The sequence below is a fragment of the Marinifilum flexuosum genome (assembly GCF_003610555.1).
Taxonomy (GTDB): domain Bacteria; phylum Bacteroidota; class Bacteroidia; order Bacteroidales; family Marinifilaceae; genus Marinifilum; species Marinifilum flexuosum.
Genome location: NZ_RAPQ01000008.1, coordinates 2,329,650 through 2,387,320 on the forward strand (window position 1 = coordinate 2,329,650; position 57,671 = coordinate 2,387,320).

Consider the following 57,671-nt stretch of genomic DNA (forward strand, 5'->3'; position numbering starts at 1 on the left):
GCACAGAAGATAGTTTTGTGCTTACCAAGAATCGCAGATGCATTTATGATCTGCATGATTATATGAATGAATTGGAATTGAATCATGAATTTGAAGTCCTACATGGAGTAGAGCATAGGTTCGATTACTTTTGGCATTATTATACCGATGAAGGATTGATTAATGGTTTGCGGCATTTAAAATTTCATGAGAATGCCAGAAAACTTTTAAAGAAGTAACTTTAGGAATGAATATTGCTGCATCCATTCAAAACAAATTACTATGAGACCACATCTACTTTTATTCTTTAGTTTGATGATTTTTTCCTCCATAAGTTATGGGCAAAAAACAGTTTATTTCGATGATAATTGGCTTTCTATAGAAAAAGCTGAAGCCAAATACTATAGTGTTATTTACCCTATTTCAGGAGGCAAATACCAGGTTAAAGACTATACCATTTCGGGTACTTTGCTATCTGAAACAGATTACCTGCCTAAAGCCGATTTTATTGAGTGGGAAAGATTGTATGAAGAAGGTTTTCAGGATTCAGCAATAGAGGATGGCAAGTGTATTGAGTATTTTCCCAATGGAAATAAAAAGAAGCAGTTTTCCTATACAAAAGGAGTTCAGGAAGGAAATATTCGTCTATGGACGCAAGATGGTAAATTATTACGTGATTTTATTGCACAAAATAAGCTCGCCAATGGTTTGTATCTTGAGTATTATCCGAATGGCAAGGCTAGTTTATCGGTAAACTTTAAAAATGATACTTTAAATGGACCAGCAGCCTATTATTATTCAAATGGTGCATTATCACAAAAAGGTAGTTTTAAAAATGGTAAAAAACTTGGGAAGTGGACTTACTGGGCAGAGAATGGAGATGTAATTGGAATAGAAACCTATCGGAATAGTTTTTTTATTGAAGGGCCAGGTATCAATATCGGTTTTCCAAAAGGAAATTGGTGTCTGGAAGATCAATATAAAGAAGGTAAGCTGATGAATTTTGTTTTTTCCAGAACAGGAGATGGTAAAACACTAAAAAGTGGAGTAGTCCCATCTTGTATTTTGACTTTGGAATATATTGGTAAAGAGAATACTCTGCTAGACTACTCTTCCTTTAAAAGAAGAAGATTAAGCGTTGATATTCATAAAGTAATTGCAAAAGAGCAAGAGTTATTTTCATTAGAGAATTCAATGGGGTATTTGGGTTCTTATATTGATGATAATAAGAAGAAAAATACCGTTGTAGTTTTTCATACAATTCAAAATGGAATTGGCGTCGAAATGATTCTTGATATCAGACAAGAGGACTATGAGAGTCTAAAAAAAGAGGTAGTATATATTTTAAGATCCATTAAAAAATAGTTGCTATGAAAGTAGTGTCGACTAATAAAGGAACATCGGTAGAAATCAATTATCATGGAAAGGTAGTGAATACCGGCATGTATAAATTTCCGGTTGATGAAGGAATTTATTTAGGCAAAGAGGATGTTAAAGATGATTCTGTAATTGACAGAAGGTATCATGGAGGAGTGGACAAGGCGTGCTATTGGTATTCTGCAAAGCATTATGAATTTTGGAAAAACAGATTTCCTGATTTGGAATGGGATTATGGAATGTTTGGTGAAAATTTAAGCATTTCGGAATTGGATGAAGGAGAGGTTAAAATTGGTGATGTTTATGAGATTGGTGAATGTTTGGTTCAAGTTACACAGCCCAGACAACCATGTTTTAAGCTGAATTATCGATTTTCTTGCGATACTATGGTAAAAGAGTTTATTACAGCAGGATTTCCTGGCGTATACATTCGCATTTTACGTGAAGGAACCATAAATAAAGGAGATGAACTGATACTGAAAGAACGAAACGAACAAAGTTTATCAATCCGTGAAGTATATCGATTGCTTTATCAAGCAGATAAAGATCCTTTGCTACTTCAATTGGCAATTGAAGATATGGCATTAGCTGCCAATTGCAGGAAAGATTTAAGCAAATAAAAAAAGGACAGTTAACCGTCCTTTTTTTTTATTATTGGGAATATAATATCTCTAGCTGGCAAGTATAATTTTTCTAACCAAAGCTTCAGCATCAACAGTACTAATATCCATATTGAAACCGATTTTATAGATCAAACCATTGTACCAGGCGTAATATTGGTAAGAGCCTGTAGATTCTTTATAAATTCTTTTGTCTGCTTCTACATATTTGTAATAGTCAAACATTCGTGGCCACATGTTATCATCCGACTTAGGCAAATAGTATAAAGTATCTGTATCGGTCAATTTTAAGTTCTGGTATCTTCTTTTTCCCAGATCTTCTTTCAAAGTTTCCAATTCCTTTTCACTCATTTCATCAAATGGATTGTTTGGATATTGAGTTACTGAAATTGTAAAGAAATCTTTGAAATTTGTCGCATAACTTTCAGCATTCTCCAAATATGAGATTTGAATTTGAAATACGAGTTGATTTTTGTCATTCCAAGAGGTAACAATATTTGCTTTTTGAGTATTTACATCAAAAGGCAATTCTGATGTAGAAATAAGATTGATTTTATTTCTCATTTCGGCAGGAATTCTATTTAAAGCCTGACCAATACTTACAGGAATATAATAATCAACACTTTCCCTTTCTTTCAATATGTTAAAATCGTAATTGTAAGTGTGATCGTAACCTTCAACTTCGCTTAAACCAACTAATAATTCTTCATTCGGATCGATAAAACCAGTGTGCTTGTCATTTTCCGAACAAGATATCATTCCCATGAATAATAGCGCAATACTAAGGTATTGGCATGATTTTTTGATATTCATAATTGTATGCTTATAGAATTCATAATGAACAATACAAACTTACGTAAAAAATGAATTTATGTTTTCTTTTTGTTTAAGTTTTAATAATCTTCCTCAAAAAATACGATTACGAACTTCGTGTGAATGCTTCTAATTTACTATTGATTAGCTAATTCTATGGCAGTAAGAAAAATTAAGCTACTTACTTTTTTTATGGCGTCATAATCTATTTTATCCGGAGTATCGGTGGTTTTGTGATAGTCATTGTGTAATCCGTTAAAATAAAAGATTGCAGGGATGTTTCTTTTTACAAATGACGCTTGATCTGATGCAGAATATAGAAAACTATCAGCAGTATCGTAGGAATAATCCAATTCTAGTTTTGGATATTGATTGTTGATACTATCCGTAATTGTTTTAAGCTTTGGGTTCAGATCGTTTGTACCCAGTAGATACACAAAATTAAGGTCATCATGACGATTGTCCTTTCTACCAAGCATATCAATATTTAAATTCGTTTTAATGTTGTCATGTGGAAACGTTTTATTTTCGACAAAATATTTTGATCCCAGCAGGCCTTTTTCTTCACCTGTAAATGCAGCAAACACAATACTTCGTTTTAGTTTTAAACCAGCATCCACAGCTTTTTTTAGCTTTCGGGCAATCTCCAACAAAGCCGCAGTTCCTGAGGCATTGTCATTTGCTCCATAATATATTTTTTGCCCATTCATTCCAACATGGTCGTAATGAGCAGATAAAATAATGTACTCCTCTTTTTTGTCGGTACCCGGTAAACAGGCAATTACATTTTCGGTTGATTGCGAATTGTATTCATTTTTAAGTTCTACATCAATTTTCAGGTTTCCATCATTTTTTATTTTCAAAGGATTATCGTTGATACATTTTTTAAGATCTTTTACTTTCACTTTTAGGATTTTAGTAAGAGATTTAGCACTGATAGGACCTTGATAGGTACTCAACATTCTATTGTACTTCTTATATCGTTCAGGTTGAGTTAGAGAGTCAAAAGGAATACTTAAAGGAAATTTTTGTGGGTGAAGAATCTGCCTTTTACTAAACATCCGTTTTTGTCTTTGCATAACTGTTTGAATTTGATGAGGATTCAGCGGGTTACTATAAAAAACGATATTACAATTAGTTTTATTAATGATATCGAGAGCCTTTACGGGGCCAGCAAATAAATTGGAGGTAAGAAAGCATACCGCTTTATTGGAAAGGTCTTTATTAATATATGAACTATCAGGAGCAGTACCCAAATAAATTAAATCAAGGCCATCAGCTTTATAGCTTTTATATCCAAATAATGCAAAATCGTCATACGGATTAAGTTTTTTTCCGTTCACAGAAAGATTTAAATCGGGAACTGTTTTGGAGTATATTGAAAAGTTTTGAAAATAACTTAAACTGTCTGATTGCATTTGGTAGCCAATTAGTCCAGCTTTTTTGAACTGTTTGTAGATGTATACAGCTGCCAATTTTTGACCTTCCTTAGCTGTTTCTCTGCCTTGCATTTTTTTCGATGCCAATTCATAAACATCATTTTTAATGTTTTCTGCCGATATATTTTGAGAAAAATCTACAAGATTGAATTGTTGCGCAATTAGTTTTAATGAAACAAGAAAACAGATAGATAGGATTGTAAACTTCTTCATATTATGGTGTTTTAGTAAAGAGATAAAGGTCAATTGTGAATTTAATAAAATAAATCTCCTTTTTGGTATATCAGCAATAAAAAGATGTATAGCTAGATATTTCGCAGAGCACTTATAAAGTCGTAAATTTATAGTATACAATCATTACGGTTTGTTTCAATATCAAAAAGGTATAATATGAACTTTGGTTTAATATATGGTTTAGGATTACTGATTATTGGTATTGTTGTTCCTGTGAGGCAAAATGTTCAGGATATGGATTTTAAAGAGAAAAGGTTTAAAATGGTGGCTGAGCAGATAAAATCCAGGGGAATAAATGACTCGGATGTTATTAAAGCCATGCAAATAGTAGAACGACATTTGTTTGTACCTAACTATTTGAAGAAGTATGCTTATCAGGATCGTCCACTTCCAATTGGGCATGGACAAACCATTTCACAACCCTATATTGTTGGCTTAATGTCTCAACTTCTAGAGGTGGAAGAAGGAGAGAAGCTATTGGAAATAGGGACAGGATCAGGTTATCAGGCTGCAGTTCTTGGAGAGTTGGGAGGAGAGGTTTATAGCATAGAAATTGTGAAGCCATTGCAGAAAAGAGCAGCTTTTGTTCTGGATTCTTTAAACTATAAAAATGTTAATACCCGATATGGAGATGGATATATAGGCTGGCCGGAAAAAGCACCTTTCGATGGCATTATTGTAACCTGTTCGCCAACAAAAATACCCCAAGCTTTAATTGATCAGTTGGCTGAAGGAGGTAAACTTGTAATTCCTGTTGGTTTAAAATATGTAAAGAAATTGGTTCTTTTGGAAAAAAAGAAAGGCAAAGTGGTACAACACAATGTTATACCCGTAAGGTTTGTGCCAATGGTTGACATAGATGGAAATCTGTATTGAACGAACTTTACTTAAGGATTTGATTTTTTATAGATCCCTTGAAATTGAATATTCCAACTTTTCCCATTATCGGTAGTTGATTCCCAAACTTGTTTTACATTGCCATTGGTTAGATGTGTCCATGTTATTCTGTGTATAGAGTTTGGTTCACCCATATTAGAGTCCAAATCACTTGAAAGAATCATTTTGCCATCAGAAAATGTTCCTTCAAGAAGCAGGTTGTTACCATTCTTATCGATCCATATTTGATGCCATTTGGCTGTTTTTGGATTGTAGAAACTGTAGCTGGTACCAGTGAAGTTTTCCTTCTCAGAAACCCAATTCTCCTGAATTACATTTTTGTTTTGCAGAAAGACAATTGTATTCTTACCCACTAAATTTTCTTCGGTATAAACATCCCACTCTCCAACCCAAAAGTCAAACTGTCGAGTTGGATCAATAGTTTTCTTTTCTTCTTGCGCCAATATAGAGTTGGGAATGCACACTACTGCAATAGTTAGGATCAGAAATGATTTCATAGTTAAGGGGCTTTGTTGATTAATCATCAAGATAGGTAAGACAACGCTCAAGTTTCATTTTTAGCTCGATGGCAAAAGGTTGCAACTCTTCGTTTTCAATTACATTAAAAGCTGCAGTAGGATCCATAATTGAAATGTCAACATGACCATTATCTTGTTCTATTACAGTAATATTACATGGCATCATTATTCCAATTTGATCTTCAACCTGTAATGCTTCATAAGCAAATGTTGGATTACAGGCTCCCAGTATTCGATATTTTTTGAAGTCAACATTAATTTTCTCTTTTAAGGTTGATTTTACATCAATATCGGTAAGAATACCAAAACCTTCCGTTTGCACAGCTTTGATAACCCGTTCAATGGCTTCATCGAATCCAAAGTTTGTACTTCGTTTAATATAGTAGCTCATATTATAAATTTTAGGTTTGTAATTGTTTAAATATCATGCTTAAATCGATTGGTTTGAAGTCCCTTTCTTGGAGACAAATCACAAACTTTAAATAAAGTCCATATCAATAAGGGGAATGATAGTATTCTAACATATCCAAGAATGGGTTCATATTCCGGTCCCAATGGTCCGGGAATGTAATCCATCATCATAAAAATGCTTAATGGTATAAATAAGGCGAGAAGAATCATTAGCAATATGGCAGCTTCCTTGTATACTCGTCTGATTAATAAGCCAACTCCACAAATGATTTGGATAAATCCTGAAACGCTGGTAGCCGTATAGGTCGATTTAAAAATGGTTGAGAATAGGTGACTGAAAAATGTTGGAAACATAATATGTAATGCACCTACTACAATTGCAGCAATACCAAAAGCAAAACGAAAGTGCTCGTTTCTGGAAAAAGCCTTTAGATAATTGCTGAATATTGAAATTATTCTAATAAGGATATAGGATGATAATATCACCAGAATTAGAAGCATGATTGCAAATTTTTATATTCCCATCATTAAGTTACGAATTTGTTGTTCTGCTTGCAAATCAGAGTGTATTATAAAAAAGGAAGGATCACTTTAAAGTGACCCATCTTTATACTATTACTATGATAGTTGTTACTTTTTTAAATGAATTTCAACAACACCATTTTTGGCTTTTCTTCCATATTTTTCCAATGCTGTTGTATCTTTCAAAACGGTTATACTTTCAATATCATCTGACGATATTTTATTTACAGCTTTAGCATTTGTTCTTTTTCCATCAATTATGAATAATGGTGCATCTTTTCCAGAAAAGTTTTCTAAACGAAACTGGTTTGACATCTCTTTCGCTTCATCTTTACTTGTAATAACAATAACTCCATTTTCAGCAGCTTTTCCATAAAGATCAGTTGCAGATGCGTCTTTTAATATTGTTATGCTTTTAAAACTGTTTGAATCCAACTTTTTAAATTTCTCATATTCCATTGATTTTCCATCCAAAATGATGAGGGGATTTTTATTGTTTGAAACTCCTTTTACTTGAACCAAATGCGCTGATTTTCTTTTGCTTTCGATGCTATTAATAATTATGACTCCGTTTGATGCCTTTTCACCATATAATTCGGTTGCAGTTTTTTCTTTTATTACCTTAATAGAATTAATGGTATTTGGGTCTAAAGAACTAAATGTGTTTTTGTCAATTGTTTTTCCGTCAAGAATAATAAGTAAATTATCAGATTCAGGAAAACCCTTAATTCGAACGGAATGATTCTTCTTGTTTTTCTCTCCTTCAATTTGCTCTTCAAGTTCTTTTCTATACTGAGGAGTATTTAGCTTTTCCAAATGCTTTTGAATGCTTTCCTTGCTTCTTTCAAGTTTCTCTTGAAGTTCTTTCTGGTATTTTTGAGAGTTGAATTTTTCGATTTGCTTTTTTAAGGATTCTCTTTGTTTTTGAAGTTGTTTTTCAAATTCTCCTGATTCCATTTTTTTTAGATGCTCTTGAAGCGATTTTTGCGATCTTTCGATGTTTTGCTTCAATTGCTCTTTAAATTCTTTGGAATTAACTCTTTCAATTGTTTCCTGAATCCTTTTCTTAATTTCAGCTTTTTCTTTTTCACTAAGCTTCTTGTCAGACTCAATTTCTTTCAGCTCTTTACTCAGTTCTTCTTTCTGAAGTTCTTTTTCCAATTCAAGCTGCTTGATTAAATTCTGGTTCGTTAACTCTTTAAGCTCTTGTCTTAGTTCGGACTGTTGCTCTTGCATTTCTTTCTTAATCTGCTCAACATCCAAATCTTTCAGAGCATTTTCCATCTTCAGTCGCATTTCATCAAAGTTCATTTCTACTTTGACTTCTTCTAATTCCTTAGCTGCTTTTTCTAATTCAATTTTTTGCTCCTTAATTATTTCATTTACCTTTTTTTGCAACCATTTTTTTGATTTTAAAGAATCTTGAGGAAAGTCAAAATCAACATCAAAATCCATTGGTGCTTCCACATCATGATCCACTTCAGCAACAGGTTCTGCTTCCACTTCAGGAGCCACTTCCATTACATCTTCCAGTTCTACTTCAGGAGCCACTTCAACTACATCTTCAACTTCTGATTCTACTTCAACAATTTCTTTTAATTCAAGTTTCTCATTCGCTTTTTTACTCTTTTTAGATTTCTTTTTCTGCTTAATAGGAGCAAGCATCATGGCATCAGATCCATTTTGTTGATTTTGATCTAAAACATTAATCTTCGAAAAGAACTGTTTGCCGGTTAATGCATTGCCTGAAATGGCAAAATTCGAAATCAAGATTAATCCGCTAAGTAGAAAAACAAATAAACCACTAAAAACTATTTTGTTTGTCTTTTTAGCTGATACTTTTGGTCTTACAATTCGTTGTACTCGATTAAAAAGATTATCCTTTTTACCTGATAATCCCAATACCAATTCGAATCTCTTTTTTCTAATTGCTTCCATATTATTTAATGCTTTAATTAGGGTTAAGGATTCACCACAAACCTTTACCGCCAGATCATCACATATGTGTTCTCTTTCGGTATTAACCACAGAAGATAGCCACCAAACAACAGGATGATAGAAAAATAACAACTCTATTATGCCTTGAATAAATTGAAATAAATAATCGTGACGCTTGATGTGCGCCAACTCGTGTGCTATAATAATTTCCAATTGATTTTCCGGTATTCCGCTTAGCATGCTTACCGGTAATAAAACCACTGGTTTAAAATATCCTACCAGGGATGGAGTTTGAACATAGCCAGACTCTAATATTGTAATTTTTTGTTTTAAGTTGATCTTTTGAATGAGCTTATCAGCAATGTTTTGCGTTTGTTTCGATACAGGATAGGTGAGGTGTTTGCGCAATTTAATGGATTGCAGATAATTGAATGTCATGTGACAAGAAAGAATACAAACGCCAATAATCCAGAAGTTCACCATTATTGGAAAATACCTGTCGATCTGTAAATATTCAAAGCTAAACTGATTTAGAGTTTCAGGACTATTAAGAAGGTATAATAATAGCTCAGGGCTTAAATTTAAAGCGGAACCATTACCATGACCTGATAATGGGAGATAATGAAAAAAGGTAATGGCGAAACTCACAAATATAAATGCCAAAGCCAAGCTTGCTACACCATATCTTAGTTTAGCATTGTCTTTTGATATAAATCGAAACAGAAGCCAAGTGATAAGGCCAAAAATTACGATTTGCCATACCGAATGCAGTAAAGCCCAGCCTACGGCATCAACCAACTCGTATATACTAAAATTATTCATGGGGTTCAGACTTTTGTGACGATTCAATATCATCAATTAAATTGCGAATTTTATTCAGTTCCTCGGCGCTACATTTTTTATTGCCAAGGGCTTGCAACACCATTCCCGATGTTGATCCGTTGAATAGGGTAGATATGAATTTATCAATGAGAAGATTTTTGGTTTCTTTTTCTTCCACAATAGCCTCATAAATATGAGTTCGAGAGTTTTTTTCTCTTCGAAGCATATTTTTTTCCGTCATGATTTGCATCACCTTTAGAGTTGTTGTGTACCCAACATCTCTACCGGTTTTTAATTTTTCGTTTACAAAACGTACTGTCGACGGACCATAAGTCCATAATACTTGCAAAATTTCTAGTTCTGCTTCGGTTGGCTTAATCTTCTTTGGCATTTTGTGGTGAATTCCGTTATACGATTAATTTCGTAGATAAAATTATACGAAAGATTTCGTAATACAAAATATTAGTACGATAAATTTCGTAGAAAGCCCTGTTTTTTCGTTTTTTTAACATTTGGATAATTTCTATAGATTCTTTATTTAAAACTTTTTACCCTTTACTTCCATCTTTTTTTTTCGTATTTTAATAGTTCCCCCTCTTAGTTGTTAAAGTGGGATCGAAGTGAGAAAAGAAAAGGAATAAAACTCAATCGGCATGACCGATTAAAGGCGATAGAGCCTTATGCGGATTGCAAATTTTAAACCATAGAACTAGAACGCTATGCCTATCCGAAAGTTAAAGCAATATTTAGATGAACGACAGATAAAATATGTTACGATTCGGCATTCTTCAGCTTATACAGCTCAACAGATTGCGGCATCGGCCCACATACCCGGGAAAATGCTTGCAAAAACCGTAATGATTAAAATTGATGGTAGAATGGCAATGGCTATATTACCAGCATCTTATTTGATCGATTTTGATTTGTTAAAGCAAATGTTAGGTTGTAAAAAAGTTGAATTAGCCCACGAACAGGAGTTTAAAGATATATTCCCTCAGTGTGAAGTAGGAGCAATGCCTCCTTTTGGAAATCTTTATAACCTGGAAGTTTATGTGTCAGAAAGTTTAGTAGAAGATGATGATATCGTATTCAACGCAGGAACTCATACCGAATTAATCATGTTATCGTATGAAGATTTCCACAACAGTGTTGAACCAGTAGTTTTGAAATTTACACATAAGTGTTACGCTTAGAATTTATATAAATGATTAAAAATAAAACACTTTTCTTTTCTTACTTTTTCTTTTGTCCCTTATAATCATCAATAATTCCTTCGCATAGCCATTTTGCCAAAGCTTGTCTGTTATCAGTTTTGGTAAATCTAATCTGATCCCTGTAATTGTTAATATTTCCAAGCTCTACGAATACCGATGGAGGTGTAGTGGTTTTTAGCATGTACAACCTTCTTGAACCAACGGTTCCTGTATATTTTCTGTTGGGTTGGTATTTTGCATATTTGACTTTCATCTTTTTTTGAAGTGTTAATGCAAGCTTTTTCCCTTTCGTACTATTGGCATGGTGATAAAAGTATACATCGGTTCTGTTTCTTTTACTTCTTGAATCGAGATGCAATACAATTAAGCGTTGATAGCTTCCTGGTTTTTCTTTTCTGGCTAATATGTTTACGGCAGCTGCTCTTTGTCTTAAGCGCGGTGTTTGTTTTCTCGGAATTACCTGAGAAGGATAGCATTTTTCATCTTTATCGGGCTTTAGAAAAGCCGCATTTCGAATTCCATCATTGGCATCTCTAATAATGAAATGCACTTTTGCGCCACGTGATATGAGTTCTTTGCCCAATCTTAACACAATATCATAAGCATACTCATCTTCACAAATTTTATTGCCTGATACTTTACCTACAGCACCAGGATCAGGACCTCCATGACCGGCTACCAAATGAATTACTGCACCTTCCAATGAATTGTTGACTTGCTTTACGCTTGCGTGTTCTTTTCCTAGCAGGGGAATGGAATGAACGGAATATCGCAATGGAATTTTGTATTTTCTACCAGCAATTAAATGACCACTTTTTGTAAAACGACCTGGGTTTAAGGCTTTGAATTGTGTGGTATGTTTGGCTGGAGTGAGTTGGTTTCTGTATAAAAAAGCATTGAATCCTTCACCTTTTTTTACAGTTACCCATTTGAAATTTTCTTGTGAAAATATTGGATTGCTTAGGCTTAGTATAAATATTATTAAGAGAGGAAGGTATTTTGACATTGAAAAGCGTTTAATTTTGGTTCAATAAAAATAGATCAATTTTTAATATAACCCTCAAGGTCATTTAATTATTGTTTGGATACAATTTTATAATCCAAAGCATAACTTGAGAAAATGCCAAAAGCTTCTTCAACATTGGAATAGAGATTTGTTTTATTAGAAAATAGGATGTCGTCTTTGTTTTGGAGAGATACAAAGGATCTTTCGTAATTGAAATAATCTTCGTTTAGGTGATACAATTCAATTTTATATTTTGGATAATCTACAAAAAAATCATTATTCAAAATATAAAATGAAATCTCAACTTGTGAACTTTCAAAGTTTTTATCAGAAAAGCTTCGGCTACCACGAAGCATATTTTGATCAAAGTCATTATCATTTACATTCAAATTTCCTTCAAATACAATATCGTTGCTATAATATTGAATCACATTCGACTTATTATTTGCGATGCCTTTTACTAGCAGCATATAGTAATTGTTTTGTGAGGCATCATCAGTAAATTTTAAATGAAAAGTGGTTTTGCCTTCTGATTCATCATTCACAAGTTTGATGTCATTGATCGATACTTTTTCTGGCGCAAAGGTGTTTGTTGTGATTTTTTTGAAACTTGGATGTGTTACTGTAATTTGATACTTGGATTCACTCGCCAGGTATTGACCTGGGAGTTCATAAATACCATTTTGTCGATAAATGAATTCGCCTAATTCTTTATCGTTTTTTTGGGCTGTAATTCTTGCGTCAGAAATATATTTGATTTCAACAGATGTTCCAGTACTCTTTGATAATTTTACCTGAATTAAACTATCTACACCAATTAATGAATTGACAGAAATGATCTGATGGGATTTTGCTTCAGGAAGCTCTTCTTCCTCTTCGCATGAAACAAGTAGTAAGAATAAAATTAAGCTGGTTAATAGTTTAAAATAATTCATGATTAAAGGATTAAAATTTATAGGAATAGCTTACACTTGGTATAAATGAGAACAGGTGGATTTTTTTTAATTTAGGGTCAGTATATGTATTATTATCAGTAGATACATACATAAAGCTAGTGTTTTTTCTATTGTAAAAATTATAGATGCTTATATCCCAGGATCTGGTTCCATGTTTCTTTTTCTTTGTAAAGCTAATTGACAAATCCAAACGATGATAGTCTGGAAGTCTGTAGGAATTTCTTTCTGTAAAGACGGTTTTCGTTTCAAAGGAGGAAGGATCATATGGAGATATGGCTGAAATGTTGGAAGTCGATAAGGTTGCGGGAAGTCCGGTTCCATAAGTCCAGAAAGCAGAAAACTTAGTTTTATTGCTAATGAACTGATTGACTTGAATGGAAAAATTGTGTCGACGATCATAAGGAGAAGCATAGGCCTTGCCATTATTAATGCTTTCAAATTTTACTCTTGATCGAGATAGAGTATAAGCAATGTTTCCATTTGTTTTTCCCTTACTTTTACTCAACTCTATTTCCAATCCTTTACTCCATCCTTTGCCATTTTCAACCATATATTCCCAATCAGAACTAACATCTTGAAAGTATGATGTTTCTTTTAAATCCAATAGGTTTCGACTTAGTTTGTGATAAATTTCGATGTTTAATTTTACTGATTTGTTAAATGAATAATGTGTTCCAGCTGTATATTGGAAAGAATCGATTGGTTTAATTTTTTTGGTTACCGGAAACCATAAATCAGTTGGCAAACTTAAGGTGCTGGTTCTTACCAAATGAAGGTATTGTGTCATTTGAGAAAAACTACCAGTAAGTGACCATTTAGGGGTTAGGAAATATTGCGAATTTAATCTAGGTTCAATTGTAGAGTAGTAGGTATTATCCACAAAGAAACTGCTCCAGCGAGTTCCCATATTAACCAGTAATTTCTTACCAAATCTAATTTGTGCTTCACCATATAAATTAACCTCTTTTGATTTGATCAGTTCATCAGTTGAAATTCCAGGGTTATTATCTCTGGTGTTTTTGAGAAAATCACTACCCGGTTTGGTATGATGAAGCGAAGCTTCCAGTCCAAATTTTAAATAATGTTTATAATCGGGGATAAAGTCAAACTCTGTCTTAAATGAGAAATCACGAATACCGGATTTAAATTCATGATTATAGTTTTCAATATAGTCTGAATCATTGTTTTTTTCACTTCTCTTTTCTTTCAACAAGAAGGTATACCTGCTTAATATCAGAGTTGTGTTACCAAATAAGTGATTGTTGTACACATGATTCCAGCGCAGTGAGTTGGTGAAATTTCCCCAGCCTAGTTTATATCGAACTTTTTCTCTGATGTTTGTAGAAATATCTTCTGAGCTTTTTATACTGTACAAATCACCTCCCCAGTACGTACTGAAGTATAATTTATCTCGTTGAGAAAATCGGTGCACAATTTTCCAGTTTAAATCACCAAAATAGTAGCCGGCATTAACATTGCTACCTGAAAGGTCCAGAATCCCATTAATCAAAAGATCAAGATAGGTCCTTCGGATAGATAAGTTGAATGTAGTTTTATCTTTTTTGATTGGCCCATTTAGATTGAATTTTGCAGTAAGTAATCCCAAACTATAGCCTCCCTCCAATTTCTTGGTATTTCCATCTTTCATGCGAATGTCTAAAACTGAAGATACTCTTCCTCCATAATGAGCAGGAAAACCTCCTTTAACCAGCTTCACCTGGTTGATGGCATCCTGATTAAAAACAGAATATAGGCCCATTAAGTGCGAAGAATAATAAACAGGAACATCATCTAGTAGGATAAGGTTTTGATCGGGTGAGCCATTCCTGATATTTAAGCCACCTAAACCTTCGTTGCTGTTTTGCACACCCGGCAAATGTCTTAAGTTTTGGAATAAATCATTTTCACCAAAAACACCCGTTTGTTGCATGTTTTTGGCCTGGAAACTATTCGAACTAACAAACAAATGATTAATGTTGTTTGTTCTCTCGTCTGCGGTTACTTTAACTTCCTGAAGAATGGTTTTGGGTTGCAAGGATATGTTAATGGTAGTATCTCTCTCCAGCTCAACATCTAGAAGTACCTCTTTGTAACCCACAAAAGAAAACTGCAAAAGGTGTGTTTTGTTTTTTAAGCTCAGGCTGTAAAAACCAAAATTATTACTAACTGTTCCTGTGAAGTTGCTCAGGTTTGCTACAGTTGCATTGATTAATACTTCACCAGATTTGGCATCACTAATGTATCCACTAATTCTGTATTTTCTATCGTAGGGTGGAATAGAGATAATGAAGATTTTATTGCCTCTTGCCTGTATCTTAAAATTTTTCAGGTTAATGGACTGATTTAGGATATCTCTAATGGATGAAACTGAATCAGATAGTTGAACCCTTTTATTGGTGTTTAGTTCACTGGTAAAACTAAACTGGGCCTTGGTTTGGTCTGTAATTTCTTCCAGTAGTTCGGATAATTGATAACGACTTTTTGGAAGGCTAATTTCTTGTTGCAGATTGACATTCTGACAATAGGCCGATAGAAAACAGAGCAATAATGAAAAAGTAAAAATAAATTTTACCATGAATTAAAGGATGTGATTGGTTAAGGCCGTAAAAATAATTATTGTCATTATAAACAACAAAAGGAAGCCCATAAGGCTTCCAATTTAATGCATTTTATTTGAATCTTTTATAATTTCATTTGGTTAGAAGGGATATTAATTATTATTCAACCTCTTAAAGATATATCTGGTAATGAATATCCCTTTACCATCACCTTTACCACTATCACTTTCAACACCACTGGCAACAAATGCCAATTCCCATCCTTCGTTGGTAAGTTTGTTAATTTTCGACGATAACAATGCATCGTTAGAAGCAATATTCTGGAAGTTAATACCTGCAATACTATAGAAGTTTAGCAATTTGGTCTCTGAGAAAAGGTTCACTTTTGCATCCGATCTTTTCACCGCTTTTTGTTTGCTTTTCTTACCATCGGTTCTTTCAGTGGTGAAATTTGCAGCTTCAATTGGATCTTTCTCTTCAATGATTCTTGAACGACCAATTCCCATAGGAACGATTGACTCTACTGAAGTAATCACTTTATATTCTACTTTTTGTGCATTTGATGTTGAGAAAAATCCGAATGCAATTGCTGCAATAATTAATAATCTTTTCATGTTTATTTATTTGTTTAATTAATTTTTAGACACAAGTTGGGCCTTTCACTCAAATTCTCGAGTAAATATTTTTTTCTTTAAAACGTTTTTTGATTTTTAAAATGCAATCCCCAAGGTGATTCCTGCACGCAAGGTAAAGCCATCCCAGCTACCGGTATCAAAGTCATCTTCAGCACCTGATTCTACATCCAAATCAATATTGGTATACCCCGGACCAAAGAACCATTCGAAGCTAACTCTTTCTTTGAAAATGTATTGCTGACCAATAATTAAACCAGCTCCCAATCCATTCATTTTTGCTTCGTTATTGGCTTCATTTTCCAATTCAAAATGTAAATACCTGGCGTAAGGAGCAACAAAAAAACCTTTTGGAGCAGGTGAGTCTGAAAGATAGAATCTGTATTCAGGAGTTACACCCCAGCCTCTAATTTGTGTATCATCCCAGGTTTTTCCGGTATACAGTAAGCCCAACTGTATACTGCTATTATCGTTTAATTGATGTTCTACAAAGAATGATCCTGTTCGTACCAATGGACTAAGCATATTGGCTTTTACTACTGTTTTCTGTGCCTTTGCAAATGAAACGCTTAACAATAGAATGAATGATATAAGTGTAATTTTATTTTTCATTGGTTCTTACTTTTAGATTTAATTATGCTTTTCTGAAATAATGAGATGCTTGCCCCTTTTCACTGTTTTTACATTCAGATGCAATTCCAGTTCTGATATCACATCTTTGATATCATCATTATTGAATATGCTGTTAAATGTCAGCGTATCTATTCTTTCGCATCTGTTGGTAATTTTCACACCATAGTAGTCTTCTATGTATTTAAAAACTACAGGTATTGGTGTCTTGTTAAATCTTAGAATTCCAGTTTTCCAGGCATCAAAATTTGGTTCATCATTTTCCGACTCGCTAAGATTGGAATTGTGCAAAATTCCCTTTTCACCTTTGGTCAGGTAAACAACTTTTTTAGATTTCTGATCTGTTAAACTTACTTTTCCAGATTGAACGGTTACTATGGTTCTTCCATACTCATCGTTGCGAACATTAAAGGCGGTACCAAGTACTTCAATTATCGCATTTCCAGAAGTGATTATAAATGGTTTGGATGGATCTGATTTTACCTGAAAGTAAGCTTCACCTTCCAATTTTACATTTCGTTTTTTACTACCAAATTGGTTTGGATATACCAATCGGCTATTCTGATTCAAATAAACTTGTGTTCCATCAGCCAAAAGAACCTGATCTTTGTTTATTTCTGTCTTTTGCTGAGCCAATTTTCCAAATCCAGGAGTGGTTTCATAAAGCAACACAAAACTCAATCCGATTAAAAGCACAACTGAAGCTGCATATCGCATGAAAACCCTAAGTTTTCTTGATTTAACCGATGCACCACTTTTTGATTTTACCAGTTTCCAGTCCGCTGCTACATCAATTTTATCGAATACCTCAATTTCAGAACTCTTTTCCCAAATCTTACGCATCTTATCAAAAATAGCTTTGTTTTCTGGATTTGATGCCATCCATTTTTCGAATGTTTCTACATCTTTTTCCGAAGCCTTTTGATTTAAAATGCTTAATAATATTTGCTCGTCGATATGTTGTTTGTTCTCGTTCATTTTCCCTTTTCTAATAGTAAGACAAGTAAGAATATCCTCACACGTATTTAAATTTGAAAAAAAATCACATTTTTTCCATAAGCCATAAAATCAGCAGGCTAGCTAGCATTGGTCCTATCTTGTTTCGTAGGATTTTTAATGCTTTACTGATTTGTGTTTCTACGGTTCTCTTCGATATGCCTAACTGATCGGCAATTTCCTGATTGGTAAAACCATCAAAACGATTCATTTTAAAAATACGCTGGCATTGTTCAGGCAATTCATCAATGGCTTGATACAATTCATACTCTAATTCGGTTTGCTCCAAAATTTTGTCAACACCAGTTCCAATATCCGAGTTCAAGTACTTGATATTCTCATGATGCTTGGCATGCGTGTTTTTTTGTTTGATTGCATTTAAACATGCATTCCGAACAGAGGTATACAAATGTGCTTTTGCCGAGGTGTGAATTTTAACAGTGTCTTTGTGGTCAATTAACTGAACAAATACATTTTGGACAATTTCCCGGGCATCATCCAAATCGGAAAGAAATTTATGGGCATAGGCCGTCAAAACCGCATAGTGTTCCTTAAACAGTTCCTCAATTCTTTTTTCAGTAAGTAATTCTATAGAATAGTTGGTAGAGCTTTGTGTCATCGATATCGCGCTTGTTATTCCCTTTATTTTCAATTCATATATCAAGTAGGTATATATTGGTGATGAATTTAATGTTTTTATAGCAATATTACCTACCCTCAGTTATTAGACAATTAATTATTGTACTACACGTACTCATAATAAAAAAAAAGATCATTGCGTTTGCAATGATCCTTTTTTCATAAGTGTGGTGGTTTAAGCAGGCTCTTCAATTTTCGCTTTAGTCGTTTCGTCAACTGTGAAACCCCAGCCACCCAATTTCTTTAAATCTTCCGGGTAATGAGCCTTTAGAAGGTTACGGATTTGAATAATATCTTTTCTTACCGCTTTTGCTTCTTTGTTTTTCTGCTCATTCATTTCTTCTTTTAAACGATTCGCATCATCAGCTTTTTGCTCATATTCCTGCATTTTAGCCAATCGTGTTTGTAAAGAAGCAAAGTTTGGAAAATCTTTCAGAAGACTTGATTCACCATCTGTGGTGTTTTTAGCGATGATCTTGCTTGCCAAATCAGCAAGTTCATGCACTTTCGATGAAACTTTAACTCTTGACATACTTTGTGTTTTAAAAATAATTATTTAACAATTGTTAAGTTAATAAAACTTGCTTGTCGTAAGAACAGGTTAGCTGTTGAATTTTAAAATTTATAATCGTTTTAAATAGTATGTTAAGAGATATTGATGTTTAAAATAGTTCTGTGTAGTATTAATGAGCTTATAAACATGGGTATTGAAATCTCTTGTATTGCCTGAGTGCACAGGAGTATATAGTTTTATAGTAAGTTTGAGAAGGGGGATGATTTACCGTTAAATGATGAACTTTTAATGCGAAGTAAGTGAGGTCATACCTAGGGTGTGTATGACATAAATGTAGGAAAAGATGAGCTGAACACGGAAATATATGAAGCTGACGTAGGAAAAGCTCATCTGAACATAGGAAAATATGAACTTGACCCTAATTTTTGAGATATTTTTGTGGAAATGGATGTCATATTCTTACAAAAATATGATGTGAACTTACCCAAAATGGACCAAAAAATGCGTTGATGTGATTCCGACGCGCGTCAGGCTCATCTTTTCCTACGTTTGTCTCAGGCAAACATGCGTTCAGATCAAGTAAACCTAGGTCAGCGTCACATCTACCTAGGAATGGAACTCATCTATGCGCGTAGGGGAGAGGGTGACGCATGAAAGTATCTTATTACTATGGACAATGTTCATACCCTTGCTAGCCCTGATTTGCAATCAGGGCTCATGGCGTTTAGAATTTAAATTCGATTTTGAGGATTGGAAATCCCAAACTTGAAACCTGTGAATTACAAATTCACAGAAGCAGGAAATTGTCATTGGCGTTAGTCAATAAAAAAGGCCTTACAATCCTGCAAAGCCTTTCTCCAATGTGTGGTTATAAATATATCTAACTCAGATAGATGGCAATGGATACGCCAATAAAAGTACCAATTACATAGCCTAGAATTCCGACTAAAATACCAGGTGTAACCAGTTTCTTTTGTCCCATGGATGCAGCCATAGGAGCAGCAACCGACGGGCCCATGATATTGGCAGCCGAAGAGATTACCACTTCGTAAACATCAAGTTTGAACAGTTTGGCCAATGACAGTAGAAACAAGAAGTGGAAAACCATAATGGTTAGGTAGAAAGCCAATACTGCTGGTCCGATACTGAATATCTGCTGAATATTGGTAGCGGCACCAATTACTGCCAAAAACACATACATCATCCATAAACCAACCGAGAATGCGGTGTTTTCGAGAGGTTGTAAGAGTTTAGGAAACAGGTTGGCTGCCAGCACGGCAAAAACCGTAATGATTAGGATGCTTAAATTGATATCTGTATTTAAAAGACTTTGCAAATAAGGCGATACAAAGCTACCTGCACCTGCAATGAAAGCTGCAATAAATACCGAAACGGCAATTCGCTCCATGGTGATAGGATATTCTGCTTTTTTTGCTGAGCTTTCTTCTACGCGATTTTCGGCCTTAGGCTTTACAAAAAAGCGAGCCAAAAATAGGAGAGAAGGAGTTAAAAACAGGAATAGGGTGTACAGGTTGGAAACAAAGTTATCAACAGCAATGGTAGCTGTAAACAATGGGTTTGTACTAAAATTAAGCGCTTCGGCAGCAGCTATAAAATTTACACTTCCACCAACAAGCGTTGCCGCAATAACCCCGGCAGTTTTTCCCGAATCAGGACCTAAATTGATAATGTTGAAGGCTAAAAAACAACCCAAAACAATCCCAATGGCTCCTAAAATGTAAGCAACAAGCAATTTGCCACTTTCCTTTACAATTTTTACAATGTTAGAACTAAACAGGAGCATAGGAATGGAAATGGGAATGAAGTACGAAAATACCAATTCGTAAACATCTACCTTAATGTTTGGGTTCGATGCTACCGGAACAACTCCAGCCATTGCCAATAAGGACATGGAAATCATGGTAACCAAGATACCTGATAGTTTTCCAAACCATTTTTTGTGTTCTGAATAGATTCCAAAGGCGGCAGCACCTGCCACAACGAAAAACAACACCATGTTGCTTTCGGGAGAGATAAGTGATTGCATGTATAAGATATTGAAATTAGTGTATTAGACCATTTTGCTTGAGTTCAAACAAAATGGCTTACCGAATTTAATAAATAATTTGAATCAAGGATTGAAAATTTCCCTATATCCTCAAGCCGGAAGGCTTTTACTTTTTCCATTGATGAAAAAGTAAACAAAAAATCTAGGGCGTGTAAGCTAAAACTGCTTCTACTTGAAAACTTTAAGTGCGGCGGAGTGATCTTCGAACAAGTTCTCAGCTTCTCCGTCTTTCTAAAAGTTTACTGCGTATAATCAGCTTGACCTTCCAATGCCCCAAAGACATGATGTTATACTAAACCTTTTTAAAGGAAATATCACAATCCTGGACTCTTAAAATATTCAAAAGAAAAGCTCAAACTATATTGGTTTGAGCTCGAAGTATTTTACTTTTTCTTTCTTTTTTTCTTTTTTGGATTTTCGAAGTATTCATCTGCTTCATCCATAAGTTCTTTCAAACTTTTTGAATAATCTTCCGAAAAGTCGATGGTTGCAGAGTATTCCTGGTGTGAGATATCCATCACTTGAATTTCCCCTCCAAGATAATCTTCAATTTCGTTTAAAAGTTCCTTTTCTGTATCAGGGCAGCAAAACGAAATGGCAGTCCCTTTTTGTACGCCACGTCCTGTACGTCCAACACGGTGTACGTAGTTCTCAGAAACATCAGGAAGGTCGTAGTTTACCACGTAATCTACGTTAGGAATGTCAATTCCACGAGCACTTACATCGGTAGCAATTAAGATTTTTACTTTGCCAGATTTAAATTCATTTAAAGCTGCCAATCGATCTTTTTGTTCTCTATCGCCATGAATCAATTGAGTTTTTACGCCCACACGATCCATTGCTTTGTGTACACGTTCTGCACGAACTTTGGTTCTTACAAAAACCAAAATTTTACTTTCCTCATGCTCTTTGGCAATGCGCTCCAGGAAGAAACGCTTGTCATCCATTTTTACATATGCCAATGAATGCTCCACATTTCTTGATACCGGATCTTTCGGTGAAATTTGAATGCGAATGGCTTTTCGAACCAATGAATAGGCCAACTTCTTAATTTTTGGTGTAATGGTTGCCGAAAAGAATAAGGTTTGTCTGTTTCTTGGCAAAAATTTAATTAGGTCTTGAATGTCTTTAATAAAGCCCAAATCCAACATGTGATCGGCTTCATCCAATACCAGGGTGTCAATGTTTCTCAAATTGATATAGCCTTGGCTTGTAAGGTCGAACATTCTGCCTGGAGTCGAAATTAAGATGTCGATTCCTTTCTGCAATTTTGCAATTTGCGGATCTTGTTCAACGCCACCAAAAACGCAAAAGCTCTTTACTTTGGTGTACTTGCCAACTTCCTGAAACACTTCGGTAATTTGTATTGCCAGCTCGCGAGTAGGAACCATTACAACACATTTAATGTCTTTACTGCTTTTGTTTTTCTTCGATTTGTGAATTTTATCGATAATAGGAATGGCAAAGGCTGCCGTTTTACCGGTACCGGTTTGTGCAATAGCCAAAACATCCTCACCTTTTACAATGGGTGGAATGGCTTTGTACTGAATATCGGTGGGTCTTTTAAAACCAAGTGTTTCCAGATTCTTCTTAATATCTGGAGAAAAGTTATATTGACTAAACTTCATTCTTCTTTGTCTTCAAATTTGCGACAAAGATAGTTGTAAAAACTGAGTTTGCAGGCATATCCATTTTCTGATTTTCACAATTAATTCTGTTTCATGCAAGCAATATCTACAATAATGCAATGAATTATTAATTGATGATCCGATTTAGAATGTCTAAATGCTAGTAAAAGATACTTATGCCACGCTGCGCTGCAGCTTTCTTTGTTAACCATCTTTTCTGCTATAATTACTTCGCCACTCTGTGGCTTGTTTCGTATTGATTTTAATTAAAAACAAATTGATAAAGTGCGTAGCACTAAAGTCTCTATAGAATAAATGAGTTGAATAAAACCTAAGGTGCAGGGCACCGCAGTATGTAATACCAATACTACTCCATGTGCTATTTATGCCCGCTTCATTTCTACCCAATATCTAAAATAACCATATCCACCCAGCACAAGGGTTCCGATAAAAGTTAGCCCGTTGGATAAAATTCCAAAACTAATTCCTGCATTGGCATCGAGCTGATAGGCCAAAAATAATTGTAGCAAAAAGAAATGCGTGGTTCCTATTCCGCCCGGACTTGGTAGTGCCCATCCTAATCCGCCAATAAATAAAATTACCACGGCAAAGAAGATCGAATATTCCGATGTTTCAGGCAAACATAGCAAGTAAATGTAATTTAGAATTACCAGTGTCATCCAAATTAAGAGAGTAAGTAGGATAAACTTGAATCTCTTTTTTAACAACAAACCTTGTTTTAGTGATTCAAACATGCTTTGCAAAAATCCCACAACTTTCTTGATAATTGGTTTCTCTGATTTTTTAAGTCTTTTAAGACTAACCAAAAACAAAATAACAAAGAGAATTAAAAAGATTGGCAAGACATAGATGTAACGATATCCGTAAATGTGTGAAATGCCACCAATGGTTGAATCAATAATTCCTTGAAGTCTTTCCAATTCGATAAAGAAAATGCATAAAATTCCCAACCCCAGTATTAATAAGTCATATGCACGTTCAGCCATTACACTTCCCATGGAAACAGCCACCGGAACTTTCGAGTTTTTTTGAAGTGATGTACAACGGATGATTTCGCCAAGTTTAGGCGTGAAACTATTTACGAAATATCCCAAAAGGAGTGAGGTAAATACTTTATCGGATTTAGGAGTTTCGCCTGCCTCTTCAATTAATAGTTTCCAACGCAATGCTCTTAAGTAAAAGACTAAAAACAGGCATAGAAAACTCAGAAAGATGAAAAAATAATCGGCTCCTGCCAAACTCTCCCATACAGGCCCTAATGGCTTTTCGTGTAGGGTAAGAAAAAGGAATACTGCTCCGATAATTACACCAGATAGGTTTTTAAATATGCTTTTTATATTATTTATCATCTATTAAAATTTCAATTGTAATTAGAGGAGAAGCAAAAATATAAATTATTTTTTCCTCACGGTCCAATAGGCAGCCTTTATCCAATCCTTTATTTGTGTATCGAAATCTTCTGGCTCCGCTATTACAAGCCTATGAAGCACTCTGTTTTTAGATATTCGCTTGCAAAAGATTACAGGGAAAACATCTTCATCCTGATGGAGTTGATATTCCAATACGAGTCGATCTTTTTTAGGGTAAACCGATAAGAAATTTGCGCCAATTTTAAACTGAATGCAGGTTTTTAGGTACAAAACCTCAATGTTTTCAAATGTTTTTACATACTCTTCCAATTGAACAAAGGTAGCCACTACACAATCATTCATTTTATTGGTATGAGTTTCTTTATCGGTGATATAACACGAATGATATTGATTGGGTCCGGGAAGAATTCGTTTACAATTGGGGCAAGTCCAAGGCATACTTACAATTCAATAATTTTTGGAAAGATACAACAAATCTTAATTTAAGGTCGAACTCAGATTAATTTAGATCTGACCTACCCAAAGCAATTTGTTGCATGCTATTGTTGATCCTTTTTAAAGCATCTTGAATGCTCTCTTCGGGCTTTATAACGTTGCTTTTTCCCCAAAAAGTAGGATCATAGATTGTTCGGTGATTGGAGAAAATGGTTGTTGGTGTTATGGATTCTCTGTATTTAAATCGAACAACATCCTCTGATTTTATATTTGTGGTTGCCATCTCGAATGAAGTGGAGAAATAACTAGAGAACAATTTCTTTTTATTTTTCACTTTGAATTTTAGACTCCCCAAAGCGTGATTCAAATAATATTTTCCGTTGATGTCGCGATAGCTAACAGCATAATTTACCATGGTTGGTTTTGCCTTGGTTTTTGAACTGCCTTTTACAATGAATCGGTTTTTTAACTCATTCAGTCTATACTTTTCGTAACCAAATTCGGCTCGAATGATGGCCAGGTTATTAGTTTCAATAAACAACCTTCCTTCCAATAAAGGTTCACTCAGTTTGGGTCTTGGTTCAAACTCAATAATGTATACCGAACGATTGTTGTATGTACTGATATCCACTAAACGATAATTGTACAAATGAGTATAATCTTCGCTAAGAAATTCTGGTAGATTCTTTACAATATCTAATTGTAAACATCCTTGAATTCCACCCTTTAGTCGAAACGAAATGGTATCTAATCTGGTAACATCGTAAATTTTACGGCTCTTAAAAACTTTTACTCTTTCCAGCGCATTTTGGTTAGAATAGGAACTTTTGTAAATATCCAATACCGATTCCAGATAAATCATGTATTTGTTATTTTTCATCACAGATTCTCGGTAAAAAGATGTTAAGTTCGTTGATTTTTGAGGATAGTTTTTGTGTATGTTATGCACGGCTGCACGAACCAAAGCCAAAGGATCATTATTACGAATAATTACTTCTTGAAGGGAAATAAAATCTTCTTTGAGTTCCACTTCAATTTGATTTTTCTTCAAATTAGAAACAACAATTTCATTATTCTGATATCCAACATATGAAAATACCAAGGTATCATTTAAGTTCTCTGAAGATATGCTTAGTGAGAATTCACCATCTTGGTTGCTTATGGTACCCACGTGCTTTCCTCTTATTCCAATACTGGCATATGGTAATGCTTTCTTTGAATTCAAATCTTTAACAATACCAGTTAATTTTCGGTAAGAAATGTATGGTATAATTTCCTTAGGAGGTGGAATATTTAATGCTTCTTTAACCGGAACAATAACAATGTGTTTTTTGGTAACATGAAAATTAAGGTCTTTGTCAGGGATTAATTTTCTTAGTACACTTGAAAGTTTTTCATTTTTGATATTAACGTTCAGAGGCTTGCGATCTTTAAAAAGGTTGGCGTTGTAGGTGAAATAGCATTGTGCTTTTTGTTCAATGCTATCTAGTGCATTTTCAATGGTTGTTTTAGATAAATTTAGGTTTATCTTTTTATCCAATAAATGAATTTGAGCTTTGGTATTAAAGCATAGAAATAGCAGAATGAAAAGTATTGTATTTTTTTTCATTGAGTACTTTTGATATGTTTTAATACTGTCCATAAGTAATTAAATTCCTTTTTTCAATATGATGGTTTGACCTTTTTTCTCATATGTCAAATTAAATGACATACAGATATTATTTAAAACATGACTAAGCGATTCCTGATTGAAAGTGGTATTAATTTTCTCTTTTGCAATTTCATCGCTTTCAAATTGAATTTGAACGTGATAAGTTCTTTCAATTACTTTGGCAACTTCTTTTAGTTCCATTCTTCTAAAAACCATCTTTTGCGTTTTCCACGATAAGTAATTGTCATCGTTCATTAAGCTTTTGCTTAGTAAGCTTTCTTTCAAAATCGCAAAATCACCTTTTTCAAGTATAACCGATTCTTTATTGTTGATCTCGGAAAATTTAACTTTACCAGATTTAACCAGAACTTCAACTTTGTCATCCTTGGCAATTACATTAAAAGATGTTCCCAATACTTTAATTTCGGCATCTTTTGCTGTAATAATAAAGGCTTTGTTTGGGTTTTTAGCAATATTAAAAAAAGCTTCACCTTCCAGGCTTACATTTCTGGTGTCATCATTAAAATTTCTTGGATAAACCAGTTTGGCTTCTCCGTTTAGAGTAATGGTTGAACCATCTGCAAGCACAATGGATTTATTGCTTTCATGGGCTTTCGAAATAAAAGTTTGATAAGGCGATAGGTATTCATTGTAAACTTTGTTAGAAATCAGACCTAAGCCAATTACTACAATAATCATTGCTGCAAACTGAAGAACTCTCTTGGCATTAAGAATTATCTTTTTGCCACTCTTCTTATTCGTAATTTGGTCGTTTACTTTGTTCCAGGCAATATCAGCATTGTATTGCTCTCTGATGTGCATTACATCTTCAACCAAACCCAAATCCTTTTCTGATGCTGCAATAATTTGAGCATATTCGGGGTTCGAATCAATCACCTTTTTAAAGGCTGCCTTTTCTTCCTCACTCATTTCTCCGCTTAAATACTTCGAAATGATTTCCCATTCAATGTTATGTGATGTTTCGTTCTTCATTTTATTTTAAAGCACAATAATACTAACGTAATCTTTTAAATTTTTGCGAAATGCCTTTAATGCTTTTCCCATATTGGCTTCAACAGTTTTTACCGATATGGAAAGTTTGTCAGCTATTTCATGATATTTTAATCCTTCAAATCTACTCATTTTAAATATTTTACTGCATCTTTCTGGAAGATTTGATAGTGTGTTTTGTATAATGGTTTGAATTTCCTTTTCCTCCAAGCTATGATTTGTGGCTGAATCGTTAATTCTGGTGTTTTTTAAATGATCTTCGTATTGGTTTCTAATTCCTTTTTTTCTTAAGTATTGCAAGCTATTTAAGTAGGTTGCTTTGTACAAATAAGCTTTGAAAGAGGTATGAATTTTTAGTTTCTTTCTATCTTCCCAGACTTGGCAAAATAGATTTTGAACAACTTCTTCTGCTTGATCTGGATTTTTGACAAATTTTACCGCATAATGACATAATAGTGGATAATAAAACTTAAATAATTTTTCAAACTCTTCAATATTGCCTTTTTGGATGCTTAATAATATGGTGTTTGTATCTTCCGACATTCTTGTTTTCGTATTCCTGATATATTAGTTTAATAATTTTCTAATATAGGATATTTAGTTATTAATTCCTTAAGATATGTTTAATTTAAAAGTGTGTTTTTTTGATGTTTTCTTAAGGAATTAATGGAAAGAACCACATTTACTCTTTGTTATCCCCAAATAAAGAGTTTGTAATTCTTTCCATTATTAGTGCTTTATCAGTTAATAGTAGGTTAAGCTATTTATTTAACGAGCTTTTCTTTTTAATTTTCGAATTGCTGCCTCAATAGATTGATCTGGTTCAATTGTGTTATGGGCGCCCCAGAAATTCTTATCAGCAAAGTTTCCAATTTCATCAACCATTACTTGATTTCGTTTGAATTTTTCATGTCGATTGAATTTAATAACATTGGAATCATCTCTGTCAGTAATTGCAATTTCAGTCATTGCTTTGTAGTTGGTATTGAATAATTTTCTTTTCCAATTACATTTGAAATTGATTTCTCCTCGAGCATAGTTGAAATACCATTTGCCTCCATTTTCATGATAATTCACGATATAATCAGCAGAGGTTGGAGTTATTTTAACACCTATTGGTTTTCTTCGAATAAATAACCTGCTTGCTTCTTCTGGATTATCAAGATTTAAGCTGAATTTTGCACTAGTCAATGCCAGGTTTTCAGTTTCCACATAAAGTAATCCATAGTATAGAGGAATGTCAACATCTTCCTTTTGAATAAAATCAATTACGTAATGTAATTTCCCATTAATCTGTGTGATTGATTTTAAATTGAACTTATAGCTTTGGCTAAAGTCTTCGGAAAGCAAGTTGTAAGGATTTTTAATTACATCAAGTAAGAGTGCTGTTGCAGGTCCACCTTGTAGTTTAAAAAGAAGAGTGTCCATTTTCTTAACATCTTGGCTTTTTCTTCCTTTAAAAACCTGTACCTGGTCTGATTTGGCTTGCTTATAGCCTGATTTGTGAATGTTAACAATCGCTTCAGATATTGCTACATAGTTTCTGTTTTTACGAACAGTTTCTCTGTAGAATCCTTCCATCATATTGGGCGTTGTTGAGTAGTTTTCACCTACCTTCTTTAAAATTCTTCTGACCAATTGCTCAGGATCCAAAGGATAAATATTGATTTCATTTAGAGGAACAACGGCCATTTGAAGTTGTAATACATTTTTCTTAGGTTTTAATGATTTGATATCAACTTCTAGATTTTTGTATCCAACATGGCTGATCTCAATTTTACTAACAGGTAAGCCTTTAGCAATTTTTAGTAAGAATTCGCCTTCATTGTTTGACACAGTGGCTACATTAACACCTTTTACAGCAATTGTTGCAAAAATTAGAGGATCTTTAGAATCCTTATCTTGTATTTTACCTTTATACACATTGTATTTTAAGGTATCAATTACATGCTGTACCTTATTCTTTTCTTTCTTCTTTTTTTTCTTCCATTCTCCTGCTGATACAGAAATGGATGACAATAATAAAAATGCCGAAAGTAGAATGGTAATTTTTGAAATAAAATTTGTTCTCATGGCAAAATGTTTTTATCTGTTTATATTATTGTTGTTTATATGGAATTACGATCGTTCAATTTCCTGTTTCTATTACTATGATGCATGAGTTTGAGTTTACCCTATTAAAAACTTCTATTTTTTTTAATTTGTGAGTAATTAACTTCAGTTCATACATGTAGGTTATTAATAATAAGTAATGCATAGACATTTCGGATTTTATAAGTAATTTTAGTTTGATTCATTAAGCAAATAATTATTTAAATTAATATGAAAGTAGATTTCTGTAAAGAGGAACTGGTTTTAAAAGTTTACCCGACTATTGGAGGGTGTTTTCAAGAAGGATGGAATGTTTTGAAGAATCATTTTTTGATTCTGTTGCTGGCAGTTATTCTTGCAGCGTTACTCGATATTCCAATGGGGTATAAGCAATACATGGAAAATGTTGATGATTCTTATTCAGTGGGGATTTCTTTTTTCAATTTAATTGGATTCATTTACTATGTGATGATCATTACACCATTTAATTATGGTTTTGATTGGATATATTTAAATGCAGCCAGAAAGAAAGAGCCGCAATTCGAAGAAATACTTTCAGGCTTTAAAAAATACCTGGTAGTTATTTTGAGTCATTTGTTGGTGATCGGTATTACCGGCTTTGGGTTTATTTTGCTGATTATACCAGGTATATATCTATTGTGTAAATTGGTTTTTGTGCCTTATCTGGTTATGGATAAAAACGTTGATCCAATTCAAGCTGTAAAGCTAAGTTATTATCTTACCAAAGGTTACTTCTGGACCATTCTGGGAATGGGTATTCTATCGTTCTTTATTATAATTCTGGGTGTTATTTGCCTTGTTGTAGGTGTGTTTGTTTCATTGGTTTGGGTACACTCAGCCTTTGCGGTTTTATACAGGGCAGTTGATGAATTACATTTCAAAGAAGCTTGTGAATTAGCTGGAGTAAAAATAAAGGAATAATAAAAAAGCCATCACATTTGATGGCTTTTCTTATACAATTACAGATTTAACTGTTTCGACATTTCAAGCATTTTAACTATTGGAGCTTTGGCATTCTCCATGATATCATCGGGAAGGATGATTTCTGGTTGTTCATTTTTAAGAGCCAAATAAATTTTCTCCATGGTATTTAACTTCATGTATGCACAATCGTTGCATGAGCAAGTTTCATCAGCAGGAACAATTAAAAATTCCTTTTCAGGTGAATCTTTTTTCATTTGATGAAGAATTCCTGTTTCGGTAGCAACAATAAATTTCTGAGCATCGCTGTTTTTGGTATATTTCAACATAGCCGTTGTAGATCCAACAAAATCAGCAAGCATTAAAACAGGCTGAGGACATTCTGGATGAGCGATTAAAGTTGCATCAGGGTTTTCAACTTTCATTTTCATGATTTTTTCTGCTGAAAGAATATCGTGTACCTCGCAAGTTCCATCCCATAAAACCATATCTCTACCAGTTACTTCATTAATGTAACGACCTAGGTTTTTATCTGGTGCGAATATTATTTTCTGATCTTTAGGCAATGACTCAACCAATTGTACAGCATTTCCTGATGTGCAAATTAAATCAGAAAGGGTCTTTATTTCTGCACTACAATTAATATAAGAGATCACCATGTGATCGGGATATTTTGCTTTGAATTTTGCAAAATCACTTGCAGGGCATGATTCTGCCAATGAGCATCCAGCTTCCAAATCAGGAAGAAGAACTTTGGTATTAGGATTAAGTATTTTTGCAGTTTCGGCCATAAAATGAACCCCCGCAAATAAAATAATATCTGCATCTACTTCAGTTGCCTTTTGTGCAAGTGCCAGGCTATCACCTTTAAAATCCGCAATTTCCTGAATATCCGGAGTTTGGTAATAGTGTGCTAAAATAACTGCATTCTTTTCTTTTGCCAGTTGAAGAACTTTCTCTCTCATCAAATTTTTCTTTGCTATAAAGTTGTATAAATACAGATGCAAATATCTTTAAATTCTTGAGAAATCCAAGAGGAGTCAGATTATTTTAACAGGTTCTTAAAAATTAAGCAGAGGGCAGAGTAAATAGAAATGTACTTCCTTCACCTAATTTGCTTTCCACTTTTATCTGTCCTCCGTTATTTTCTACAAATTCTTTGCAAAGGAGTAATCCCAATCCTGTACCTTTTTCTCCTGCTGTACCCGATGATTTATATTTCAGGTCAATTCTGAATAGTTTGTCTATGTTCTCTTTATCAATTCCAATGCCTTGATCTATGATTTGAATTTCATGAAAATCGGTGTGTGGAATAACCCTGATCGAAACCTCGCTGGTATTATGAGAAAATTTGATTGCATTATTAATCAGGTTTCTTAAAACAGAACTACACATGTTCCGATCTGCTTTCACCCTTATTTCTTCAGGGCAAAATTTAGTGAGATTGATCTGTTTTTTATCTGCTGAAGCTTCGTATAGACTTAATGTGTCTGATATCAATTCACACAAATCAAATTCACTTGGTTCAAAATCAATTTTTCCGGTTTGTGAACGTGACCAGGTAAGAAGATTTTCTAATAAATTGAAAATATGCTTTACAGATTCATGAATTTTTCGAATGCCAATTTGTTTTTCTTCCTCTTCAACATGTTCGTAATTTTCATGAATCATCTCACTAATCGAAAGTAAGCTGGTAAATGGATTTTTTAAGTCATGAGATATAATTCTAAAAAACTTGTCTTTGGTGGCAACCAGCTCTTTAAGGTTTTGTTCCGATTCTTTAAGATTTTTATTGGCAGTTTTAATTTTCTCGTTTTGTGCACTGAGTAGTTTATTGGTCTTAATGTTTAAAAGATAACCATATACAAAAACGATGATACCACTAGCAATCATTACCAAAAGAAGAATAAACCACCAGGTCATGTAAAATGGGGGATGAATGATGATTTGCAACTCTTTGGGAGTTTCGCTCCATTTTCCGTAAGGGTTTTGTGCAATTACCTGGAAACTATATTTGCCAGGCGAAAGGTTAGAGTAGGATGCAAAATTTCTTTTCTCAGAATACACCCATTTTTTTTCCAGGCCTTTAAGTCGATAGGCATAATTAACCTTGTCGGGAGAAAAGTTTGACAAGGTTGAGAATTCAAATGAAATGAATCGATGCTCATAATCCAATTCGATTGAATCAGTAAAGGCAATGCTTTTTGAAAAACCATAGCTGTCGTTTTCTTTGTTATAGGATATTTTATTGCCTTTTGAAATTGCTGGAAGAACATTTACTGGCTGACCATGAATCTCGAATTTTGTGAGCACAGCATCATACAATGCATCTTCTGTAATTTCTTTATCAGGATTGATAATATTTAATCCATAAACTCCACCAAAATAGAACAAGCCACTTTTTCCTTTGTGGAATGCACCTCCATTAAATTCATTGCTTTGCAATCCGTCATGAACATCAAAATTGTTACAAGAATGGTTGTTTAATGAGAACTTACATATTCCGGAATTGGTGCTGAGCCACAAATTGTTTTTGTTGTCGGGAAGAACTCCATAAATTACATTATTTGGTAAGCCGTGTTCTGTTCCAAAATGTTCAAATTGCTGAGTGTTGGGATTGAACTTGTTTAATTTGTTGTTCGTGCCAATCCACAAAGTTCCATTTTTCTCTTCGTAAATTGAGAATACCACATCGTCTGAAATTGTGTTTTGAGAATTGTTGGTGTAGGTATAGCTTTTGAATGATTTTGACTCTTTGTTGTATACATTTAAACCTCCGCCATAGGTTCCTACCCAAATGTTTCCTTTGGTATCCTCGAATATTACTGAATAAACAAAATTGTGGGAAATGCTGTTGGGATCATTATCCGAATGTTTGAATTGTGAGAATTTCTCTGTTTTTGGATCAAGCAGATTTAAGCCATTTTGTGTGCCAACCCACAGTAAACCTTCGCTGTCCTCAAAAATCACACGAACGGAATTGTTGCTAATCGATTGCTTGTTGTTTGAATTATTGGTATAGTATTTTCTTTTCCCATTTGAAGGATTATAACGGATCAGACCGTCGCCATCAGTACCTATCCAAATCAGGCCTTTTCGATCTTCATAAACTTTACGAATGGCTTTATGCGGAAGCTTTCTGGATTGTCTAAAATCATATCTGATAAAGGTATCTTGACTTACCTGATATTGTGTAAGACCTTGGTTGTTTGTTCCTATCCAAACATTAGCGTCTTTATCTTCGCAAATAGACCAAATAAAATTACCTGGTAAACTATTTAAATCTAAAGGATCGTGTTTTAATAAATCGAATTTGTGCAATTGAGGATCGTAGATGCTAATACCCGCTCCAAAGGTTCCAATCCAAATAACTCCATTTTTATCTTCGTAAATGCAATTGATGGAGTTTTCAGATAAACTTTGAGAATCTGCAGAGTTGTTTTTGTAGTGGTATTTTTTCTGTTCCCTGGTATCCAATCGAAACAATCCTGAACCAAATGTGCCAAACCATAAATTGTTGTTGTTATCAATTATTAGTGGTTTTTCCGTATTAATGGAAAGACTATTTGTTGATTCGAATGATTTTACTGACTTTTTAAAATGTGCAGCATCTTTAGGTTTATAGAGCAGTGCGTTATTGGTAGAAATCCATATCGTGGAGTCTTTATCGAATATGATTCTTTCCACTTCAATATCTTTAAGGAAATGTTGGTGTTTGGCTTTTAGATTTTTATCGAGAAGATAAAAACCATTGTTGGTCCCAACCAAAATGGATTTAGGGGTTTGAACTAAGGTCGTGATTTGAATGCTATCCTGACCATCAGAAAGTTTCTCTTTTGTGATTTGATTGGATTTTTGACTGTATGAGTACAATCCGACATCTGTTGCGATTAAGATGATATTGGAATTGATCTGGAGAATACCATTAATCCTTGATGAAATGATTGGTGAATTTTTAATACTGATGGAACTTAACTTTTCAATATCAATGCAATTGATACCATTTAAAGTGCCAATCCACAAACGCTTATGAGAATCTTCATACAAATGTGTAATGGTGTCGTTTGTTAAAGCTTTATTGACTCCTAAGCCTCTAAATTGTGTAAATTGTTCATGAACAGGATCAAATTGAGTGAGTCCGCCTTGAGAGCCAAGCCATAATTTTCCTTTGCTATCTTCATAAATATGCTCTATCCATTTGTGAGTTATGGTGTTTAAATCATCGGGATTGCTTCGATAAATCACAAAGTTTTTGCCATCGTATCGGTTTAAACCATCTTCGGTTCCAAACCACATGAAGCCTTTAGAGTCCTGAAAAATGCAGTAAACGGAACTTAGTGACAGACCATCATTAATTGTAATACGTTTAAATCGAATGTTATTTTGTTGAGCGAAAACATTGCCAAATGACAACAAAATAATAAGGAGCAGCAAAAATGTTTTTTGGTGGTTCATGTTGGGTAAATCTGGGTTAATCAATCCACAACAAATTAATGAAAAAAGTTCTTTTTACGTAATTTATAAAATTAAAGATTGTTAAATCAGCTATTTGGTATAAAATACCGTTCCAGATTCAAAATTTATTGTGTTTTGTGAGAAGAGAAAATTACTTTTACCTTTTTAAATCTTAATGTTAGAAAAGAACCTGAGAGAGAATGTTAGAAATTTGTTGTTATTCTGTGCAATCGGCAATAATTGCTGAACAATCTGGTGCCAACCGTATTGAATTGTGTGCTGGTGTTTATGAAGGTGGTACAACACCAAGTTTGGCTACAATACAATTGGTAAAAGAAAAAGTAGACATCCCCGTACATGTTATTATTAGACCTAGAGGCGCCGACTTTTGTTATTCGGATGTTGAATTTGAATGCATGAAGAAGGATATCCTATCTTGTAAAAAAGAAGGTGTAGAAGGTGTTGTATCAGGTATTTTGCTTGCCGATGGAAAAATTGACATCGAGCGAACCAAAGAACTGGTTGATTTGGCAAAACCAATGAGTTTTACCTTTCACAGGGCATTCGATATGGTTGAAAATCATACTGAGGCATTGCAGGAATTAATGGAAATGGGTGTCGACAGAATCCTTACTTCGGGTGGGATGCAAACTGCAGAAGAAGGAATCGACTTATTGGCAGAATTGGTAGAAAAAGCAAAGAATAGAATCATCATAATGCTTGGTAGCGGGGTAAACGAAGATAATATAGGCAAACTTCGAGATGTAACAGGAGCCAGGGAGTTTCATTGTTCTGCCAAAAGGCTGGTAAAGAGTAAAATGGAATATCAGAATCCGAATATCAATATGGGAGGAGAGGGAAGTATTCCCGAATTTGAATATTACGAAGCAGATTCTGAGAAAATAAAGAAGGTTTTAAGCAAGCTTCAAGTATAATAAAAACTTTCATGATGAAATGCGAATCACCAACAGAAATGAAACTTTGCGTGTCGCGATAGCTATCGGGAGTGTAATTTTCTTATTGTGTGATTGTGGAATTAGAACTATGCGTCAGTGCATTATTGTGTTGTCCATTGAATTTTACAACTTTTCTACCTTTCCACTATTCAAACTTTTCAAGACTTTCAGAATAAAAAGAGCTGTTTCAATCATGAAACAGCTCTTTTTATTGGTTTGAAAACTTTTAGTTGAATTCAGTATTTTAGTACAGGTCTTTGGCAAAACTTCCTTCCCCTTTATTGCCTAGTAACAATTCTTCAACTGTAGCTGCAATATCGGCAAAAGTAGCTCTGGTACCCAGATTAACATTCTGTTTGATGTTTTTACCATATACCATTACGGGAATGTATTCCCTTGTATGATCGGTTCCTTTATAGGTTGGATCACAACCGTGGTCTGCTGTTAAAATTAAAATTTCGTCTTCTTTTAGTTTTTCCTGAATTTGTGGCAGGTACTTGTCGAATTCTTCCAAGGCATCTTTGTATCCTTCAGGATTTCTTCTGTGCCCGTAAACCATGTCAAAATCAACAAGGTTGGTAAAGATTAATCCTTTTGAATCCTCTTCAAGAGCAACAAGTGTTTTTTCAATACCATCAACATTGTCTTTGTTGGTACCTCTTGAATCGGTGATTCCTTGTCCTGCAAAAATATCTTTGGTTTTACCAATTCCAATTACATCCAAATTGTTCTCTTTTAAGCGATCAAGAACGGTTGGTTTTGGAGGCGTAACCGAATAATCATGACGGTTGGCAGTACGAGTAAAGTTGCCTTTTCCGCTTCCCAGGTATGGACGAGCAATTACACGAGCTACTGGTTCATGCTCAGAACAAATCTCTAAAGCAATTTCACAAGCTTTGTATAACTCTTCCAAAGGAATTACTTCTTCGTGTGCTGCAATTTGAAATACAGGATCCGCAGAGGTATAAACAATCCAATTTCCTGTTTTCATTTGCTCATCGCCATATTCATCAAGAATTGCTGTTCCCGAAGCTGGCTTGTTTGCCATTACTTTTCTACCGGTTCGTTCTTCGAATAATTTGATGGTTTCCTCAGAAAATCCATTGGTATAAGTAGGGAACGCTTTTTCTAATTTCACACCAGCAATTTCCCAGTGGCCAGTAGTTGTATCTTTACCTTTCGATGCTTCAGCTGCTTTTCCATAAGCTCCATTGGCATTATTTTCAGGCTTAACACCTTCAATATCGATGATGTTACCTAAACCAAGTTTTTGCATGTTTGGCAGCTTGATACCTCCGCAATGTTTTGCAATATTTCCGATGGTGTTCGATCCAACATCACCAAATTCTTCAGCATCTGGCAAATAACCAACACCTGCGCTATCCAATACTACGATTGTAGCACGTTCAATTTTTGGAATCATAAAGTATAATGTTTTTATGTATTTCGAAAAATACAGATGATGGGTTGTTTTTGTAGTGCTGCAAAGATAGGGGATCAATTAGTAATTAACAATTAATATTGAATAATATTAGAGCAAGGCGGTCAGCAGTCAGCTTCAGGTAACAAGTAACAAGCGAAATGAATTCAAATCCCAGTTAATGCTAATTACTAATTGTTCATTATTCATTGTTTACTGTTCATTGCTCATTGCTCATTGAAAAAAAGATCCCCCAAACGCGAACGCCCGGGGGATGAAATATTGAAGGTTTATATAGACTTATACCTGATACATTTTCTCACGTTGCTCTTTAATCTTCTCGCTTGTAATGTAATCATCGTAATCCATCAACTTATCGATAATTCCATTAGGAGTTAATTCGATAATACGTGTACTTACGGTTTGAATAAACTCGTGGTCATGAGACGACATCAATACAGTTCCACCAAAGTTGATAAGCGCATTGTTGAACGATTGAATCGACTCCAAATCCAAGTGGTTGGTTGGAGTATCCAAAATCAACAAGTTGGCGTCTTTTAGCATCATTCTAGATACCATACAACGAACTTTTTCACCTCCTGAAAGAACGTCCGCTTTTTTGTAGATATCCTCACCAGAGAACAACATTTTACCCAAATATCCACGCAAGTAAATTTCGCTGGTATCATTAGAATATTGTGCCAACCAATCAATCAAAGTAAGTGGTTCCTGGAAGAAGCTTGAGTTATCCAATGGCAAGTAGGCTGGAGTAATGGTAACTCCCCATTCGTATGATCCGCTATCCGCTTTAGTATCTCCGTTGATGATATCAAAAAGAGAAGACATAGCACGTGGATCTTTTGAAAGGAATACCACTTTTTCTCCTTTTTCGATGGTGAACTCTACATCTTTAAATAAGGTTTCGCCTTCGATGCTTTTGCTCAATCCCATACATGAGAAAATCTTATCACCAGCTTCGCGTTCCTGTTGGAAAATAATACCTGGGTAACGACGAGTTGATGGCTGAATGTCTTCAATGTTTAGTTTCTCTAACATCTTCTTACGAGAAGTTGTTTGTTTCGATTTTGCAACATTGGCACTAAATCGAGAAATAAACTCTTGAAGCTCTTTCTTCTTCTCTTCAGCTTTTTTGTTCTGCTGTGCCTGCTGACGAGCTGCCAACTGACTAGACTCGTACCAGAACGAGTAGTTACCAGAGAACATCTTAATTTTTCCGAAGTCGATATCTACAATATCCGTACATACCGAATCCAAGAAGTGACGGTCGTGAGATACAACAATCACAGTATTGTTAAAGTTGGCCAAATAATTTTCCAACCACATTACAGTTTCAAGGTCAAGATCATTGGTAGGCTCATCCAGAAGCAAGTTATCAGGGTTACCGAAAAGTGCCTGTGCAAGCAACACACGTACTTTCTCCTTACCACTTAATTCCTTCATGCTTTTGTAGTGAAATGCTTCCTTAATGCCAAGACCACTTAAAAGTTCGGCAGCATCGCTTTCAGCATTCCAACCATCCATTTCGGCAAATTTTTCTTCCAACTCAGATGCTTTAATACCATCTTCTTCCGAAAAATCAGGCTTGGCGTAAATGGCATTTTTTTCCTGCATGATGGCCCAAAGCTCAGCATGTCCCATCACTACTGTATCCAGAACCGTAAATTCGTCGAATTCGAAGTGGTTCTGCTTAAGAACAGCCATTCTTTCACCTGGTTCCATCATTACTTTTCCTGTAGTAGAATCTAATTCTCCCGAAAGGATTTTAAGGAAAGTTGATTTACCAGCACCATTAGCACCAATAACTCCATAACAGTTGCCTGGAGTAAATTTTATATTAACATCCTGGAAAAGGGGTTTTTTCCCGAATTGAATTGATAAGTTTGAAACTGAAATCATTTTATCTAGACCATTTATTAATTCAGGGCGCAAAATTAGTAATTATTCTCTTTAATAAAACATATAAGCCATGAAGTTTTTGTAAATAAATGGTTCGCATAAAAGTAAAGACGTAGCACGCTACGTCTCTACTAGTTATAAATGAATACTATTTTATTGATGAGATATCGATTCCTCTACATAGATTTTTTCGGCATTTGGCACTGTAAACCTAAATGTTGTTCCGTGCCCTTCTTCACTTTCTACCCAAATTTTACCATGATTTCTCTCGATAAAATCCTTACATAGTATCAAGCCCAAGCCATTTCCTTTTTCTCCGCGCGTTCCACTACTTGTAGTATCCAACTCAAAAATGTGGGAAATTGCTTCATCGGATATTCCAACACCACTGTCTTCTATATAAATCTCGGTGTGATCTTCTTTCATTTCTGCCCCAAGTACAATTAAGCCACCTTCGGGCGTAAATTTTAAGGCATTGTTTAAAAGGTTACGTACTACGGTTTCCAACATTGGTCGGTCGGCATATACAAAAAGATTTTGCGATAGTGATAATTCCAACAAAATGTTTTTTTGTTGAGCACCAGTTTTATAGATTTCCAAAATGCCAGACAAAAGTTTCTTGACAGGGATAACTACAGGTGTAAAAGGCAATTTGCCAGATTGATTCAATGACCAAGACAAAAGGTTATCGGTGAGGTTAAGAACTCTTGTTACGCATTCGTTCAAATCTTGGCTGGTTTCATCTAATTCGTGATATCTTCCTTGCCTCAAAAGAATTTGTATTAAATGGGATATGCCCGATACCGAAGCCAAAGGGGAACGCAAATCATGAGAGATGATTTGGAACAGTTTATTTTTGGTTTGGTTCGACACTTTTAATTCTTTGTTCCTGCAATCAAGAAGTTCTTTCGACCACTCAATTCGTGATTTTTGTAGGCTAAGTAATCTTGTTAGTTTTTTGTTACTGTAATACGAATAGACTATAAATCCGGCATAAGCTGCAATTAGTATCAATATAACAACTAGGCCATTACGTTGCATAGCCTTATTATTGTTCTCTTTCTTTAGCAAAGCAATTTGCGCTTCTTTCTTTTCTGCTTCGTATTTGGCCTGAATCTCGGTTACCTGTTTTAAACTCTCTTTGTTAATCAAACTATCTTTAAGCTGATCGTATATTTCCCAATAACGCAGGGCGCTATCCGCCTGGTGTTGATGGGTTAGGATATGAAATATTCTGGATGCACTATTTTTTTGATAATCAATATGTCCAATTTCTTTTCCTAATTCATAAGCTCTTTTGCTATAGTTTAATGCATCATCTAAATTTCCCATTACATAATGGGCTTGAGATAGTCCATTTAAAGAGGTGATGATTAAATTCTTGTTCCCTATTTTTTCCTTTAATTGTAAACTCTGTTTTTGGTAATCGATAGCCATGGCGTATTGCTTCATTTCCAGAAAACATGCACCAATGTTGTGATAGGTTTGCGCCAGACGATATTTGTTGGGTTTTGCTTTAAGTACATCTAAGTTTTTCTTGTGGTAGTTTAAGGCTTCCTGAAATTTATTTTGGATGGAATAGATATTGGCGATATTTGTATTTGAATGGTAAAGAGTAGAAGTTATATTATTTCTTGAACTTACGTCAATAGATTTTATATAATAATTTAATGCATTTTTATAATCTTTTAAGTTTTTATATACAAGGCCCAAATTGTTATAAACGCTTGCGAGCATCTTCATTTGTTTCTCATTATTAAAATAATGAATACATTTAAAATAATCTATTAAGGCCAAATCATATTTTTCAAGATTATTGTAAATATTTCCTCTGTTAAACAGAGCTTTATTAATACCAGCAGAATCTTTACTTGTTTTATAATGATCTAGTGCCTCTGTGTAATATTTTAAAACTTTCTTATTGTTTCCTCTTCTTTTATGAACTAATCCAATTCTTATTAAGGCATCTCCGGCACCAGAATGGTTATTAACTTGATTCGCAAGTTCAAGACATTTTTCTGAATAAAACAATGCTTCATTAAGGTGTTTTCTGTAGTTTTTTCCGGTCCAATCGTTTAAGAATTTGATCTGTTCATGAACATCTTGTATGGAATCCAATTGTCTATCTACAAACGAATTGTTTTGACCAAATGATTGTATGGTGAATGCAAGTATGAATGTAAAAAGAAGTAGTTTTTGCATAGTATTAAAATGATTAGCAAAAACTAAGATATGAAAAACTGTAATTATATCAGCAAAAAGAAATGAAAATAAAAATGGACATTAGTTTATTCCTAATGTCCATAAATTTTTACAAGTAAGATTTCTAATTGTTAAGGAACTTCTCCTATAGCATCATCATAATCCACATCCGTTCTGTTGTCTTCTTCAGGATTACCACCGAATACTTTGTTTAGTTCTTCATTGGTCAATTGTTCTTCGAAAAAATTCATAAAATTTTAATTTTAATTAAATAAAGCCTAAATATATATATATATATAGCAGTGCTTTACAAAATTTAACCAACTTTTGGAGGAGTATAAATAAAAACGGACATTGATTAGTCAATGTCCGTTCTATTTTTAATGAAAAAATTACTTAAAGAATTTCTTCTTCAGCATCATCATAATCCACATCCGTTCTGTTGTCTTCTTCAGGATTACCGCCGAATACTTTGTTTAGTTCTTCATTGGTCAACTGTTCTTCGAAAAAATTCATAAAATTTTAATTTTAATTAAACAAAGCCTAAATATATATATAGCAGTGCTTTACAAAATTTAACCAACTTTTGGAGGAGTATAAATAAAAACGGACATTGATTAGTCAATGTCCGTTCTATTTTTAATGAAAAAATTACTTAAAGAATTTCTTCTTCAGCATCATCATAGTCCAAATTTGTACTATTGTCTTCTTCAGGATCTAATCCGCCTAATACTTTGTTTAGTTCTTCATTGGTCAATTGTTCTTCGTAAAAATTCATAAAATTTCAATTTTAATTAAGCAAAGCCTATATATATATAGCAGTGTTTTACAAAATTGAATAAGCTTGTATGTATAAATGTTATAACAATAATCGAATAAAACTGTATTATAAATCTGCTTAATTCACTGTCAATTTAATACTAAAAAAAAATTAGATTGTATACAGATTAAAAAAAAAGGGCTGTTTCAACTAATTTGAAACAACCCTAAAAGTTCTTATGAAGAAAACATCAAATGTTATGGGACATCAACTTGAGCATCATCATAATCCACATCGGTTCTGTTGTCTTCTTCAGGATTGGCCATCAATGCGGTATCTACCATTACCATGCTAACGGTTTTAACTTCATCGGTTGGGCCTTGTTCCAATGGCACTGAGAATTCAGCGATTTCGGTTCCAACACCACCATTAGAAGTAATGGTTGCCGTAACTGCCCAAAGCTTTTGGCCATCTTTTTCAATTTCTCCTTGGCTAAGCGTATTTAAAGCATAGCCTTTTGGTACCGATACGACCGAATTTAGTGTGTAAACTCCATTTGATGCAGACTTGATCAAATTCACATAGGGTTTTAGTAATTTCATATGGCAATTATTTTAATTGTACAATAAATCAATTTTGAAATTAGCAAAAAAGTACCAATCAACCAATAAATTTCATACATAAATTTATTTCATGATAATGATTTTTTTGAAGCTCAATATTCTAGCTAACCTAACTTTTTAAGATTTCTTCTATTTCTTTCAATTCGAAAATTTCAAAGTGTAGGTTGTTTACACTATCGATATTCTGATCGAGTTGAGCAACCGAACTAGCTCCAATCAGAACAGAGCTTACACGTTCATCTTTCAATAGCCATGCAATGGCCATTTGTGCCAGACTTTGACCTCTTCTTTCTGCCATTTGGTTTAAGGCTTTTACCTTATCAATTGCCTTATCGGTAATCTGCTCTTTTTGTAAGAATCCGTGAGATTTGGCTGCTCGTGAGTTTTCCGGAATTCCTTTTATGTATTTGTTGGTGAGCAAGCCTTGTGCAAGAGGCGAGAAGACGATTGAACCAATTCCATCTTTTTCGATCTGATCCAGCAAGCCATCTTCCACCCAACGATCGAACATCGAATACCTTGGTTGATGAATCAGGCATGGTGTTCCCAATTCACGCAAAATTCTCGCTGCTTCGCGGGTTTGATCAGGAGAATAGGATGAAATTCCTGCGTATAATGCTTTGCCCTGGCGTACCACATGATCCAAAGCCATCATGGTCTCCTCAAGTGGCGTATTGGGATCTGGTCGGTGCGAGTAGAAGATATCCACATAATCCAAACCCATTCGCTTTAAACTTTGATCGAGACTTGCAATTAAATATTTTCGCGATCCCCATTCACCATAAGGTCCTGGCCACATGTGATAACCAGCCTTGGTAGAAATGATCATCTCATCGCGGTAATGATTCATGTGTTCACGAAGAATCTTACCAAAGTTTTCTTCTGCCGAACCAGGAGGTGGTCCGTAATTGTTTGCCAAATCGAAATGAGTAATTCCTCTATCGAATGCTCTGAATAGTATTTGTTTGAAATTATCGTATAAATCGACATGTCCGAAATTGTGCCATAATCCTAATGAAATGGCTGGCAGCAATAATCCACTTCTTCCACATCTTCGGTAAGGCATATTTTCATACCTATCTTCACTTGCTTTGTGCATTTTTTTGTAGTTTGATGAAGCTTGAAGATAAGGATAAAGTCTAATAGTACAACAGTTAAACTGTCTAAAAGTAGAACAGTCGAACCGTCCCATAGTCGAACTGTCGAACTGTTGGACTGTTGAACAGTTTGACTTTAAGATAACTGTTTCTTCAAAGAGAAGAAAAACTCTGTACCACCTTCTTTTCTTGCTTTAACAAAAATGCGTCCCTTGTGAAAGCCTACAGCATTTTTAACAATGGATAAGCCCAGTCCGGTGCCGCCCATTTTTCTTGATCTTCCGTTATCGGCACGGTAGAAACGTTCAAAAATTCTTGGCAAATGATCCTCCGAAATGCCAATTCCATTGTCATGATAGGAGAAGTAATGGTAGTTGTTATCCTCAAAGTAATTTTCTACCACGATGCTTGCTCCTTCGCCAGCATATTTAATTGAGTTATCGATCAGGTTTCTAAAAACAGAATCCAACAATTCAGAATTGCCTTTGATGTTTAAATCTTCAGGTATATGAAGCTGGATGTCCATTTTAGCATGTTCCAATTTTAACTCAAAATCATCCAACATTTCATTCAACAGCTTGCCAATACTAACATCACCAATAGTAAACAGTTGTTGAGTTTCTTCCATTTTGGTAAGCACCGAAATGTCCTGAATTAAATTCGATAAGCGGTTGATTTGCACGCAGGATCGTTCAATGAACAGAATCTTTTTATCCTCGGGCATATCCGGATTGTCCTTAATGGTTTCTAAAAAACCAGAAACAGCAGTAACAGGAGTTTTAAGCTCATGCGCAATGTTCAGCGTCATTTCTTGCTTTATGGTTTTCTCGTTTTCCGATTTGGTAATATCGTTAATCGAGATTTCGAAATTGCAATCGGGGAAAACCACAACCTGGTATAAAAACATTTTATGGCCCACGGTAACTACATTTTTCGAGCTAATGATATCAACATTAGGGATGTAGTTTTTCTCCAGTTTTTTAATGTTTGATTTAATAAAATCATTAATCTCTTTCAGTTCGGGCAACTCGAATATTTCCTCGTAGTTATGCGTTGAAATGTTGGACAGGTAATTGATATAATCGATAAAATGACTGTTCCACAAAATTAAGTTCCTGTCTTTATCAAAAATCGCTACACCTTCCTGAGCAATCTGAAGGTGCATAATTAGCTTTTCCTTTTCTTTTACCAGGTCTTCCTTGGTTTTGCTCAACTTGTTGTAAATCTTTACAATTTGATGGCTAATTTCTCCTAATTCTGTTTTTCCAAAATTCTCATGTGGATCAATAGGTCGGTTTTTGGCAGCATTAATGGCAAATTTGCGAAGCTTGGCAATGGAGTTACCAAAATGCTCTGTTGCATAAAGCAAGAACAGAATGGTTACGCCAAATAATGCGATTAGGAAATAGAAAAACAGCTTGTTGGCCTTTAAAAAAGAGACTACACTTTCGTTGTAGGGTAGTGCAGCCCTTACAAAGTGGGTGTAGTAATGCTTTGAATAATAATAATAGGTTTGTCCTGTTGATCCTGATAATCGGATGTTACTTCCTTTGTTCGCATGAATCGACTTTTGAACTTCAGGTCGATTGCTGTGATCGTCAAGTCGATCTATATTGTCAATATCAGAATCATAAACAACATTACCATCTCGCAAAATAACGGTCAATCGTATATTGTGGTCTGGCATCAAGCTTCTTAATGAATCAATCTCAAAAAATTCCTTTTTGGGAATTAAGTCTTTCTGTCTGATTAACTCTTGAACCTGTTCGGTGTAAATATTCAGCGCATACTCTAACTTTTCTCTTCGGTAGGCAATCTCCTGGTTGTATTGGAAACCACCAATTAGCATTGAAAAAACCAATACAATCAAAAAGAAGTAAACAAATAAGCGCTTCTTGTATTTTGATCCGGAGTTAGGAAAGTTTGTTGTCATGTGTAAAAACGAATTAATCTATTTTAAACGAGGATCAAAATAATATCCATACCCCGATTTGGTTTTAATTAAATTGTGATATTCTCCAATTTTCTTTCTGATTCGTCGTACATTTACATCAACCGTTCGATCGCCTACAAAGGTGTCGCCCTCCCAAATTTTATTCATGATTTCATCACGAGAGTAAATTCTTCCTGCATGGTTTAAAAGCAGGTGTAAAATTTCAAACTCCGTTTTGGTCAAACCTACATCAATATTGTTGATCGTAACTTGTTTCGATTCTGGAATCAATCTCAAATTTTCATATTCGAAACCAGATTCCTTTTTCGATTCAGAGAAAACACGTTTGCAAATTACATGAATTCGAGCAATAACTTCCTTTACAGAAAAAGGTTTTGCAACATAATCATCAGCTCCTGCTTTAAATCCTAGCAGTTTGTCGGTTTCACTCCCTTTGGCAGTGATAAACAGTATGGGTTTATCCTCCAAATCGGGATTGCGACGAATAATTTTAGCCAATTCCAGACCTGAGATTTCTCCCATCATAATATCTAAGAGGAAGAAATCATATTTGCTCAAGTCCAATTGTAATGCCTGTTCCGATGAAAAAGCTATATCTGCTTTAAAACCTTCTTGTTCGAGATTGTATTGCAGGATTTCACACAAATCCTCTTCATCATCGACTACTAATATCTTTAAATCCTTCATTTTTTGGAAATCTTTCTGAGTTTTTTGAGCTTATTTATTTTAGTAAAGTGTATAGTATTCAGATATTAAAAGTTCCCAGAGAGATTTTATGGTTTATTGCTTACTGATCACAGGTAATTGTTCACCGATTAATCTTCATCAGAGATGTCTTTGTGACGCAAGTCGATTCCTTGCTGATAATAGATGGAAGCTTCGGCAATATTGGTTGCATTGTCTGCAACTCTTTCAATACTGCTTAAGATATTTCCAAAGTTCAGTAAGTTGTACATGTCATTCTGGTCCACGCCTTCAGGAGTTTCCTTTCTTACCATTCTCTTCATTAAATCAGATCTCATTTCATCTACAAACTCATCATTTTTAATGGTCCAAATGGCATATTCCATATCATTGTCTTCGAATGATATTAATGCTTTACGTACCATTTTTTCACTTATCGATAGCATGTTTAGTAATGAATCGCGATGTTTTTCAGGAATAAATGGTGGTTCCATATGTTCGATGTATCGCAATACATTATTGAGTTGGTCTCCAATGCGCTCCATAAATCCAATCATCCTGAAGTAGGAGACAAGCAAACGCAATTCACTTGCCATAGGCTGTTGTAATCCCATGGTTATAATGATATTATCACTCATTTTAATCTCCAGATTGTCCAGTTTATCTTCGTTGGATTTGAACTTTTCAATCCTTTTGGCATTGATGATATCAAGGCCATATGATACTACCTCATCCATAATTTCAAATTGTTCCTGAAGGATTAGCTTCATTTTACTGAAATCGGAATGTAGCTTATCGAATTTTTTATCTTTTTTGATTGACATTTTAAATTAATTACGAATTAATAATTAGGAATTACGAGTCATGTAAATGATGGATCAACCAAATTTACCGGTTAGATATTCTTCGGTGCGCTTGTCTTTAGGTGTGGTAAACATTTGCTTGGTCTTGCCATATTCTACCAACTCTCCCAGGTACATAAACATTGAGTAGTCGGAGATACGTGCTGCCTGCGACATGTTGTGTGTTACCAATACGATGGTAAAGTCTTTCTTCAATTTTACCAGCAAGTCTTCAATTTTAGAAGTTGCAATAGGGTCAAGTGCCGAAGTAGGTTCATCCAGCAAAATAATGTCAGGAGTATAAGCCAAGGCACGTGCAATGCACAACCTTTGCTGCTGTCCGCCAGATAAGAAAGTTCCTCGGTTGTGAAGTGTATCTTTTACCTCGTCCCACAAGCCAACTTCGCGAAGAGACCTCTCTACAATCTCATCTTTTTCCGATCTTTTTAGCTTAATTCCATTCAGGTTAAAACCTGCAATTACATTGTCGTAAATGCTCATGGTTGGAAATGGGTTTGGACGTTGAAACACCATGCCAATCTTTCTTCTCAATTGAATAGGATTCAGTTCGTAGATGTTTTCATCACCCAGGTAAACTCCACCTTTATTGTGAGTATTAGGATACAATTCGTGCATGCGGTTAATGGCTCTTAAAAGCGTACTTTTTCCGCATCCTGAAGGACCCATAATTGCTGTAATTTTGTTTTTTGCGATGCCAGCAGATACATTTTGTATTGCATACTTATCACCTCCGTACGAAACCGATAAGTCATCGATTTTTAAAACAGGAGATTCAATCTTTTCAATAGGATTCTTTATCACGACCTTCTCTTTATATTTTTGCTCTGTAGGCATTTGCTCTTGTTTTAGTATTGTACTTTCCATTTTCTTGCGATTGCTTTGGCTGATAAATTCAGACCTAAGATTAATAGTAATAGGAATAAGGAGGCACTCCATATCATATTTACCAGGTTGGGATCGTTGTAAAATTCCCAAACCAAAAGAGGTACAGCACTCGAAGGTTCTGTAATATTGGTGTTGATAACCGTACTTCCCAAAGCTGTAAGCATAAGAGGAGCTGTTTCTCCTGCAATACGTGATATTCCAAGGATTACTCCGGTAAGGATACCTGAAATTCCTGTTGGTAAAATCACTTTAAGGATTACCTTGTGATAAGGAACACCTAGAGATAAGGCAGCTTCCTTTAATGTTCCTGGAATCATTTTTAAGGTTTCTTCAGTTGAACGGACAATAGATGGCAACATCATAATCGATAAGGCAACACTACCAGCCAACGCAGAGAAGCCGCTGGTAACTGGTTTTACGATCCAGATGTAGCCGATTACACCCAATACGATGGATGGTACACCTTGAAGCATATCCACAATAAATCGAACCAAGCCTGCGAATTTTCCTTTGGCATTTTCGGCAAGGTATGTACCGCATATAATTCCCAGCGGGATAGCAATTAATGAAGCCAAGCCAACAATAATAAGCGTACCAACAATACCATTGGCAATACCACCAGGTATAATCTCATTGTTGGCTACTGCAATCATTGCTTCCATGGTATCCGGAGCCTCCTCGAAGATAAAACTGATGTTTAACTGACGATATCCCTTTATTGCCAATTGGTATAAAATCAGGAACAAAGGCACACCTGAAAGGAAAGCAAGGAAAATCATTCCATTGGTAAAGATCTTGTCTTTCAACAAGCGTTGCTTCATCTTCCTGTCTGATATTTCTGTAGAGATATTCATTTCTTGTATAAAAACCTTTTTTTTTATTAAATTTTTTGGTTTAGTTCCGATATGCATTTTTCAAATGTATATCGGTATTATAAAGGCTAAGCCGATAATTTTTTCATGATTAACTTTCCGATATAATTCACGATACCAGTGATGACGAAGAGGATCAATCCAATCTCGATAAGAGCAGTGTATTTTAAACCTTCTGCTTCGCCAAACTGGTTGGCAATTAAACTGGCCATGGTATTTCCCAAATCGAAAATTCCCGTCGGCATATTATTGGAATTACCAATCAGCATGGTAACTGCCATGGTTTCACCAATAGCTCTACCTAAGGCAAGTATGTAACCTGCAAATATTCCCGAACCTGCATTGGGAACAATTACGTTTCTAACCACTTCGAAGCGAGTTGCTCCAAGTGAGTAAGCAGCTTCTTTTAAACTACCTGGAACCATTGAAATAACTTCGGCACCAAGAGAAGAAGCATAAGGAATAATCATGATCGCCAGAATTACCGATGATGTGAATATTCCGAATCCTTGTGCATTAAGACCCAGTTCTGCAACCAAAGGTTTTAATGCGTAAAATCCCCACAATCCGTATACAACCGATGGAATACCAGCCAACAGATCAACTACCGATCTCAAAAAGGAAGGCAAGGCACCATCTTTAAAATATTCGCCTAAGAACAAGGAAATGGAAAAGGCGAAAGGAAATGTAATGATTAGTGCCAGAATGGAGGTTAGGAGTGTACCGATAATAAATGGCAAAGCACCATAAGATTCACGTCCTTCTGTTGGATCCCATTCTGTAGAAAATAAAAATCCAAACCCAAACTCTTTAAAAGAAGGGATGGAGCCAACAAATAGTGTAGCAACAATTCCCAGGGCAATCAGCACCATAAGAACACCACTGCTAACTAATAAATATTTGAAGATTTTTTCGCTGTTCATAAGATTTGAACGATTCTATAAATAATAATGAAATTCAATGGTTACTCTTTACTTTTACAATGTAGAGCAGACAATGATGAATAACATCTATAATTTTCAAGTTGAGTTTTTCCCTTTAAAGGGAAAATGCCGACAGGCAAAAGGGTGAAATAAAAATATTATCCTCAAAAAACACCCTTCTGGCTGTCGCCATCTCCCCTAAAAGGGGAGAATCCTCAAGTTAAGCTTTTGCATATTCTTATTTCTATTTAAAAATATAGAATAGAAAGGAAATACGCTTTTTATGACTAGAGGACAATGTATGTACTAAAGTGCTTTTCCGTTATAAGTTACTTTACCAAGAACTGCTTTGGCTTTAGCTACTGCAGCTTCTGGAAGTGGAGCATAGTGTACCTTTGTAGTTTCTTTTTGAGCTTCAGGACTAACAACCCATTCAATTAGCTTGATGGTTTGAGCAGCTTGATCGGCACTTCTGTCGTTGTAGTTTTGTTCTTTGTAAAGAATTAACCATGTAAAGCTGGAGATAGGATATCCATCAGCAGCATCGGTATTGGTTAAGCTTACACGAGTATCAGCTGGCATTTCACCTTTTGCAGATGCACTTACCGACTCAACTGAAGGAAGAATAAAGTTACCTGCTTTGTTCTGGATACTTGCTACAGGAATACCCATTGCAAAAGCATATTCAGACCCGATGTAACCAATGGCACCTTCAGTTTGGCTAATTGTACCAGCAACACCAGGGTTACCTTTAGCGCCAATACCAACAGGCCATTTTAAAGCTTTACCGGCACCAATTTGCTCTTTCCAATCCGCACTTACTTTGCTCATATAATCGCTGAAGATAAAAGTGGTACCTGATCCGTCAGAACGATAAACAACAGTGATTTCCATATCAGGAAGTTTTACACCTGGGTTTACTGCTGCAATTTTAGCATCGTTCCATTTATTGATTTTACCCATGAAAACACCTTCCATCAATTCAGGAGTGAATTTTAATTCTGGTTTTCCCGGTAGGTTGTAAGCAGCAACTACAGCACCCAAACATGTAGGAACGTGAAGTACTTCTGCTGGCATGTCGGCTAGCTTCTTGTCATTCAGGAATGCATCACTTGCTCCAAAGTCAACAATTTTATCTTTCAAGCTTCGGATACCTCCACCTGAACCAATTCCACCATAGGTTACCAATAAACCTTTTTCTTTGGTGTAGCTCTTGAAAATTTTGTTGTAAAATGGCTGTGGGAAGGTAGCTCCGGCACCTGTTATTGTTTTAGCCTTTTTGTTGCTTGCAGTTTTATCTTTGCCTGCATTCCCGCAACTTGCCATTAAAGCAACTGCAATAACAGCAGTAAAAAGCAATTGAAATTTTTTCATCTTGGTTTAAATTTTAGTTTAAAAAACGATTGTTCTTAGATTTTTTAATATTTTAAAATCTTGTTTGATACATTTACATAGTGTAAAAAGAATTAACTTGTATCTTTTCACACTACAATGTTAGAACACTAATGTTACAGGAATATTACAGCAATGTTAATAAATCGTTACTAGTTGTAAGTGTCGCAAAATCAATAGTAAAGAGAGTTTTTGTAGTTGTGTGGAATCATTTTAAATAGATTTTTTATTAAAATTATCTCTCTTTGTTACAGTTAAAATAATGTAGAAAGTATGAAAAAAGATTTGCAAGAAGTCGCTGATATTATTTCAAACTCAAAAGGTATGATTGCTTTTACAGGAGCAGGAATATCTGTTGAAAGTGGAATACCTCCTTTCAGAGGACCAGATGGATTGTGGAGTAAATATGATCCCAAATGTCTGGATCTGGATTATTTTCATTTGAATCCTGTTGAATCGTGGAAGGCCATAAAGTCGATCTTTTATGATTTTTTTGGAGAAGCAAGCTACAATGGCGCTCACAAAGTATTAGCACAACTTGAGGAGAAAGGATTACTTAAAGCTGTGGTAACCCAAAATATCGACAATTTACATCAAGAGGCAGGTTCAAAAACGGTTTATGAATTTCATGGCAATTCTCAGAAGTTGGTTTGTTTGCAATGTGGCAAAAGCTATGTTCCATCTGAGGTAAATTTGAATAAATTGCCTCCCAAATGTGAGCATGACAAGAAAATTCTGAAACCCGACTTTGTCTTTTTTGGAGAAGGGATTCCTGAAGCAGCCTATCGAAAATCATTGCAGGCAGCCAGAGATGCTGATGTAGTATTGGTAATAGGAACTACTGGTGAAGTAATGCCTGCTGCCATGATTCCTACCGAGGCCAAACGAAATGGAGCGGTGGTAATCGAAATCAATACCGAAGAATCGAACTATACAGATGGAGTTACGGATTACTTTTTGCAAGGAAAGGCGAGTGAGATCTTGGAAAAGATTTATGGAATGGTGAAATGAGATTGTAAGAGTAAAAGAATAACCCAACAACAGTCTGCGAGAACAAAATCCTGACAAAAAAATGGCAACAACACGCTGCGAGAGCCCAATCGGCCTCAAAATTTGCTTCTCGCGACCTGCGAGAGCAAAATCATGACATAAAAACGACAACAACAGCCTGCGAGAAGTAAAATGGCCTCATTTTTTTGTTCTCGCAGGCTGTTGTTCTATTTTTTGGCTCCCAAATATGTTCTCGCAAGCTGTTGTTCTATATTTTGGCATCTAAAATTGAGAATCACAAGAATAATAAAGAAATTTTTCTTCAAGAGATAGACTTTAAAATTGTGATTTACCAAGAAGCAAGTAAGTTTAAAAACGAGCTTGTATTTATTTGATATATTGGTTTGTGAACTAAGATTTGTGATTTTGACGGGTTTGTATTTGTTGCAGAACGGACTTTCTTATGTCATTTAAGAAGGCATTATAGGCGAAAATATTTTATATTTGTTAGCGATTTTGGTGTTTGGGCTCATTTGCGAGTAGGAACGCCATCCTTAATCAAGAATATATTTTTAATAAAAATAGAATTTCACATGAAGTTATTAGAAGGAAAAACAGCGATTGTTACCGGTGCTTCTCGCGGTATTGGTAAAGCGGTTGCAATTGAATTTGCAAAACAAGGTTGTAATGTTGCTTTTACTGACTTGTTCTACAATGAGCAAGCTATCGAAACTGAAAAAGAAATTGCTTCTTACGGTGTAAAAGCAAAAGGATATGCTTCTGACGCAAGTAACTTTGCTGATACTGATAAGGTAGTTGCTGAAATCGTAAAAGAATTTGGTGCTATTGACATCTTGGTAAACAATGCTGGTATTACTAAAGATACTTTATTAATGCGTATGACTGAAGAGCAGTGGGATGCAGTAATCAACGTGAACTTGAAATCTGTTTTCAACTTTACCAAAGCAGCTCAAAGAACAATGTTGAAGCAGCGTAGCGGTTCTATCATCAACATGAGTTCTGTAGTTGGTGTTAGCGGTAACGCTGGTCAGTCAAACTACTCAGCTTCTAAAGCTGGTATCATCGGATTCACAAAGTCTGTAGCTAAAGAGTTAGGTTCCAGAGGTATCCGTTCTAATGCAATTGCTCCAGGTTTCATCATTACTGAAATGACTGGTAAATTACCAGAAGATGTAGTAAAAGAGTGGGCAGGAAAAATTCCATTGAAACGTGGTGGTACACCAGAAGAAATTGCTCAAACATGTGTTTACTTGGGATCAGATTTGTCTTCATACGTAACAGGTCAAACACTTCACGTTTGTGGTGGTATGAACATGTAAGAAATATCACATATAAAGATATGAGCCATCTCGTTTGAGGTGGCTTTTTTTGTTAATAGACGCAGATTTTTAGGATTTTAGATGATTGTTTATGATATGGTTCGTTGGATGATTGAACTTCGCTGAAAGTTAGGGTATCCCAATCATAAACAATCATGATCATCTGCGTCTAATTACATGTTTTTCCTTATTTACCCAATAAGTCACATTCCTCTTAATACATACTTCTTACAATTCACTACATCGAAACTACAGTTGATGTCAATTTGTTTTTTTCTTGTACTCTTTATTCGGAATATTGTATCGTAGGATAAAAAATTAAGACATGAGAACAAAATATAAAAACATGAAAAAACTTTTACACTTAACCTTCGCTTTGATAGCAGTATTTATGCTATCTACATTGCCAGCCAATGCAGGAAATGGAGATTGGGATATTGTGATAACCAAGAATAACAATTGGAGAGTTGAAAATATTAAAATCTCTACCAATGGCGATATTGAGTTTAATGAAGACTATACCGATGTAAAAGCCATGTCGGATGATGCTTACATTAAAATAAGCATGGTGAGTTTCGGTATGAAACGCAAGCTGTACATCAGATCGGACGAAGGAAGAATTAACTATCGATACTATGAGGGGAGCAGAGAAGTTGATTTTGAACCTAAAGGTCGTGCCTGGATGAAGAAGATGCTTCCGGATATTGTTAGAAATTCGGGCCTTGATCTTGAAAATAGAGTAAATAAAATCTACAAAAAATCTGGCGTTACAGGCTTTTTGAATGAATTGCAGGAAACGGATAGTGATTATTATCGTTCGCGCATGGTAAAATATTTATTAAAGAACAATAAACTAGATAAGAGCGAACTTCAAAATTTACTAAGAGAGTTTCCATATCGAATTAGTTCGGATTATGAATTGTCGCAGATTTATAAGAAGTACAATCCGGTATTTATTCAGGATCCTGAAATTTCAGCAGAATTTTTTAATAGTCTAGATGAGATCTCATCAAATTATGAGCTTTCACAAGTTTTAAAATCGGTTTATAAATTGAATGAACTTAACGAAGAAAACTTTACCCATTTTATTGAGGCAATGGGGGATATTAGTTCATCTTACGAGAAATCAAACCTAATGAAGATGGCTCTTGCTGATGATAAACTGACAGAAGCTCAATTGAATAAAGTATTGAGTGAAGTTGAAGAACTTTCGTCGAGCTATGAGAAATCACAGATTATCAAATCGATTATTAAGGATGAAGGATTGTCATCTGGTAATGTGAATAAAATTATTGAATTGACCGAATCTGTATCTTCAGATTATGAGATGGGTCAAATTATCAATTCTATGATTCGAGAAGAGATGATCAGTAATTCGAATTTAAATGAATTTACAGAATTATTGGGAAATATATCATCTGATTATACTTATAAGGGAATTCTAGATCAATTGATTGAATATGAGCAATTGGGAGAGGATCGATTTGACTTTTTATTGAAAGCTTCTGATGATATTTCATCAAGCTATGAATTAAGCAAGTTTTATAAAACCCTTTTGGTGAAAGGGAATTTGACTAAAAAGCAGCAATTAACTCTTATTTCCAAATCAGAAAACATATCTTCTAATTACGAATTGGCAAGTTTTCTTTTAACAGCAACCCATCAAATGGATTTGGAAGATAAAGAAATTAAAGATGCGTTGATTAAGGCAACACAGGAGATAAGCTCAGAGTACGAGTATGGCAAAGTAATGAAAGCCATTTATTCAAAATGAAACGTCCATGAGTAAATAATTATTAACTCACACACGAGGATGATTATTTAGGAATGGTAAGTTCCATCTGACCTTGACAAGAAAATTATAAACAGATGAAATTAACGAAAATGTAAGAAGATCGATTTATCGGGTAAAAAACTCGATAGATCGAATTCTTAATGAAAGATTGTAATTCGACAAAATCATTGCCGTATCTTTAAATCGAGCACAGGTTTAAATGTAAAATCAGAGAAAAACCATAACCGTGAATAAAAATCTCCGCTTTATTATCATCAGTCCTATTCTTGGAATGCTTTGTTACATTCTGGCATTTTATAGCTATGTAGGCGAATTGCCTGGTTTTGAATACCAGTTGACCGGATATTTGCCTAGCGCTGTATTTGGTTTATGGGCAGGTTTATCTACCTTATTTGTGGGTAAATATCTTAACAAGTTGGTGAGTTGGAAACAGAGACATGCCATACGTTTTTTAATACAAAGCTCAGTTTTGTACCTTATTGGTTTGATTCTAATTGCCATTTATTCTGAAATGTTTTTGATCTCGTTAAGAGGTAATTTAAGTTATTCTCAATTTTGGTTGATTTACAATGATGAAATATTTAAGACGCTTTTGATTTTGTTTTTGGTAGTTCTTGTGTATTGCATTATTGATTTCATGATTTACTCATTCAACCAGATGCGAGAAGAGGAAATTAAGTCGGTGGAGCTAATGAACAATCAGCTTAATCTACAATTCGAAGCATTAAAATCTCAATTGAATCCACATTTCTTATTTAATTCTTTAAATACCATATCATCTCTGCTTTATAAGGATAAGAAAGTGGCGGAGAAGTTTATTCGAATGTTTGCTGAAAGTTATCGTTTTATATTTAAGCAAAACAATAGCCCATTAATACCCCTTCAAAAGGAATTGGATTTTGTACAATCATACAATTATTTGTTGCAAGTAAGGTTTCAGGAGGCTTATGAATTAAAGATTAATATACCTGAAAATGCTAAGGAATCATATGTGCCACCACTTTCGATTCAAATGTTGGTTGAAAATGCCATTAAGCACAACTTAATTTCGCAAACATCACCTTTGTTGGTAGATATTGAAATCGACAATAATTATTTGTGCGTAAAGAACAATATTAATCCATTAAGAGAGCAACCAGAATCATTTCAAATTGGAATAGAGAATATTAAAAAGAGATATTCATACTTTACCAATGACAGCATTTTGCTGGATAAGAATGAGCACTTTAAGGTAAGACTGCCTTTAATACTTCAATCGTGAAACAATACTTTGCCTTATGAAAACCAGTTATTTAAATAATAATATATACCGTTTGATTACACCTCCGTGTGTTGCGATATTGGTATATCTTTTAATGCTGTTAATTTTTGATCGCTTAACCGAGATCAGCAATAATTTTAGCCCCGAAGAATTAATATTCCTAATTGCAGTAACTGCAATTTTATTCGAATCTTACAGATTCTGGTTATTGAAAACTGATAAGATTCCAATTCTAAACAGAAATAAGTTGTTAAAATTTTCTGTGATTTATACAGGAAGCTTTTTAATTACTGCAGGTTTGGTGTATGTCTTATTTGCTGTTTATTATAGGTTTGTAATTGGGATTAGTGAATTTTCTTCAGAACTCGTTTCATTCCTAATTATCTTTATTCTGGTTGGCATTCTGTTTCACCTTTTTTATTTGAGTATTCGATTCCTGGACAGACAAAATTCACTTTTGCTTGAGAAAGAGGAACTGAATAGAAAGAATATCGAATTTGAATTAGAAGTGTTTAAAAATAAACTGAACCCTGATTTCTTGTATGAATCTTTAGAAAGTGTAATCAGTTTGATAAGAAGAGACCAAGTTGAAGGAGCAGAGGAGTATATCGATCATTTGGCACTATTCTATAGAAGAATACTGGGCAACAGATATTCCGAGATCATAACACTTGAAGAAGAGAAATTAAAAATAGATGAATATTTAAGACTTAGAAATTACAATTACTCAGATAATTTAATTGTAAATTGGGCTCTGGATGACATAAAGAATGTACATGTTGTTCCAAACATGATTTTACAAACCATTCAATTGATTGAATATAGTCAACAAGTTGATTTGAATACGAAGTTAGAAATTTCAATTAAGGACTCTGACGATACTATTCTCTTTCGATTTTTGTCATCGGAGCGATTAACACCATTGCCAAAATTTAAGAATTTGAAGGAGGCGATACAAAAGACTTTAGCTTTTTATACAGATGCTCAGTTTTTATGGGAAAGAGTTGATAATTATATTCAGATATCTATACCTAAAATTAACATTGAAGACTAACAGACACTAAATACACTACGCCTAAAAATGAATGTTATTATAATTGAAGATGAAGGGTTAGCTGCGGATAAACTGGAGCGACTATTGCATAAATATGATCCGAAAATTAAGATAATTGATAGATTTGAATCCATTACAGAATCTTCAATTTGGCTTGGAAACCCTGAAAATACAGCGGACCTAATATTTTTGGATATCCACTTGGTGGATGGTTTAAGCTTTGAAATTTTCAATAGAGTTCAGGTTAAAACTCCTATAATTTTTACCACAGCTTATAATGAGTATGCACTAAATGC

Annotated in this window: 51 protein-coding genes (2 of these 51 cut by a window edge); 13 read left to right on the forward strand and 38 right to left on the reverse strand. The window is 34.6% G+C overall.

Annotated elements, in window-relative coordinates; translation table 11 throughout:
* The 3 genes in view from BXY64_RS09430 to BXY64_RS09440 are tightly spaced (at most 43 nt apart) and all read left to right on the forward strand, a layout consistent with a single transcriptional unit that may run on beyond the window.
* Positions 1-218, forward strand: the 3' portion of a protein-coding gene (locus tag BXY64_RS09430; protein ID WP_120239623.1) for an alpha/beta hydrolase. Its footprint begins 607 nt before the window's first position; 218 of the gene's 825 nt are visible here — the last part of the coding sequence; its start codon lies beyond the left edge, outside the window; the stop codon is at positions 216-218.
* A gap of 43 nt (positions 219-261) precedes the next feature.
* Entirely contained in the window at positions 262-1,344 is a 1,083-nt protein-coding gene (locus tag BXY64_RS09435) for a toxin-antitoxin system YwqK family antitoxin (protein ID WP_120239624.1), read from the forward strand.
* 5 nt (positions 1,345-1,349) lie between these two features.
* Positions 1,350-1,976 (forward strand): MOSC domain-containing protein, encoded by a 627-nt coding sequence (locus BXY64_RS09440; protein ID WP_120239625.1) that lies wholly within the window; start codon positions 1,350-1,352, stop codon positions 1,974-1,976.
* Positions 1,977-2,027: 51 nt separating this feature from the next.
* Here the strand turns inward: BXY64_RS09440 and BXY64_RS09445 are convergent, their stop codons facing one another.
* Both BXY64_RS09445 and BXY64_RS09450 read right to left on the reverse strand, forming a co-directional pair.
* Entirely contained in the window at positions 2,028-2,789 is a 762-nt protein-coding gene (locus tag BXY64_RS09445) for a hypothetical protein (RefSeq protein WP_147375962.1), read from the reverse strand.
* Positions 2,790-2,926: 137 nt separating this feature from the next.
* A complete protein-coding gene (locus BXY64_RS09450; RefSeq protein ID WP_120239627.1) occupies positions 2,927-4,441 on the reverse strand; it encodes a M28 family metallopeptidase in 1,515 nt (504 codons plus the stop codon).
* A gap of 177 nt (positions 4,442-4,618) precedes the next feature.
* On the opposite strand from BXY64_RS09450, the gene BXY64_RS09455 reads away from it, so the two are divergent.
* The gene (locus tag BXY64_RS09455; protein ID WP_120239628.1) at positions 4,619-5,338 is read left to right on the forward strand and encodes a protein-L-isoaspartate(D-aspartate) O-methyltransferase; all 720 of its coding nucleotides are present in this window, start codon (positions 4,619-4,621) and stop codon (positions 5,336-5,338) included.
* A gap of 11 nt (positions 5,339-5,349) precedes the next feature.
* On the opposite strand, the gene BXY64_RS09460 is transcribed toward BXY64_RS09455, so the two are convergent.
* From BXY64_RS09460 to BXY64_RS09480, 5 genes are all read right to left on the reverse strand, one after another.
* A complete protein-coding gene (locus tag BXY64_RS09460; RefSeq protein ID WP_147375963.1) occupies positions 5,350-5,856 on the reverse strand; it encodes a hypothetical protein in 507 nt (168 codons plus the stop codon).
* A gap of 19 nt (positions 5,857-5,875) precedes the next feature.
* Positions 5,876-6,268, reverse strand: coding sequence for a DUF302 domain-containing protein (locus BXY64_RS09465; RefSeq protein ID WP_120239630.1), 393 nt, complete (start codon positions 6,266-6,268; stop codon positions 5,876-5,878).
* 26 nt (positions 6,269-6,294) lie between these two features.
* The gene (locus tag BXY64_RS09470; protein ID WP_120239631.1) at positions 6,295-6,789 is read right to left on the reverse strand and encodes a hypothetical protein; all 495 of its coding nucleotides are present in this window, start codon (positions 6,787-6,789) and stop codon (positions 6,295-6,297) included.
* 129 nt (positions 6,790-6,918) lie between these two features.
* Complete coding sequence (locus BXY64_RS09475; protein ID WP_170150623.1) at positions 6,919-9,570, reverse strand: M56 family metallopeptidase; 2,652 nt, start codon at positions 9,568-9,570, stop codon at positions 6,919-6,921.
* Positions 9,563-9,961 carry a BlaI/MecI/CopY family transcriptional regulator gene (locus tag BXY64_RS09480; protein ID WP_120239633.1) on the reverse strand — a complete coding sequence of 133 codons (399 nt, stop codon included), beginning with the start codon at positions 9,959-9,961 and terminating at the stop codon, positions 9,563-9,565. The genes BXY64_RS09475 and BXY64_RS09480 overlap by 8 nt, the downstream gene beginning before the upstream one ends.
* Positions 9,962-10,289: 328 nt before the next feature.
* On the opposite strand from BXY64_RS09480, the gene BXY64_RS09485 reads away from it, so the two are divergent.
* Positions 10,290-10,763 (forward strand): aminoacyl-tRNA deacylase, encoded by a 474-nt coding sequence (locus BXY64_RS09485; protein ID WP_120239634.1) that lies wholly within the window; start codon positions 10,290-10,292, stop codon positions 10,761-10,763.
* A 40-nt stretch (positions 10,764-10,803) separates the two neighbouring features.
* On the opposite strand, the gene BXY64_RS09490 is transcribed toward BXY64_RS09485, so the two are convergent.
* The 16 genes from BXY64_RS09490 to BXY64_RS09565 form a co-directional block, all read right to left on the reverse strand.
* Positions 10,804-11,790: an N-acetylmuramoyl-L-alanine amidase family protein gene (locus BXY64_RS09490; RefSeq protein ID WP_120239635.1), complete on the reverse strand. Its 987-nt coding sequence runs from the start codon at positions 11,788-11,790 to the stop codon at positions 10,804-10,806.
* A gap of 68 nt (positions 11,791-11,858) precedes the next feature.
* A complete protein-coding gene (locus tag BXY64_RS09495; protein ID WP_120239636.1) occupies positions 11,859-12,725 on the reverse strand; it encodes a DUF4249 family protein in 867 nt (288 codons plus the stop codon).
* A gap of 10 nt (positions 12,726-12,735) precedes the next feature.
* Complete coding sequence (locus BXY64_RS09500) at positions 12,736-15,321, reverse strand: TonB-dependent receptor (RefSeq protein ID WP_120239637.1); 2,586 nt, start codon at positions 15,319-15,321, stop codon at positions 12,736-12,738.
* Between the two features lie 135 nt (positions 15,322-15,456).
* Complete coding sequence (locus BXY64_RS09505) at positions 15,457-15,918, reverse strand: hypothetical protein (RefSeq protein ID WP_120239638.1); 462 nt, start codon at positions 15,916-15,918, stop codon at positions 15,457-15,459.
* 96 nt (positions 15,919-16,014) lie between these two features.
* Positions 16,015-16,548, reverse strand: coding sequence for a DUF3575 domain-containing protein (locus BXY64_RS09510; protein ID WP_120239639.1), 534 nt, complete (start codon positions 16,546-16,548; stop codon positions 16,015-16,017).
* Positions 16,549-16,566: 18 nt separating this feature from the next.
* On the reverse strand, positions 16,567-17,544 hold the full coding sequence (locus tag BXY64_RS09515) for a FecR family protein (RefSeq protein WP_120239640.1): 978 nt from the start codon (positions 17,542-17,544) through the stop codon (positions 16,567-16,569).
* A 64-nt stretch (positions 17,545-17,608) separates the two neighbouring features.
* Positions 17,609-18,181 (reverse strand): RNA polymerase sigma-70 factor, encoded by a 573-nt coding sequence (locus tag BXY64_RS09520; protein ID WP_054718139.1) that lies wholly within the window; start codon positions 18,179-18,181, stop codon positions 17,609-17,611.
* A gap of 195 nt (positions 18,182-18,376) precedes the next feature.
* Complete coding sequence (locus tag BXY64_RS09525) at positions 18,377-18,733, reverse strand: hypothetical protein (RefSeq protein ID WP_120239641.1); 357 nt, start codon at positions 18,731-18,733, stop codon at positions 18,377-18,379.
* Positions 18,734-19,595: 862 nt separating this feature from the next.
* Positions 19,596-20,762, reverse strand: a complete 1,167-nt coding sequence (locus BXY64_RS09530) for a DUF819 family protein (protein ID WP_120239642.1) — start codon at positions 20,760-20,762, stop codon at positions 19,596-19,598.
* A gap of 404 nt (positions 20,763-21,166) precedes the next feature.
* On the reverse strand, positions 21,167-22,411 hold the full coding sequence (locus tag BXY64_RS09535) for a DEAD/DEAH box helicase (RefSeq protein ID WP_120239643.1): 1,245 nt from the start codon (positions 22,409-22,411) through the stop codon (positions 21,167-21,169).
* Positions 22,412-22,794: 383 nt separating this feature from the next.
* Positions 22,795-23,781 (reverse strand): lysylphosphatidylglycerol synthase transmembrane domain-containing protein, encoded by a 987-nt coding sequence (locus BXY64_RS09540; RefSeq protein ID WP_120239644.1) that lies wholly within the window; start codon positions 23,779-23,781, stop codon positions 22,795-22,797.
* A 45-nt stretch (positions 23,782-23,826) separates the two neighbouring features.
* Positions 23,827-24,240, reverse strand: coding sequence for a DUF5655 domain-containing protein (locus BXY64_RS09545; RefSeq protein WP_120239645.1), 414 nt, complete (start codon positions 24,238-24,240; stop codon positions 23,827-23,829).
* Between the two features lie 61 nt (positions 24,241-24,301).
* Entirely contained in the window at positions 24,302-25,846 is a 1,545-nt protein-coding gene (locus BXY64_RS09550; protein WP_170150624.1) for a carboxypeptidase-like regulatory domain-containing protein, read from the reverse strand.
* A 39-nt stretch (positions 25,847-25,885) separates the two neighbouring features.
* A complete protein-coding gene (locus BXY64_RS09555) occupies positions 25,886-26,881 on the reverse strand; it encodes a FecR family protein (protein WP_120239647.1) in 996 nt (331 codons plus the stop codon).
* Between the two features lie 6 nt (positions 26,882-26,887).
* A complete protein-coding gene (locus tag BXY64_RS09560) occupies positions 26,888-27,442 on the reverse strand; it encodes an RNA polymerase sigma-70 factor (protein WP_120239648.1) in 555 nt (184 codons plus the stop codon).
* Positions 27,443-27,667: 225 nt separating this feature from the next.
* Entirely contained in the window at positions 27,668-28,972 is a 1,305-nt protein-coding gene (locus tag BXY64_RS09565; protein WP_120239649.1) for a carboxypeptidase-like regulatory domain-containing protein, read from the reverse strand.
* Positions 28,973-29,221: 249 nt separating this feature from the next.
* Between BXY64_RS09565 and BXY64_RS09570 the strand changes: the two genes are divergently transcribed.
* Positions 29,222-29,932, forward strand: a complete 711-nt coding sequence (locus tag BXY64_RS09570; RefSeq protein ID WP_120239650.1) for a hypothetical protein — start codon at positions 29,222-29,224, stop codon at positions 29,930-29,932.
* 38 nt (positions 29,933-29,970) lie between these two features.
* On the opposite strand, the gene nadA is transcribed toward BXY64_RS09570, so the two are convergent.
* On the reverse strand, positions 29,971-30,897 hold the full coding sequence (nadA, locus tag BXY64_RS09575; RefSeq protein WP_120239651.1) for a quinolinate synthase NadA: 927 nt from the start codon (positions 30,895-30,897) through the stop codon (positions 29,971-29,973).
* A 103-nt stretch (positions 30,898-31,000) separates the two neighbouring features.
* Positions 31,001-34,387 (reverse strand): ligand-binding sensor domain-containing protein, encoded by a 3,387-nt coding sequence (locus tag BXY64_RS09580; protein WP_120239652.1) that lies wholly within the window; start codon positions 34,385-34,387, stop codon positions 31,001-31,003.
* A gap of 200 nt (positions 34,388-34,587) precedes the next feature.
* Between BXY64_RS09580 and BXY64_RS09585 the strand changes: the two genes are divergently transcribed.
* Positions 34,588-35,322 (forward strand): copper homeostasis protein CutC, encoded by a 735-nt coding sequence (locus tag BXY64_RS09585; protein ID WP_120239653.1) that lies wholly within the window; start codon positions 34,588-34,590, stop codon positions 35,320-35,322.
* Positions 35,323-35,587: 265 nt separating this feature from the next.
* On the opposite strand, the gene BXY64_RS09590 is transcribed toward BXY64_RS09585, so the two are convergent.
* The 13 genes from BXY64_RS09590 to pstS all read right to left on the reverse strand — a co-directional run bounded on the left by BXY64_RS09590 (position 35,588) and on the right by pstS (position 50,917).
* A complete protein-coding gene (locus BXY64_RS09590; protein ID WP_120239654.1) occupies positions 35,588-36,766 on the reverse strand; it encodes a phosphopentomutase in 1,179 nt (392 codons plus the stop codon).
* Positions 36,767-37,063: 297 nt separating this feature from the next.
* Positions 37,064-38,680 (reverse strand): ABC-F family ATP-binding cassette domain-containing protein, encoded by a 1,617-nt coding sequence (locus tag BXY64_RS09595; protein WP_110358831.1) that lies wholly within the window; start codon positions 38,678-38,680, stop codon positions 37,064-37,066.
* Between the two features lie 153 nt (positions 38,681-38,833).
* The gene (locus BXY64_RS09600; protein WP_120239655.1) at positions 38,834-40,882 is read right to left on the reverse strand and encodes a tetratricopeptide repeat protein; all 2,049 of its coding nucleotides are present in this window, start codon (positions 40,880-40,882) and stop codon (positions 38,834-38,836) included.
* 655 nt (positions 40,883-41,537) lie between these two features.
* Positions 41,538-41,660 carry a hypothetical protein gene (locus tag BXY64_RS21610; protein ID WP_262706509.1) on the reverse strand — a complete coding sequence of 41 codons (123 nt, stop codon included), beginning with the start codon at positions 41,658-41,660 and terminating at the stop codon, positions 41,538-41,540.
* A 239-nt stretch (positions 41,661-41,899) separates the two neighbouring features.
* A complete protein-coding gene (locus BXY64_RS09605; RefSeq protein WP_120239656.1) occupies positions 41,900-42,244 on the reverse strand; it encodes a hypothetical protein in 345 nt (114 codons plus the stop codon).
* A 130-nt stretch (positions 42,245-42,374) separates the two neighbouring features.
* Positions 42,375-43,364 (reverse strand): L-glyceraldehyde 3-phosphate reductase, encoded by a 990-nt coding sequence (gene mgrA, locus BXY64_RS09610; RefSeq protein WP_120239657.1) that lies wholly within the window; start codon positions 43,362-43,364, stop codon positions 42,375-42,377.
* Positions 43,365-43,498: 134 nt separating this feature from the next.
* Positions 43,499-45,295, reverse strand: coding sequence for a sensor histidine kinase (locus BXY64_RS09615; protein WP_120239658.1), 1,797 nt, complete (start codon positions 45,293-45,295; stop codon positions 43,499-43,501).
* Positions 45,296-45,313: 18 nt separating this feature from the next.
* Positions 45,314-46,003, reverse strand: a complete 690-nt coding sequence (locus BXY64_RS09620) for a response regulator transcription factor (RefSeq protein ID WP_120239659.1) — start codon at positions 46,001-46,003, stop codon at positions 45,314-45,316.
* Between the two features lie 128 nt (positions 46,004-46,131).
* Positions 46,132-46,824: a phosphate signaling complex PhoU family protein gene (locus BXY64_RS09625; protein WP_120239660.1), complete on the reverse strand. Its 693-nt coding sequence runs from the start codon at positions 46,822-46,824 to the stop codon at positions 46,132-46,134.
* A gap of 54 nt (positions 46,825-46,878) precedes the next feature.
* Positions 46,879-47,727 (reverse strand): phosphate ABC transporter ATP-binding protein PstB, encoded by an 849-nt coding sequence (pstB, locus tag BXY64_RS09630; RefSeq protein WP_262706510.1) that lies wholly within the window; start codon positions 47,725-47,727, stop codon positions 46,879-46,881.
* Positions 47,709-48,602: a phosphate ABC transporter permease PstA gene (gene pstA, locus BXY64_RS09635; RefSeq protein WP_211334446.1), complete on the reverse strand. Its 894-nt coding sequence runs from the start codon at positions 48,600-48,602 to the stop codon at positions 47,709-47,711. Before pstA ends, pstB begins: the two co-directional genes overlap by 19 nt.
* A gap of 86 nt (positions 48,603-48,688) precedes the next feature.
* Positions 48,689-49,543, reverse strand: a complete 855-nt coding sequence (gene pstC, locus BXY64_RS09640) for a phosphate ABC transporter permease subunit PstC (RefSeq protein ID WP_120239661.1) — start codon at positions 49,541-49,543, stop codon at positions 48,689-48,691.
* 306 nt (positions 49,544-49,849) lie between these two features.
* Positions 49,850-50,917, reverse strand: coding sequence for a phosphate ABC transporter substrate-binding protein PstS (pstS, locus tag BXY64_RS09645; protein ID WP_120239662.1), 1,068 nt, complete (start codon positions 50,915-50,917; stop codon positions 49,850-49,852).
* Positions 50,918-51,208: 291 nt separating this feature from the next.
* Between pstS and BXY64_RS09650 the strand changes: the two genes are divergently transcribed.
* The 6 genes from BXY64_RS09650 to BXY64_RS09675 form a co-directional block, all read left to right on the forward strand.
* Positions 51,209-51,946, forward strand: coding sequence for an SIR2 family NAD-dependent protein deacylase (locus BXY64_RS09650; protein WP_120239663.1), 738 nt, complete (start codon positions 51,209-51,211; stop codon positions 51,944-51,946).
* 572 nt (positions 51,947-52,518) lie between these two features.
* Positions 52,519-53,265, forward strand: coding sequence for a 3-oxoacyl-[acyl-carrier-protein] reductase (gene fabG / locus BXY64_RS09655; protein WP_120239664.1), 747 nt, complete (start codon positions 52,519-52,521; stop codon positions 53,263-53,265).
* A 346-nt stretch (positions 53,266-53,611) separates the two neighbouring features.
* A complete protein-coding gene (locus BXY64_RS09660; protein ID WP_147375964.1) occupies positions 53,612-55,039 on the forward strand; it encodes a hypothetical protein in 1,428 nt (475 codons plus the stop codon).
* 247 nt (positions 55,040-55,286) lie between these two features.
* Positions 55,287-56,321: a sensor histidine kinase gene (locus BXY64_RS09665; RefSeq protein WP_147375965.1), complete on the forward strand. Its 1,035-nt coding sequence runs from the start codon at positions 55,287-55,289 to the stop codon at positions 56,319-56,321.
* A 16-nt stretch (positions 56,322-56,337) separates the two neighbouring features.
* Positions 56,338-57,375, forward strand: coding sequence for a histidine kinase (locus BXY64_RS09670; protein ID WP_120239667.1), 1,038 nt, complete (start codon positions 56,338-56,340; stop codon positions 57,373-57,375).
* A gap of 27 nt (positions 57,376-57,402) precedes the next feature.
* Positions 57,403-57,671, forward strand: partial view of a LytR/AlgR family response regulator transcription factor gene (locus tag BXY64_RS09675; RefSeq protein WP_120239668.1) — the 5' end (the start) only. It continues 502 nt past the right edge of the window; the window shows 269 of its 771 coding nt (coding positions 1-269); the start codon lies at positions 57,403-57,405; its stop codon lies beyond the right edge, outside the window.

Bases quoted from the DNA above. Each gene is read 5' to 3' on its own strand.
- BXY64_RS21610 (WP_262706509.1), bottom strand. From the start codon at position 41,660: ATGAATTTTTACGAAGAACAATTGACCAATGAAGAACTAAACAAAGTA.
- BXY64_RS09595 (WP_110358831.1), bottom strand. From the start codon at position 38,680: ATGATTTCAGTTTCAAACTTATCAATTCAATTCGGGAAAAAACCCCTT.
- mgrA (WP_120239657.1), bottom strand. From the start codon at position 43,364: ATGCACAAAGCAAGTGAAGATAGGTATGAAAATATGCCTTACCGAAGA.
- BXY64_RS09585 (WP_120239653.1), top strand. From the start codon at position 34,588: ATGTTAGAAATTTGTTGTTATTCTGTGCAATCGGCAATAATTGCTGAA.
- BXY64_RS09455 (WP_120239628.1), top strand. From the start codon at position 4,619: ATGAACTTTGGTTTAATATATGGTTTAGGATTACTGATTATTGGTATT.
- BXY64_RS09605 (WP_120239656.1), bottom strand. From the start codon at position 42,244: ATGAAATTACTAAAACCCTATGTGAATTTGATCAAGTCTGCATCAAAT.
- BXY64_RS09485 (WP_120239634.1), top strand. From the start codon at position 10,290: ATGCCTATCCGAAAGTTAAAGCAATATTTAGATGAACGACAGATAAAA.
- pstB (WP_262706510.1), bottom strand. From the start codon at position 47,727: ATGGAAAGTACAATACTAAAACAAGAGCAAATGCCTACAGAGCAAAAA.
- BXY64_RS09625 (WP_120239660.1), bottom strand. From the start codon at position 46,824: ATGTCAATCAAAAAAGATAAAAAATTCGATAAGCTACATTCCGATTTC.
- BXY64_RS09435 (WP_120239624.1), top strand. From the start codon at position 262: ATGAGACCACATCTACTTTTATTCTTTAGTTTGATGATTTTTTCCTCC.
- pstA (WP_211334446.1), bottom strand. From the start codon at position 48,602: ATGAATATCTCTACAGAAATATCAGACAGGAAGATGAAGCAACGCTTG.
- nadA (WP_120239651.1), bottom strand. From the start codon at position 30,897: ATGAGAGAGAAAGTTCTTCAACTGGCAAAAGAAAAGAATGCAGTTATT.
- BXY64_RS09500 (WP_120239637.1), bottom strand. From the start codon at position 15,321: ATGGTAAAATTTATTTTTACTTTTTCATTATTGCTCTGTTTTCTATCG.
- BXY64_RS09510 (WP_120239639.1), bottom strand. From the start codon at position 16,548: ATGAAAAATAAAATTACACTTATATCATTCATTCTATTGTTAAGCGTT.
- BXY64_RS09545 (WP_120239645.1), bottom strand. From the start codon at position 24,240: ATGCCTTGGACTTGCCCCAATTGTAAACGAATTCTTCCCGGACCCAAT.
- BXY64_RS09520 (WP_054718139.1), bottom strand. From the start codon at position 18,181: ATGACACAAAGCTCTACCAACTATTCTATAGAATTACTTACTGAAAAA.
- BXY64_RS09495 (WP_120239636.1), bottom strand. From the start codon at position 12,725: ATGAATTATTTTAAACTATTAACCAGCTTAATTTTATTCTTACTACTT.
- BXY64_RS09535 (WP_120239643.1), bottom strand. From the start codon at position 22,411: ATGAAGTTTAGTCAATATAACTTTTCTCCAGATATTAAGAAGAATCTG.
- BXY64_RS09580 (WP_120239652.1), bottom strand. From the start codon at position 34,387: ATGAACCACCAAAAAACATTTTTGCTGCTCCTTATTATTTTGTTGTCA.
- BXY64_RS09450 (WP_120239627.1), bottom strand. From the start codon at position 4,441: ATGAAGAAGTTTACAATCCTATCTATCTGTTTTCTTGTTTCATTAAAA.
- fabG (WP_120239664.1), top strand. From the start codon at position 52,519: ATGAAGTTATTAGAAGGAAAAACAGCGATTGTTACCGGTGCTTCTCGC.
- BXY64_RS09660 (WP_147375964.1), top strand. From the start codon at position 53,612: ATGAAAAAACTTTTACACTTAACCTTCGCTTTGATAGCAGTATTTATG.
- pstC (WP_120239661.1), bottom strand. From the start codon at position 49,543: ATGAACAGCGAAAAAATCTTCAAATATTTATTAGTTAGCAGTGGTGTT.
- BXY64_RS09460 (WP_147375963.1), bottom strand. From the start codon at position 5,856: ATGAAATCATTTCTGATCCTAACTATTGCAGTAGTGTGCATTCCCAAC.
- BXY64_RS09620 (WP_120239659.1), bottom strand. From the start codon at position 46,003: ATGAAGGATTTAAAGATATTAGTAGTCGATGATGAAGAGGATTTGTGT.
- BXY64_RS09650 (WP_120239663.1), top strand. From the start codon at position 51,209: ATGAAAAAAGATTTGCAAGAAGTCGCTGATATTATTTCAAACTCAAAA.
- BXY64_RS09540 (WP_120239644.1), bottom strand. From the start codon at position 23,781: ATGATAAATAATATAAAAAGCATATTTAAAAACCTATCTGGTGTAATT.
- BXY64_RS09560 (WP_120239648.1), bottom strand. From the start codon at position 27,442: ATGTCGGAAGATACAAACACCATATTATTAAGCATCCAAAAAGGCAAT.
- BXY64_RS09530 (WP_120239642.1), bottom strand. From the start codon at position 20,762: ATGCAATCACTTATCTCTCCCGAAAGCAACATGGTGTTGTTTTTCGTT.
- BXY64_RS09525 (WP_120239641.1), bottom strand. From the start codon at position 18,733: ATGTCAAGAGTTAAAGTTTCATCGAAAGTGCATGAACTTGCTGATTTG.
- BXY64_RS09440 (WP_120239625.1), top strand. From the start codon at position 1,350: ATGAAAGTAGTGTCGACTAATAAAGGAACATCGGTAGAAATCAATTAT.
- BXY64_RS09490 (WP_120239635.1), bottom strand. From the start codon at position 11,790: ATGTCAAAATACCTTCCTCTCTTAATAATATTTATACTAAGCCTAAGC.
- BXY64_RS09565 (WP_120239649.1), bottom strand. From the start codon at position 28,972: ATGAGAACAAATTTTATTTCAAAAATTACCATTCTACTTTCGGCATTT.
- BXY64_RS09480 (WP_120239633.1), bottom strand. From the start codon at position 9,961: ATGCCAAAGAAGATTAAGCCAACCGAAGCAGAACTAGAAATTTTGCAA.
- BXY64_RS09570 (WP_120239650.1), top strand. From the start codon at position 29,222: ATGAAAGTAGATTTCTGTAAAGAGGAACTGGTTTTAAAAGTTTACCCG.
- BXY64_RS09475 (WP_170150623.1), bottom strand. From the start codon at position 9,570: ATGAATAATTTTAGTATATACGAGTTGGTTGATGCCGTAGGCTGGGCT.
- BXY64_RS09550 (WP_170150624.1), bottom strand. From the start codon at position 25,846: ATGAAAAAAAATACAATACTTTTCATTCTGCTATTTCTATGCTTTAAT.
- pstS (WP_120239662.1), bottom strand. From the start codon at position 50,917: ATGAAAAAATTTCAATTGCTTTTTACTGCTGTTATTGCAGTTGCTTTA.
- BXY64_RS09505 (WP_120239638.1), bottom strand. From the start codon at position 15,918: ATGAAAAGATTATTAATTATTGCAGCAATTGCATTCGGATTTTTCTCA.
- BXY64_RS09515 (WP_120239640.1), bottom strand. From the start codon at position 17,544: ATGAACGAGAACAAACAACATATCGACGAGCAAATATTATTAAGCATT.
- BXY64_RS09590 (WP_120239654.1), bottom strand. From the start codon at position 36,766: ATGATTCCAAAAATTGAACGTGCTACAATCGTAGTATTGGATAGCGCA.
- BXY64_RS09465 (WP_120239630.1), bottom strand. From the start codon at position 6,268: ATGAGCTACTATATTAAACGAAGTACAAACTTTGGATTCGATGAAGCC.
- BXY64_RS09445 (WP_147375962.1), bottom strand. From the start codon at position 2,789: ATGAATATCAAAAAATCATGCCAATACCTTAGTATTGCGCTATTATTC.
- BXY64_RS09555 (WP_120239647.1), bottom strand. From the start codon at position 26,881: ATGAAGAACGAAACATCACATAACATTGAATGGGAAATCATTTCGAAG.
- BXY64_RS09600 (WP_120239655.1), bottom strand. From the start codon at position 40,882: ATGCAAAAACTACTTCTTTTTACATTCATACTTGCATTCACCATACAA.
- BXY64_RS09670 (WP_120239667.1), top strand. From the start codon at position 56,338: ATGAAAACCAGTTATTTAAATAATAATATATACCGTTTGATTACACCT.
- BXY64_RS09470 (WP_120239631.1), bottom strand. From the start codon at position 6,789: ATGCTTCTAATTCTGGTGATATTATCATCCTATATCCTTATTAGAATA.
- BXY64_RS09615 (WP_120239658.1), bottom strand. From the start codon at position 45,295: ATGACAACAAACTTTCCTAACTCCGGATCAAAATACAAGAAGCGCTTA.